This is a genomic window from Flagellimonas algarum (assembly GCF_040513375.1).
GTDB classification, from domain to species: domain Bacteria; phylum Bacteroidota; class Bacteroidia; order Flavobacteriales; family Flavobacteriaceae; genus Flagellimonas_B; species Flagellimonas_B algarum.
Map to the genome: position 1 here is coordinate 1 of NZ_JBEVTG010000005.1, position 55,960 is coordinate 55,960.

At 47.0% G+C, this 55,960-nt stretch carries 60 protein-coding genes and 2 tRNA genes (1 of these 62 cut by a window edge); 31 read left to right on the forward strand and 31 right to left on the reverse strand.

What is annotated here, in order from left to right; all coding sequences use genetic code 11:
- The first annotated feature begins 279 nt into the window (after positions 1–279).
- The 4 genes from thrS (at position 280) to rplT (ending at position 3,489) form a co-directional block, all read left to right on the forward strand.
- Positions 280–2,220 (forward strand): threonine--tRNA ligase, encoded by a 1,941-nt coding sequence (gene thrS / locus ABV409_RS16075; protein WP_353878651.1) that lies wholly within the window; start codon positions 280–282, stop codon positions 2,218–2,220.
- 29 nt (positions 2,221–2,249) lie between these two features.
- The gene (gene infC / locus ABV409_RS16080) at positions 2,250–2,807 is read left to right on the forward strand and encodes a translation initiation factor IF-3 (protein ID WP_425590015.1); all 558 of its coding nucleotides are present in this window, start codon (positions 2,250–2,252) and stop codon (positions 2,805–2,807) included.
- A gap of 51 nt (positions 2,808–2,858) precedes the next feature.
- Positions 2,859–3,056, forward strand: coding sequence for a 50S ribosomal protein L35 (rpmI, locus tag ABV409_RS16085; RefSeq protein WP_108115928.1), 198 nt, complete (start codon positions 2,859–2,861; stop codon positions 3,054–3,056).
- An 88-nt stretch (positions 3,057–3,144) separates the two neighbouring features.
- Positions 3,145–3,489 carry a 50S ribosomal protein L20 gene (rplT, locus tag ABV409_RS16090; RefSeq protein WP_353878652.1) on the forward strand — a complete coding sequence of 115 codons (345 nt, stop codon included), beginning with the start codon at positions 3,145–3,147 and terminating at the stop codon, positions 3,487–3,489.
- Positions 3,490–3,541: 52 nt separating this feature from the next.
- Here rplT and ABV409_RS16095 read toward each other — a convergent pair whose 3' ends face one another.
- Entirely contained in the window at positions 3,542–3,964 is a 423-nt protein-coding gene (locus ABV409_RS16095; RefSeq protein ID WP_353878653.1) for a secondary thiamine-phosphate synthase enzyme YjbQ, read from the reverse strand.
- A 71-nt stretch (positions 3,965–4,035) separates the two neighbouring features.
- Here ABV409_RS16095 and ABV409_RS16100 point away from each other — a divergent pair, with 71 nt between their 5' ends.
- From ABV409_RS16100 to ABV409_RS16110, 3 genes are all read left to right on the forward strand, one after another.
- Positions 4,036–4,824 carry an HAD family hydrolase gene (locus tag ABV409_RS16100; RefSeq protein WP_353878654.1) on the forward strand — a complete coding sequence of 263 codons (789 nt, stop codon included), beginning with the start codon at positions 4,036–4,038 and terminating at the stop codon, positions 4,822–4,824.
- Positions 4,825–4,892: 68 nt separating this feature from the next.
- Positions 4,893–5,465: an SUMF1/EgtB/PvdO family nonheme iron enzyme gene (locus ABV409_RS16105; protein ID WP_353878655.1), complete on the forward strand. Its 573-nt coding sequence runs from the start codon at positions 4,893–4,895 to the stop codon at positions 5,463–5,465.
- Between the two features lie 15 nt (positions 5,466–5,480).
- Positions 5,481–7,106, forward strand: coding sequence for a sulfatase family protein (locus tag ABV409_RS16110; RefSeq protein ID WP_353878656.1), 1,626 nt, complete (start codon positions 5,481–5,483; stop codon positions 7,104–7,106).
- A 13-nt stretch (positions 7,107–7,119) separates the two neighbouring features.
- On the opposite strand, the gene ABV409_RS16115 is transcribed toward ABV409_RS16110, so the two are convergent.
- From ABV409_RS16115 to tgt, 5 genes are all read right to left on the reverse strand, one after another.
- Positions 7,120–8,355 (reverse strand): asparagine synthetase B, encoded by a 1,236-nt coding sequence (locus ABV409_RS16115; protein WP_353878730.1) that lies wholly within the window; start codon positions 8,353–8,355, stop codon positions 7,120–7,122.
- A 73-nt stretch (positions 8,356–8,428) separates the two neighbouring features.
- Positions 8,429–9,976, reverse strand: a complete 1,548-nt coding sequence (dnaB, locus tag ABV409_RS16120) for a replicative DNA helicase (protein WP_353878657.1) — start codon at positions 9,974–9,976, stop codon at positions 8,429–8,431.
- Between the two features lie 199 nt (positions 9,977–10,175).
- Entirely contained in the window at positions 10,176–11,129 is a 954-nt protein-coding gene (locus ABV409_RS16125; RefSeq protein ID WP_353878658.1) for an acetyl-CoA carboxylase carboxyltransferase subunit alpha, read from the reverse strand.
- Positions 11,130–11,228: 99 nt separating this feature from the next.
- Entirely contained in the window at positions 11,229–12,311 is a 1,083-nt protein-coding gene (locus ABV409_RS16130; protein ID WP_353878659.1) for an LptF/LptG family permease, read from the reverse strand.
- Complete coding sequence (gene tgt, locus ABV409_RS16135; RefSeq protein WP_353878660.1) at positions 12,311–13,441, reverse strand: tRNA guanosine(34) transglycosylase Tgt; 1,131 nt, start codon at positions 13,439–13,441, stop codon at positions 12,311–12,313. Before tgt ends, ABV409_RS16130 begins: the two co-directional genes overlap by 1 nt.
- Before the next feature lie 156 nt (positions 13,442–13,597).
- Here tgt and ABV409_RS16140 point away from each other — a divergent pair, with 156 nt between their 5' ends.
- From ABV409_RS16140 to ABV409_RS16150, 3 genes are read left to right on the forward strand one after another with little or no spacing between them, the layout of a single operon-like run.
- On the forward strand, positions 13,598–14,443 hold the full coding sequence (locus ABV409_RS16140) for a transketolase (protein WP_353878661.1): 846 nt from the start codon (positions 13,598–13,600) through the stop codon (positions 14,441–14,443).
- Positions 14,444–14,485: 42 nt separating this feature from the next.
- Positions 14,486–15,439 carry a transketolase family protein gene (locus ABV409_RS16145; RefSeq protein WP_353878662.1) on the forward strand — a complete coding sequence of 318 codons (954 nt, stop codon included), beginning with the start codon at positions 14,486–14,488 and terminating at the stop codon, positions 15,437–15,439.
- A 56-nt stretch (positions 15,440–15,495) separates the two neighbouring features.
- On the forward strand, positions 15,496–16,107 hold the full coding sequence (locus tag ABV409_RS16150; protein ID WP_353878663.1) for an outer membrane beta-barrel protein: 612 nt from the start codon (positions 15,496–15,498) through the stop codon (positions 16,105–16,107).
- Positions 16,108–16,163: 56 nt separating this feature from the next.
- Here the strand turns inward: ABV409_RS16150 and ABV409_RS16155 are convergent, their stop codons facing one another.
- Positions 16,164–17,132: an FKBP-type peptidyl-prolyl cis-trans isomerase gene (locus tag ABV409_RS16155; RefSeq protein ID WP_353878664.1), complete on the reverse strand. Its 969-nt coding sequence runs from the start codon at positions 17,130–17,132 to the stop codon at positions 16,164–16,166.
- An 82-nt stretch (positions 17,133–17,214) separates the two neighbouring features.
- Between ABV409_RS16155 and ABV409_RS16160 the strand changes: the two genes are divergently transcribed.
- Both ABV409_RS16160 and ABV409_RS16165 read left to right on the forward strand, forming a co-directional pair.
- Positions 17,215–17,586: an RNA-binding S4 domain-containing protein gene (locus ABV409_RS16160; RefSeq protein ID WP_353878665.1), complete on the forward strand. Its 372-nt coding sequence runs from the start codon at positions 17,215–17,217 to the stop codon at positions 17,584–17,586.
- Positions 17,587–17,616: 30 nt separating this feature from the next.
- Positions 17,617–18,114, forward strand: coding sequence for a phosphoribosyltransferase family protein (locus ABV409_RS16165; protein WP_353878666.1), 498 nt, complete (start codon positions 17,617–17,619; stop codon positions 18,112–18,114).
- Here the strand turns inward: ABV409_RS16165 and ABV409_RS16170 are convergent.
- Positions 18,106–18,621, reverse strand: coding sequence for a shikimate kinase (locus tag ABV409_RS16170; protein WP_353878667.1), 516 nt, complete (start codon positions 18,619–18,621; stop codon positions 18,106–18,108). The two genes, ABV409_RS16165 and ABV409_RS16170, sit on opposite strands and share 9 nt — an antisense overlap.
- A gap of 118 nt (positions 18,622–18,739) precedes the next feature.
- Between ABV409_RS16170 and ABV409_RS16175 the strand changes: the two genes are divergently transcribed.
- From ABV409_RS16175 to ABV409_RS16210, 8 genes are all read left to right on the forward strand, one after another.
- Positions 18,740–18,812, forward strand: a tRNA-Lys gene (locus ABV409_RS16175).
- Between the two features lie 53 nt (positions 18,813–18,865).
- Positions 18,866–18,949: transfer RNA gene (locus ABV409_RS16180), tRNA-Leu, on the forward strand.
- Positions 18,950–19,081: 132 nt separating this feature from the next.
- Positions 19,082–19,981, forward strand: a complete 900-nt coding sequence (locus ABV409_RS16185; protein ID WP_353878668.1) for a MerR family transcriptional regulator — start codon at positions 19,082–19,084, stop codon at positions 19,979–19,981.
- 5 nt (positions 19,982–19,986) lie between these two features.
- Positions 19,987–21,447: a phytoene desaturase family protein gene (locus tag ABV409_RS16190; RefSeq protein WP_353878669.1), complete on the forward strand. Its 1,461-nt coding sequence runs from the start codon at positions 19,987–19,989 to the stop codon at positions 21,445–21,447.
- Positions 21,444–22,283: a phytoene/squalene synthase family protein gene (locus ABV409_RS16195; protein ID WP_353878670.1), complete on the forward strand. Its 840-nt coding sequence runs from the start codon at positions 21,444–21,446 to the stop codon at positions 22,281–22,283. The genes ABV409_RS16190 and ABV409_RS16195 overlap by 4 nt, the downstream gene beginning before the upstream one ends.
- A gap of 3 nt (positions 22,284–22,286) precedes the next feature.
- A complete protein-coding gene (locus ABV409_RS16200; RefSeq protein WP_353878671.1) occupies positions 22,287–22,736 on the forward strand; it encodes a sterol desaturase family protein in 450 nt (149 codons plus the stop codon).
- On the forward strand, positions 22,736–24,208 hold the full coding sequence (gene crtD / locus ABV409_RS16205; protein WP_353878672.1) for a 1-hydroxycarotenoid 3,4-desaturase CrtD: 1,473 nt from the start codon (positions 22,736–22,738) through the stop codon (positions 24,206–24,208). Before ABV409_RS16200 ends, crtD begins: the two co-directional genes overlap by 1 nt.
- On the forward strand, positions 24,201–24,845 hold the full coding sequence (locus tag ABV409_RS16210; protein ID WP_353878673.1) for a carotenoid biosynthesis protein: 645 nt from the start codon (positions 24,201–24,203) through the stop codon (positions 24,843–24,845). Before crtD ends, ABV409_RS16210 begins: the two co-directional genes overlap by 8 nt.
- Here the strand turns inward: ABV409_RS16210 and ABV409_RS16215 are convergent.
- From ABV409_RS16215 to ABV409_RS16240, 6 genes are all read right to left on the reverse strand, one after another.
- Positions 24,824–25,399, reverse strand: a complete 576-nt coding sequence (locus ABV409_RS16215) for a TlpA family protein disulfide reductase (protein ID WP_353878674.1) — start codon at positions 25,397–25,399, stop codon at positions 24,824–24,826. The genes ABV409_RS16210 and ABV409_RS16215 overlap by 22 nt on opposite strands.
- A gap of 4 nt (positions 25,400–25,403) precedes the next feature.
- Positions 25,404–25,964, reverse strand: a complete 561-nt coding sequence (locus ABV409_RS16220) for a TlpA family protein disulfide reductase (protein WP_353878675.1) — start codon at positions 25,962–25,964, stop codon at positions 25,404–25,406.
- A 56-nt stretch (positions 25,965–26,020) separates the two neighbouring features.
- Positions 26,021–28,291 carry an aconitate hydratase gene (locus ABV409_RS16225; protein ID WP_353878676.1) on the reverse strand — a complete coding sequence of 757 codons (2,271 nt, stop codon included), beginning with the start codon at positions 28,289–28,291 and terminating at the stop codon, positions 26,021–26,023.
- 96 nt (positions 28,292–28,387) lie between these two features.
- A complete protein-coding gene (locus ABV409_RS16230) occupies positions 28,388–29,344 on the reverse strand; it encodes an AAA family ATPase (protein WP_353878677.1) in 957 nt (318 codons plus the stop codon).
- A gap of 3 nt (positions 29,345–29,347) precedes the next feature.
- Positions 29,348–30,736, reverse strand: coding sequence for a peptidylprolyl isomerase (locus ABV409_RS16235; RefSeq protein ID WP_353878678.1), 1,389 nt, complete (start codon positions 30,734–30,736; stop codon positions 29,348–29,350).
- On the reverse strand, positions 30,720–31,604 hold the full coding sequence (locus tag ABV409_RS16240) for a peptidyl-prolyl cis-trans isomerase (RefSeq protein WP_353878679.1): 885 nt from the start codon (positions 31,602–31,604) through the stop codon (positions 30,720–30,722). Before ABV409_RS16240 ends, ABV409_RS16235 begins: the two co-directional genes overlap by 17 nt.
- Before the next feature lie 113 nt (positions 31,605–31,717).
- Here ABV409_RS16240 and ABV409_RS16245 point away from each other — a divergent pair, with 113 nt between their 5' ends.
- Genes ABV409_RS16245 through ABV409_RS16260 form a run of 4 tightly spaced genes read left to right on the forward strand, consistent with a single transcriptional unit; the run spans position 31,718 to position 34,089 of the window.
- Complete coding sequence (locus ABV409_RS16245) at positions 31,718–32,179, forward strand: SRPBCC family protein (RefSeq protein ID WP_353878680.1); 462 nt, start codon at positions 31,718–31,720, stop codon at positions 32,177–32,179.
- A gap of 2 nt (positions 32,180–32,181) precedes the next feature.
- Entirely contained in the window at positions 32,182–32,436 is a 255-nt protein-coding gene (locus ABV409_RS16250) for a hypothetical protein (RefSeq protein ID WP_353878681.1), read from the forward strand.
- 10 nt (positions 32,437–32,446) lie between these two features.
- The gene (locus tag ABV409_RS16255) at positions 32,447–33,580 is read left to right on the forward strand and encodes a serine hydrolase (protein WP_353878682.1); all 1,134 of its coding nucleotides are present in this window, start codon (positions 32,447–32,449) and stop codon (positions 33,578–33,580) included.
- On the forward strand, positions 33,577–34,089 hold the full coding sequence (locus tag ABV409_RS16260) for an SRPBCC family protein (protein ID WP_353878683.1): 513 nt from the start codon (positions 33,577–33,579) through the stop codon (positions 34,087–34,089). Before ABV409_RS16255 ends, ABV409_RS16260 begins: the two co-directional genes overlap by 4 nt.
- 65 nt (positions 34,090–34,154) lie before the next feature.
- Here ABV409_RS16260 and ABV409_RS16265 read toward each other — a convergent pair whose 3' ends face one another.
- Positions 34,155–34,673, reverse strand: coding sequence for a fasciclin domain-containing protein (locus tag ABV409_RS16265; protein WP_353878684.1), 519 nt, complete (start codon positions 34,671–34,673; stop codon positions 34,155–34,157).
- A gap of 122 nt (positions 34,674–34,795) precedes the next feature.
- On the opposite strand from ABV409_RS16265, the gene ABV409_RS16270 reads away from it, so the two are divergent.
- From ABV409_RS16270 to aqpZ, 3 genes are read left to right on the forward strand one after another with little or no spacing between them, the layout of a single operon-like run.
- Positions 34,796–35,359 carry an RNA polymerase sigma factor gene (locus tag ABV409_RS16270; protein WP_353878685.1) on the forward strand — a complete coding sequence of 188 codons (564 nt, stop codon included), beginning with the start codon at positions 34,796–34,798 and terminating at the stop codon, positions 35,357–35,359.
- Positions 35,359–36,108 carry an anti-sigma factor gene (locus ABV409_RS16275; RefSeq protein WP_353878686.1) on the forward strand — a complete coding sequence of 250 codons (750 nt, stop codon included), beginning with the start codon at positions 35,359–35,361 and terminating at the stop codon, positions 36,106–36,108. Before ABV409_RS16270 ends, ABV409_RS16275 begins: the two co-directional genes overlap by 1 nt.
- Positions 36,109–36,151: 43 nt before the next feature.
- Complete coding sequence (gene aqpZ, locus ABV409_RS16280; protein ID WP_353878687.1) at positions 36,152–36,838, forward strand: aquaporin Z; 687 nt, start codon at positions 36,152–36,154, stop codon at positions 36,836–36,838.
- Positions 36,839–36,860: 22 nt separating this feature from the next.
- Here aqpZ and rimO read toward each other — a convergent pair whose 3' ends face one another.
- Entirely contained in the window at positions 36,861–38,174 is a 1,314-nt protein-coding gene (gene rimO, locus ABV409_RS16285) for a 30S ribosomal protein S12 methylthiotransferase RimO (protein ID WP_353878731.1), read from the reverse strand.
- 137 nt (positions 38,175–38,311) lie between these two features.
- Here rimO and ABV409_RS16290 point away from each other — a divergent pair, with 137 nt between their 5' ends.
- Positions 38,312–39,418 (forward strand): serine hydrolase domain-containing protein, encoded by a 1,107-nt coding sequence (locus ABV409_RS16290; RefSeq protein WP_353878688.1) that lies wholly within the window; start codon positions 38,312–38,314, stop codon positions 39,416–39,418.
- Here the strand turns inward: ABV409_RS16290 and ABV409_RS16295 are convergent.
- From ABV409_RS16295 to recR, 13 genes are all read right to left on the reverse strand, one after another.
- Positions 39,415–41,166: an amidase family protein gene (locus ABV409_RS16295; protein ID WP_353878689.1), complete on the reverse strand. Its 1,752-nt coding sequence runs from the start codon at positions 41,164–41,166 to the stop codon at positions 39,415–39,417. The two genes, ABV409_RS16290 and ABV409_RS16295, sit on opposite strands and share 4 nt — an antisense overlap.
- A gap of 171 nt (positions 41,167–41,337) precedes the next feature.
- Positions 41,338–42,213 carry a DUF2911 domain-containing protein gene (locus ABV409_RS16300; RefSeq protein WP_353878690.1) on the reverse strand — a complete coding sequence of 292 codons (876 nt, stop codon included), beginning with the start codon at positions 42,211–42,213 and terminating at the stop codon, positions 41,338–41,340.
- Positions 42,210–43,169, reverse strand: coding sequence for a signal recognition particle-docking protein FtsY (gene ftsY / locus ABV409_RS16305; protein WP_353878691.1), 960 nt, complete (start codon positions 43,167–43,169; stop codon positions 42,210–42,212). Before ftsY ends, ABV409_RS16300 begins: the two co-directional genes overlap by 4 nt.
- Positions 43,170–43,272: 103 nt before the next feature.
- On the reverse strand, positions 43,273–43,425 hold the full coding sequence (locus ABV409_RS16310; RefSeq protein ID WP_353878692.1) for a DUF4295 domain-containing protein: 153 nt from the start codon (positions 43,423–43,425) through the stop codon (positions 43,273–43,275).
- Between the two features lie 9 nt (positions 43,426–43,434).
- Positions 43,435–43,617, reverse strand: a complete 183-nt coding sequence (gene rpmG / locus ABV409_RS16315; RefSeq protein WP_353878693.1) for a 50S ribosomal protein L33 — start codon at positions 43,615–43,617, stop codon at positions 43,435–43,437.
- Positions 43,618–43,628: 11 nt separating this feature from the next.
- Entirely contained in the window at positions 43,629–43,865 is a 237-nt protein-coding gene (gene rpmB, locus ABV409_RS16320) for a 50S ribosomal protein L28 (protein WP_353878694.1), read from the reverse strand.
- 68 nt (positions 43,866–43,933) lie between these two features.
- Positions 43,934–45,181, reverse strand: coding sequence for a competence/damage-inducible protein A (locus ABV409_RS16325; RefSeq protein ID WP_353878695.1), 1,248 nt, complete (start codon positions 45,179–45,181; stop codon positions 43,934–43,936).
- A 77-nt stretch (positions 45,182–45,258) separates the two neighbouring features.
- Entirely contained in the window at positions 45,259–45,597 is a 339-nt protein-coding gene (locus tag ABV409_RS16330; protein ID WP_353878696.1) for an Hpt domain-containing protein, read from the reverse strand.
- Positions 45,597–46,208, reverse strand: coding sequence for a fumarylacetoacetate hydrolase family protein (locus ABV409_RS16335; protein ID WP_353878697.1), 612 nt, complete (start codon positions 46,206–46,208; stop codon positions 45,597–45,599). Before ABV409_RS16335 ends, ABV409_RS16330 begins: the two co-directional genes overlap by 1 nt.
- 9 nt (positions 46,209–46,217) lie before the next feature.
- Positions 46,218–46,994 (reverse strand): 3'-5' exonuclease, encoded by a 777-nt coding sequence (locus ABV409_RS16340; protein WP_353878698.1) that lies wholly within the window; start codon positions 46,992–46,994, stop codon positions 46,218–46,220.
- Between the two features lie 4 nt (positions 46,995–46,998).
- Positions 46,999–47,784 carry a carboxylesterase family protein gene (locus tag ABV409_RS16345; protein ID WP_353878699.1) on the reverse strand — a complete coding sequence of 262 codons (786 nt, stop codon included), beginning with the start codon at positions 47,782–47,784 and terminating at the stop codon, positions 46,999–47,001.
- 44 nt (positions 47,785–47,828) lie between these two features.
- Positions 47,829–49,190, reverse strand: coding sequence for a dihydrolipoamide acetyltransferase family protein (locus ABV409_RS16350; RefSeq protein ID WP_353878700.1), 1,362 nt, complete (start codon positions 49,188–49,190; stop codon positions 47,829–47,831).
- Between the two features lie 84 nt (positions 49,191–49,274).
- Positions 49,275–49,898 (reverse strand): recombination mediator RecR, encoded by a 624-nt coding sequence (recR, locus tag ABV409_RS16355; RefSeq protein WP_353878701.1) that lies wholly within the window; start codon positions 49,896–49,898, stop codon positions 49,275–49,277.
- A 79-nt stretch (positions 49,899–49,977) separates the two neighbouring features.
- Between recR and ABV409_RS16360 the strand changes: the two genes are divergently transcribed.
- A complete protein-coding gene (locus tag ABV409_RS16360; RefSeq protein ID WP_353878702.1) occupies positions 49,978–51,438 on the forward strand; it encodes a sodium:solute symporter in 1,461 nt (486 codons plus the stop codon).
- On the opposite strand, the gene ABV409_RS16365 is transcribed toward ABV409_RS16360, so the two are convergent.
- Positions 51,435–51,794 carry a CoA-binding protein gene (locus tag ABV409_RS16365; protein WP_353878703.1) on the reverse strand — a complete coding sequence of 120 codons (360 nt, stop codon included), beginning with the start codon at positions 51,792–51,794 and terminating at the stop codon, positions 51,435–51,437. The genes ABV409_RS16360 and ABV409_RS16365 overlap by 4 nt on opposite strands.
- A gap of 524 nt (positions 51,795–52,318) precedes the next feature.
- On the reverse strand, positions 52,319–53,329 hold the full coding sequence (locus ABV409_RS16370; protein WP_353878704.1) for a 3-oxoacyl-ACP synthase III family protein: 1,011 nt from the start codon (positions 53,327–53,329) through the stop codon (positions 52,319–52,321).
- 568 nt (positions 53,330–53,897) lie between these two features.
- On the opposite strand from ABV409_RS16370, the gene htpG reads away from it, so the two are divergent.
- Both htpG and ABV409_RS16380 read left to right on the forward strand, forming a co-directional pair.
- On the forward strand, positions 53,898–55,787 hold the full coding sequence (gene htpG / locus ABV409_RS16375; protein ID WP_353878705.1) for a molecular chaperone HtpG: 1,890 nt from the start codon (positions 53,898–53,900) through the stop codon (positions 55,785–55,787).
- A gap of 103 nt (positions 55,788–55,890) precedes the next feature.
- A protein-coding gene (locus ABV409_RS16380; RefSeq protein ID WP_353878706.1) for a hypothetical protein crosses the window boundary here: on the forward strand, positions 55,891–55,960 show its 5' portion. It continues 1,268 nt past the right edge of the window; only the first 70 of its 1,338 coding nucleotides appear in the window; its start codon is at positions 55,891–55,893; the stop codon falls past the right edge of the window.

Below are 55,960 nucleotides of genomic sequence, written 5' to 3' on the forward strand. Positions count from 1 at the left end.
TTATCTCGCGCCCTACTGACTCGCAAAGCGGGTGCAAATATAAAACCCTTTTTCCATTACGGCAAAACGTTTTTGAATAAAAACACCAAAAAAAATCAACAGTTTGATTTCCAATTGTTTATAACTCAAAAAAAAGCACTCTAGTGCGTCACCTCTTGATAGGACCTTGAAAACAATCGGACATAAAAGATACAAAAAAGTAAATCACCCCACAAACAGGGCATTGCAACCTCCTATCAAGATAGTATATTTGCCTCCAATTCAATTGAAGGTTATCTCATGATCAATATTACCTTACCCGATGGGGCCGTCAAACAAATGCCGGCAGGCAGCACCGTGCTGGATGTCGCGAAAAGCATTAGTGAAGGACTGGCAAGGAACGTACTCTCGGCGCAATTCAACGACCAGGTCGTCGAGTCGACCACCGCTCTGCACGAAGATGGCACACTCACTTTATATACGTGGCAGAACGAAGAAGGCAAAAAGGCCTTTTGGCATTCGACCTCCCACGTGGTCGCCCAGGCGTTGGAAGAATTGTACCCGGGCATCAAACTGACCATCGGTCCTGCCATCGCCAACGGTTTTTATTATGACGTTGATTTTGGGGAACATAGCATTTCTGACAAGGATTTTCCGACCATAGAGAAAAAGGCCCTTGAAATCGCAAGGGGCAAGCACGACTTCAAGATGCGTGGGGTTTCCAAAAGTGATGCCCTATCCTATTACAAAGGGCAACAAAACGAATACAAGATCGAATTGATCGAGAACCTTGAAGACGGCGACATCACCTTCTGTGACCATAGCAGCTTTACCGATCTTTGCCGTGGGGGGCACATCCCCAATACGGGCATCATCAAGGCCATCAAGATCTTGAGCATTGCCGGTGCCTATTGGCGGGGTGATGAAAACAACACCCAATTGACCCGGGTGTACGGCATCTCATTCCCCAAACAAAAGGAATTGACGGCCTATCTTGAAATGCTCGAAGAAGCGAAAAAACGGGATCACCGGAAACTGGGTAAGGAACTCGAGCTCTTCACCTTTTCCCAAAAGGTCGGCCAAGGGCTTCCCCTATGGTTGCCGAAAGGCGCTGAATTGCGGGACCGATTGGAACAGTTCCTGAAAAAAGCACAGAAAAAAGCCGGTTATGAAATGGTGGTCACCCCGCATATCGGCCAAAAAGAACTCTATGTGACCTCCGGGCATTATGCGAAGTACGGGGAAGACAGCTTTCAACCCATCCACACCCCTAAGGACGAAGAAGAGTTCTTACTCAAACCCATGAACTGCCCGCATCATTGCGAGATCTACAACGCTTCACCCTACAGTTATAAAGACCTTCCGAAACGGTATGCCGAATTCGGAACCGTATATCGGTACGAGCAAAGTGGGGAATTGCATGGGTTGACCCGCGTACGTGGCTTTACCCAAGATGATGCCCACATTTTCTGTACCCCGGATCAATTGAACGATGAGTTCAAAAACGTCATTGATCTATCCTTATACGTTTTGGGTTCTCTGGGCTTTGACGATTTCACCGCCCAGGTTTCGGTACGGGATCTTGACAAACCGGAGAAGTACATTGGCGAAGTGGGGAATTGGGAAAAAGCGGAACAGGCCATCATCAGCGCCGCGGAGGAAAAAGGATTGAACTTTGTGATCGAAGGTGGGGAAGCCGCCTTTTACGGACCCAAACTCGACTTTATGGTCAAGGATGCCTTGGGGCGCAGTTGGCAATTAGGGACGATCCAGGTGGATTATAACCTGCCCGAACGTTTTGACTTGACCTACAAAGGCAGTGACAACGAACTGCATCGACCGGTCATGATCCACAGGGCACCCTTCGGAAGCTTAGAACGTTTCGTGGCGATTTTGTTGGAGCATACCGGCGGTAACTTCCCCTTATGGTTGATCCCGACACAGGCTATCGTACTGCCAGTCAGTGAGAAACATGAAAAATATGCTGAAAAAGTTTTGAATTCGTTGGAAAATCACGAAATTCGCGCGCTCATTGATAATAGGAACGAGACCGTAGGGAAGAAAATACGGGAGGCCGAGCTGAAAAAAATACCTTTCATGCTCATTGTTGGTGAACAAGAGGAAGCCAACGGTACCGTATCGGTTCGGAAGCATGGCGGCGAAGACCTCGGCGCCCTTGAAGTAAGCGGGTTTTCAGACTTGGTTGCCAACGAAATAAATAGTACCTTAAAGTCGTTCTAGAGCATTACGTTTAATTAAAACAGAGAGTCATAGCAATACGAAGAAGATTTAGGCCCCAGCCAAGGAGGGAAAACAAGAACCCTCACAATATCAATGGTAAAATCACGGCCCAAGAGGTCCGTTTGGTCGGGGATAATGTCGAAATGGGGGTATACCCCATTCGCAAAGCCTTGGAGATTTCCAGGGAATTGGAATTGGATTTGGTGGAAATTTCGCCAAAGGCCAATCCGCCGGTTTGTAAAGTGATCGATTACAAAAAGTTCCTTTACGAACAAAAGAAACGCGATAAGGCCTTGAAAGCGAAAGCGACCAAAGTCATCGTGAAAGAAATCCGGTTTGGCCCACAGACCGATGATCATGATTATGATTTCAAGAAACGCCATGCGGAAAAATTCTTGAAAGACGGGGCGAAACTAAAGGCATATGTCTTTTTCAAAGGCCGTTCGATCGTTTACAAAGACCAAGGAGAGATCCTATTGTTGCGATTGGCCCAAGAATTGGAAGAGTTCGGTAAAGTCGAACAAATGCCGAAACTGGAAGGAAAGCGGATGACGATGTTCATCGCACCGAAAACTTCCAAAAAATAAGCGGGATGCCCATTGCTTCGGCAAGTGGGCAAAATTTATAAAAAAGGAGAAATGCCTAAAATGAAAACAAAGTCCAGTGCCAAGAAGCGGTTCAAGTTGACCGGCACCGGCAAAATCAAAAGAAAGCACGCTTTCAAGAGTCACATCTTGACGAAGAAATCGAAAAAGCGTAAGCTTAAGCTGACCCATTCGACATTGGTCCACGATTCGGATGTCAACAGCATCAAAGAACAGTTGCGTTTAAAGTAAACCGTTCTACAGGTACATTAAGTATTAACCATGGAGCCAGGCTTACAAAGTGTCGTTAGACCGCCTGCTACAAAAAAATGAAACAAAAATGCCAAGATCAGTAAATTCAGTTGCTTCAAGAGCTAGAAGGAAAAAAGTGATGAAGCAAGCCAAAGGTTACTTCGGAAGAAGGAAAAACGTTTGGACAGTTGCCAAAAACGCGGTTGAAAAAGCAATGCAGTATGCATACCGCGATAGAAGAAATAAAAAGAGGACGTTTCGCGCCCTATGGATCACACGTATCAATGCCGGAGCCCGTTTGCACGGTATGTCGTATTCACAGTTCATGGGGAAGGTCAAAGCCAATGGAATCGAGCTCAACCGTAAGGTGTTGGCCGATTTGGCGATGAACCACCCTGATGCCTTCAAGGCCATCGTCGAGAAAGTGAAATAAATCCAATAACGAATTCCCGCTTTTAAATCCCATGCCGTTCGCATGGGATTTTTTATTGCCCATAAGCGGTCACCACCAGACGGCGGCCTGAGGCATGGTTACGATGCTCGCAGAGATAAATACCTTGCCAAGTGCCTAGGTTCGGTCGCCCCTTGCTTATCGGTAGCAAGACCGAAGCACCCATTAAGGATGCCTTGATATGGGCCGGCATATCGTCAGGACCTTCAAAAGTGTGCCGGTAATACGATTGATTTTCGGGTACCATCACGTTCATATGACTTTCGAAATCGACACGCACCGTCGGATCGGCATTCTCATTGATCGTTAGACTTGCCGATGTGTGTTTGATGAATACCTGTAAGAACCCGACATTGATGCGTCCAATTTCCGGAAATTGCCCCAAGACTTGATCGGTAATTAGATGAAAACCCCTTGAAAAGGGTGGTAAGCTGAATTCGGTTTGATAGAACTGCATAACAAGAAATTGATCGGATTCGGAGCGCAAATTGGTCAATCGGAGTACCTTTGTGCCCTAACTCCAAAACTATGGACTTTTCGCAAATAAAAATGGTCGTTACCGATATGGACGGCACCCTGCTCAATCCTGCCCATGAGGTCAGTGATCGTTTTTATACGGTATTCGAAAAGCTCCAAAAAAAGGGGGTCCGCTTCGTGGCGGCAAGTGGGAGACAGTACCATAGCATCATCGACAAATTGGATCCCATAAAAAATGACATCACCGTCATTGCGGAGAATGGGGCGTTTATGGTTGAAAAAGACCGTGAACTATTAGTGACCCCTATTCCACAACAGCTGAAAGGGGAATTGTTGCATACCATTGATCAGGTACCAGGAGCCCATGCCATGCTTTGTGGAAAGTACAAGGCGTACTTTGATGGCCGTTCGGCGCCTTTTTTGCAAGAGCTCAAAGAATACTATGCGAGTTTTGAAGTACACGAATCTTTGGAAGGTATATCCGATGAGATCATCAAAATCGCGGTATATCACGACCGAAACGCTGAGGCCCATATTTACCCGGCCGTTAAGCAGTTCGAAGATCGGGTCAAGGTCAAGGTTTCCGGTGCCCATTGGGTCGATCTTAACCATAGCGATGCCCATAAGGGACACGCCCTGGCCATGCTCATGCAACGTCATGGACTGACATCGCAAGAAGTGATGGTATTCGGTGACTATAACAACGACCTTGAAATGTTATCGCTTAGCGACTACAGTTTCGCCATGGCCAATGCCCATCCGAACGTGAAGAAAGTGGCCCGATTTGAAACCTTGGGCAACAACGCCTACGGGGTCGAGGTCGTCTTGGAAGGCATTTGAGCAACGCACTTGGTCATAAGTATCGCTTTTTCGTTATCTTCCCTTTCAACGTGAATTAACTGAGTCACATGAAACCTATCGGTTTAACCATCCTGCTAACGGCACTGCTCATCGGGTGTTCGAAGCGAAACACCTTGGAGGTGGTCACCGTTGCCGATTTCGAATCCTTCGTCAAGGCCACGGGCTATGAGACCGATGCGGAACGCTATGGGTGGTCCTTCGTGCAAGAAGACGTATTGACTTTTACCATAGTAGAGGCAATCGATTGGAGAAGTCCAAGGGGCAAACAGCATGCCTCATCCGACATGCCGGTGACCCAAATCAGTTTCAATGACGCCTTGGCCTATTGCGAATGGTCGAAGAGTCGATTACCGACCTATGAGGAATATTGGGAGTTGGTGGCCAAGGATGGACGCCCCATGATCATCGATCAAAAACAGCCCGCAGCTGCCCTAGAAGCCCATACTATTGGGAATGTCTGGGAATTGACCACCAGTGAAAACCAAAAAGGCGAGATCCGGTTGGCAGGAGGGTCCTATCTATGCAGCCAGCATACCTGCGATGGATCCAACCCCGATCGAAAATTATTCGTTGATAAATCCACCGGAAACTCACATATCGGTTTCGCGGTAATACGTTGACCAAAAATATTGATTATGAGAACCCTTTACCTGTTGCTATGGTTGTCGATGTTCATGCTTCCCGGTAATGAACACCTACCAACCTTGCATACCGAAAAACCACCGGCGAAACGCCCGAATATCATTTTCATCATGTCTGATGATCATGCCTATCAGGCCATCAGCGCTTACGGCAGTCGTTTGAACCAAACCCCGAATATCGATCGAATCGCCAAAGAAGGGATGTTGTTCACCAACGCCTGTGTCACTAATTCGATATGCGCCCCTTCAAGGGCGACCATATTGACAGGGACCCATACGCATATCAATGGAAAAATCGATAACCACTTCCCTTTTGATACGACCCAAGTCACCTTTCCGCAATTGTTTCAAAATAGCGGCTATAAAACCGCCATGTTCGGAAAGCTTCATTTTGGGAATAGTCCTAGAGGGGTCGATGAGTTCATGATCTTACCAGGCCAAGGCAATTACATCAACCCCGATTTCATTACCACTTCGGGAGATACGACACGTATCGAAGGATATACGACCGATATCATCACCGACCTGACCCTCGATTGGCTGGAAGAAAATGGTGATGGAGCCCCCTTTATGATGATGTATCTTCATAAGGCACCGCACCGACCTTGGTGGCCAAGGCCGGATAAGTTCGCGGAGTTTTACCAAAAAACCTTCCCTGAACCCGAAACCCTATTCGATGCCTATGAAAATCGGGGCACGGCGGCCAAAACCGCTGAAATGAACCTACTGCACCATATGATGTACAACCATGACAGTAAAGTTCGGCCAGAAACCATTGCCCGAATGGGAGATCGTGCCCTACCCAAAGTCAAAGAATACCCCAACGGATTTTATGGACCTTACAATCGGGCGAACCCAAGTCAAAAAGCGGCCTATGAACCCACTTTGGACGCCATTAATACCGATTTTGAAACGAGATGGCCTACCATGGACGACAAGGAAAAAATGCAATGGAAATTCCAACGCTACATGCAGGATTACCTAGCCTGCATCGCTTCGGTCGATGACAATGTAGGTCGACTGTTGGACTATCTTGATGAAACCGGATTGGCAGAAAATACCATTATCATCTACACCTCGGACCAGGGTTTTTTCTTGGGGGAACACGGTTGGTTCGATAAGCGTTTTATCTATAATGAATCATTTAAAACCCCACTCTTAGCGCGGTGGCCCAATAACATCAAGCCGGGCAGTGTGGAAACCAAGATGGTACAAAACCTCGATTTTGCCCAAACCATGCTCGAAGCGGCCGGTATTACGGCCCCTGAACACATGCAAGGCGAAAGCCTCATGCCCTTACTGTTGGGTAATGAAAACCAGTGGAAACGTGATGCTGTCTATTACCATTATTACGAATACCCTGCGGTACATATGGTGAAAAGGCATTATGGGGTGGTTACGGAAGCGTTCAAATTGGCCCATTTTTATCATGATATCGATGAATGGGAGTTGTATGATAGACTAAAAGATCCTAACGAGCTTCGAAACCTTTATCACGACCCGGAGTATCAGGACACGGTTATGACCCTGAAGTCCAAGCTAGCGAATCTTCGTAAAACCTATAAGGATTCAGCTGCTTTGGACCAACGTTTTATCCAATTATACGAAGCCAAACGCTAACCATAGTCCTGGCTCAGGTTTTCTGCTTCTTCTTTTTCGCAGCCGGAAACAACACATTGTTCAGTATCAACCGATAACCCGGGGAGGTGGGATGGAGCTCCAGCTCCGTTTTGGGGTCCCCTACCCGATGCTGGTAATCTTCGGGATCATGCCCTCCGTAAAAAGTAAAGAATCCCTTTCCTTGGATGCCATGGATGTACCGTGCCTCGCCATTGAGTTTGCATTCACCCAAAACCATGACGGTTGGTTTGACCTCATCGCGTTGAAAAGAAGTCGTTTGCCCCATAAACCCTTTGACAAGGGTAGTATGGTTCTGTGTCAACATCGTTGGAACGGGATCCCATTTGGCAGAAAACTCCATCAGTGAGAAATAGTCCGATTCTCGGGGTACGTTCCTTCGTTTTCCGGTCATATCGATCGAGGAGAACTCATAGCGCAGCGGATTGCGTTCCAAGACAAAGTTCTTAAAGGCGAACGTTCTACCGAAATCGAGTTTTGACTGATACCCGGGATCCGAAGGATCACCATCGAACATGGGTTCACAAATATCCACTTCATGGGCCGCAAGGGCGATATCGAAACTGTCAGTGGCCGAGCACATGGCGAACATGAACCCACCCCCGATCACATACCTTCTGATTTTTTCGGCGACCGCGGCCTTTTCTTCCGATACTTTGTCGAAGCCTAGCCGACGGGCCCGCTCTTCAGCAATCCGTTTCGCTTCGATATACCAAGGGGCGGCACGATAGGCACCATAAAACTTACCGAATTGTCCGGTGAAATCCTCATGGTGCAAATGCAACCAATCGTAAAGTGCCAACTTATCGGTCAACACCTCTTCGTCATATACCGTTACATATGGGATTTCGGCGTAGGTGAGTACCATGGTGACGGCATCATCCCAAGGTTGGTTGTCTTTTGGGGAATAGACCGCGATCCGTGGGGCCTTTTCCAAAATAACAGCATCCTGGTTTTTAGAAGGACTTCCGATTTCAGCCAGAATCGTGGCTGCTTCGCTATCGGTCAGGATTTCGAAAGACACCCCTCGTATTTGACATTCTTGGCGCACGGCCTCCCCATCGGGCATTAAAAACGAACCACCACGATAGTTCAACAACCATTGTACTTTTTGTTGCTTGGTCAGCATCCAAAACGTAATGCCATAAGCTTTCAGATGGTTCTTCTGACCTTCGGCATCCATAGGGATCAATAGCACCGACGCCATGGAAGGCAAGGCGAACAGCAGCATACAACAAGCCAGAAGTAAGCGGTTTTTCAAACCGGCCACTAAGAACGAAGATGCATTCGTAAATTTTGGGAAATTAAAAAGGGATATCGTCGTTTTGATCCGATTCTTGGTCGTTGAAAGAACTACCGAAGGCTTGGTCGGTAGACGGAAGATTCGGAGTGGCAAACGGGTTTTCCTCATTGTCGTTCATCTTTGACTGAAACTCAAAAGGAGAATCAAAGTCATCTAAATTATCGAATTTACCCAGTGAGCCAATGAACTTTAACCTAATATTATCCAAGCCACCGTTCCGGTGCTTGGCTACGATGAACTCTGCCTGCCCTTGGGTCGGGGTACGTTCTTCGTCATCCCACTCTTCGATTTTATAGTATTCGGGGCGATAGATGAACGAAACGATATCGGCATCCTGCTCGATGGCCCCCGATTCCCTCAAATCCGACAAAATAGGGCGTTTACTGCCACCTCGGGTCTCTACCGCCCGCGATAGCTGGGAAAGTGCAATGACCGGAACGTTCAATTCCTTGGCCAGTGCTTTCAGGTTTCTTGAAATCGTCGAAATCTCTTGTTCACGGTTACCCCCTTTTTGGCTGCCCCCAGCGGTCATCAATTGCAAATAATCGATAATGATGAGTTTGATCTTATGCTGTGATGCCAGTCGGCGTGCTTTGGCCCGAAGATCGAAAATGGACAATGAAGGGGTGTCGTCAATAAACAAGGGTGCTTTCTCCAAAGCCTTAACCTTGACGTTCAATTGCTCCCATTCGTGTTTTTCCAAACGACCCGTTCTCAATTTTTCGGAAGATAGACCGGTCTCTGAAGAGATCAAACGTGTGATCAACTGTACCGAGGACATCTCCAAAGAGAAAAAAGCAACGGGTATCTCAGCATTGACGGCCATGTTACGGGCCATGGACAAGGTCAGTGCCGTTTTACCCATACCAGGTCGAGCGGCGATGATCACCAAATCACTGGGCTGCCAACCCGACGTCAACTTATCGACCTTGTCGAAACCGGACGGAATTCCACTTAAGCCTTCCTGATTGGCGATTTCCTCGATTTTTTTCTTGGCTTGGATGACCAAGTTTTGGGCCGTTTCAGCCGAACGTTTCAAATTGCCTTGGGTGACCTCGTATAATTTCGCTTCAGCCCCATCCAACAAATCGAATACATCGGTAGACTCGTTATAGGCGTCTTCAATGATCTCATTCGAAATTTTGATCAGGCTGCGTTGGATGTATTTTTGAAGGATGATCCGCGCATGAAACTCGATATGTGCCGAAGAAGCCACTTTTTGGGTCAGCTTGATCAGGTAAAAATCACCTCCAACTGCCTCTAAATGACCATCTTTCTTTAATTGGGAGGAAACGGTTAATAAGTCCACCGGTTCCGAAGATTCAAACAATTGGAATATCGCCTCGTAAATAAATCGATGGCCTTCCTTGTAAAAGACTTCAGGATGTAAAATATCGATGACTTCATCGACACCTTTTTTGTCAATCATCATTGCACCCAACACAACTTCCTCTAAATCAACAGCTTGCGGAGGTATTTTACCTCGCTCTAGATTGATTATGGTGGCTTTGTCGATTTTTCTACCGACTACGGGGTTGGGCTTTTCCATGAATGCGAAAGTATGCAATTAACGTTAGCTTAACCTAAGGATTACGGTCTCGCTTTTTTGACATGCTATGAACAAATTGCCTGAGGTTATCCACAATAGTTCAAAAAAACAAAATTTTTCTGTTAATAACGTTTTGATAAGTACTAAAAAAAATATGGCGCTATTAAGCGCCATATGAAAACCCCAGAAAAAGTGTGGTTTAGCCGTTATAGACCCCCATATCGGCATATTTATCCATCCTCGCTTTTACCAATTCTTTTGGTGATAACTTTTCAAGCGATTCAAAATGGGTCTTGATTTTGTTTTTGACGGTCTCAAAGGTCTTATCCCGATTGCTGTGGGCACCTCCTGCCGGTTCACGCACGATCTCGTCGATCAACTTCAAGCGCTTCATATCGGCGGCGGTCAATTTCAAGGCTTCGGCAGCCTGTTCTTTGAATTCCCAACTGCGCCACAATATCGAGGAACAGGATTCGGGTGAAATGACCGAATACCAGGTATTCTCCAACATCAATACTTTATCGCCGACCCCGATACCCAGTGCCCCTCCGGAAGCTCCTTCTCCGATGATCACTACGATAATGGGCACCTTAAGCCGTGTCATCTCCAAAATATTACGGGCGATCGCCTCTCCTTGGCCCCTTTCTTCGGCCTCAATCCCAGGATAAGCCCCTGGCGTATCGATGAAACACACAACGGGTACACCGAATTTTTCGGCCGATTTCATCAAACGTAAGGCTTTGCGGTATCCTTCAGGATTGGCCATTCCGAAATTACGGTATTGGCGGGTCTTGGTATTGTATCCTTTTTGCTGGCCGATGAACATGAAGCTCTGGTCACCGATCTTTCCTAGACCACCGACCATGGCCTTGTCATCACCGACACTGCGATCGCCATGCAATTCCAAAAAGGTATCACCGCAAATGGCATTGATATAATCCATGGTGTAGGGCCTGTTCGGGTGTCTTGACAATTGGACCCGTTGCCATGCGGTAAGGTTCTTATAAATTTCCTTCTTGGTCTCTGCCAATTTCTTCTCGATCTGTTGGCAGGTCTCGGTAACATCGACATCACTTTCTTCGCCGATCAACATGCATTTTTGAAGCTGGTCTTCCAATTCCTTGATCGGAAGTTCAAATTCCAAATATTCCATAAAAATCTGAGTTCTCGGTTTTGTTGGTGGGGCAAAGATAAGGTATTCGGCACAATCGAATCAGGGGTGCGATTCATCGGCCGCTCTTGTGGTAACCGACTATCGTTTAGCTTTTTGCAATAAAAACACCGCACAAATCCCGAAAATCATATTCGGTATGACCACGGCCAACAAGGGCGAAAAACCCGATTGCTCGGCAAGGGTACCGAAAACCCGGTCGAAGAAGATGTAAATAAAGGCCACACCGATCCCGAAAGCCAGATTGACCCCCATACCGCCCCGGCGTTTGACCGATGAAACGGCCACAGCGATGATCGTCAAGATAAAGGCTGCGATCGGTAGTGCCCAACGTTTGTACTTGACCAAAACATAGGTGTTGATATTCGAGGCCCCTTTGCGTTTTTGGTCTTCAATGAACTCGTTCAATTCGAAAAGGTTTTTGGTATCAGCGATATAGGAAACCGGCGTCAGGTCACCTATTTGAAAACTGAATACAGTATCCAAACGTCGTTTGGTCTCTACCCATTCATCGCCATCCCTGATCGTGCGTTTGGCATAGCTGGTCAGCCTATAGATACTGTCCTTCTCGATCCAACGGATATTGGCAGCGGAAAGCTTATACTCCAATTGATCGTCATCACCGAAATGCTCGTAAGTAAAATTGTAGCCGATTTGCCGGTTGGGTTCGAAACTGCTCACGTAGATATAATCCTTCTCGTTGAGCTGATTGAAAATATTTTCGGTCTGGCGGTCCGCTTTATGTTTTTTGAAGTATTTGTACTCGAATTCGTTATACCCGATACTCGCATTGGGAACGATGAACATCCCCATCATAAAGATCAAGATAGCGACCAATGACGCTCCGATCATATAAGGCCGCAAGAACCTCCAATAGGAAACCCCCGAACTCAATATGGCAACGATCTCGGTGTTGCCCGCCAGTTTGGAAGTAAAGAAAATGATGGATAAGAACAGGAATATCGGAAGTAGTAGGTTTCCAATGACCAAGGTGAAATTGCCGTAGAACACGATGACCTCTGCCAATGGGGCCTCGTTATCGATGATCTTTCCGATCTTTTCGGCCAAGTTGGCCATAATACCGATAGGAACGAACAACAGCAACATGCCCATGAAGGTCACGATATACCTCTTTAATATGTAGCGGTCGAGTATGGTCAGCATTACAGTCGCTTGTTCATTTGATTGACCATTTTATTTTTCCATTGCAAATAGTCCCCTGCAATAATATGCTCACGGGCGGTTCGCACCAACCAAAGATAAAACCCTAGATTGTGAATCGTAGCGATTTGTTTGCCTAGATATTCATTCGCAGCGAACAAATGGCGCAAGTAAGCCTTGGAGTATTCGGTATCGACATAGGTAATGCCCATTTCATCGATCGGTGAAAAATCGGCCTCCCATTTTTTGTTCTTGATATTGATCGTTCCGTGTGCCGTGAACAACATGCCGTTTCTCGCATTTCGGGTCGGCATGACACAGTCGAACATATCCACCCCAAGGGCGATATTTTCCAAAATATTGATCGGGGTACCCACGCCCATCAAGTATCGCGGTTTATCGAAGGGAAGGATATCGCAGACCACTTCGGCCATGGCGTACATTTCTTCGGCCGGTTCACCAACCGACAAGCCCCCTATGGCATTACCCACGGCATCGACATTGGCGATGTACTCTGCCGATTGCTTGCGCAAATCGGTATAAACGGAACCTTGTACGATGGGGAAAAACGCTTGGGAGTGCCCATACTTTTCAGGCACTTTTTTTAGATGTTCCATACATCGTTCGAGCCAACGATGGGTCATATGCATGGATCGCTTGGCATATTCGTAATCGCATGGGTATGGGGTACATTCATCAAAAGCCATGATGATATCGGCCCCGATCTCGCGTTGAATTTCCATGACCCGTTCCGGACTGAAGAAATGCTTTGAACCATCGATATGCGACTTGAAATTAACACCCTCTTCCTTGATCTTACGGGTTCCGGCCAGGCTATAGACCTGATACCCGCCGCTATCGGTGAGGATATTGCCGTTCCAGCCCATGAATTTATGCAACCCCCCTGCTTGTTCCAAAATACCGGTACCCGGTCTCAGATAAAGATGGTAGGTGTTGCCTAAGATGATATCGGGGCGTATGTCATTGCGCAGTTCCCTTTGGTGCACCCCTTTTACCGTGGCCACAGTACCCACCGGCATGAAAATCGGGGTCTGGATCGTACCGTGATCGGTGGTGATCTCACCGGCCCGAGCTTTCGAATCGGTATCCGTATGGGTCAAATTAAATTTCAAGGCCACATTTTAACGGGCAAATATAGGCAACTCTTCAGCTTGCGGTACTTAACAAAAGAATAAACTTTGTTCGAAAAGCATTTCGCAAAATATTGGCCATCGGTTTGCTCAGGACAAGGATTGCGATTACTTTTGAACGAATTAAAACCAGCACCTATGGCAGATATAAAGGAATTGGAACATCTTGTGGTTCAAGTCAGAAGGGATATCCTTCGGATGGTCCATAAAGTGAATTCGGGCCACCCTGGCGGCTCTTTGGGTTGTACGGAGTTTTTCGTTACCCTGTACAACGAAATCATGGAACTCAAGGAAGGCTTTGACATGGATGGGATCAATGAGGATGTATTTTTCCTTTCAAACGGACATATTTCGCCTGTATTCTATAGCGTTTTGGCCCGAAGGGGTTATTTCCCAATCGAGGAACTCAATACGTTTCGTTTGATCGATTCCCGTTTGCAAGGGCACCCGACAACACATGAAGGGCTCCCTGGTGTACGTATTGCTTCAGGTTCTCTAGGTCAAGGGATGTCCGTGGCCATCGGAACCGCCCTGGCCAAAAAGTTGAATGGTGATTCGCATTTGGTCTACAGCCTACATGGTGATGGTGAATTGCAGGAAGGCCAGAATTGGGAAGCCATTATGTATGCGGCCGGTAATAAAGTGGATAACCTGATCGCCACTGTTGACCGTAATGGCCAACAGATCGACGGTGCTACTGAAGACGTATTGCCCTTGGGTGACGTTGCTGAAAAATTCAGGGTCTTCGGTTGGGACGTGCTCGAAATTGAGAACGGTAATGACCTTGGCCAAGTTATCGCAGGATTGAACGAAGCCAAAAGCCGCACCGGCAAAGGAAAACCGATTTGCGTGGTCATGACCACCGAAATGGGCAATGGCGTCGATTTCATGATGCACACCCATGCCTGGCATGGAAAAGCCCCGAGCGACGAACAGCTCGAGAACGCTTTGGCACAAAACCCAGAAACACTTGGGGATTATTAATTCCCCAATGCAATCCATTCATTAAAAGCAATACCGACACAGATGACAAAATATATCGATCAAGGGAAGCAGGATACCCGAAGCGGATTCGGGGCAGGAATGACCGAATTAGGACGCACCAATCCGAACGTAGTGACACTTTGTGCCGATCTAGTGGGCTCATTGAAAATCGAAACCTTCATTAAGGAAAACCCAGAGCGCTTTTTCCAAGTAGGGATCGCCGAGGCCAATATGATGGGTATCGCAGCCGGTCTTACGATCGGGGGCAAGATTCCGTTCACGGGCACCTTCGCCAACTTTTCGACCGGTCGGGTCTACGACCAGATCCGACAATCCATCGCGTATTCGGACAAGAACGTCAAAATATGTGCTTCGCATGCCGGGATCACCCTAGGTGAGGATGGGGCGACCCACCAAATCCTTGAAGATATCGGGCTTATGAAAATGTTGCCCGGTATGACTGTCATCAACCCCTGTGATTTTAATCAAACCAAGGCCGCTACCATTGCCATTGCCGAACACCACGGCCCGGTTTACCTGCGTTTCGGAAGACCTAAGGTGGCGAATTTCACCCCTGTCGATCAACAATTCGAAATCGGTAAGGCCGTGCTACTGAACGAGGGAAGCGATGTCACGATCATAGCCACCGGTCATTTGGTCTGGCAATCGTTGATCGCTGCCGAAAATCTGGAAAAACAAGGAATTTCAGCAGAGATCATCAACATCCATACGATCAAACCCTTGGATTCGGAAGCCATTTTGGCGTCGGTACGCAAGACCGGCTGTGTCGTCACTGCCGAAGAACACAATTACCTCGGTGGCTTGGGCGAAAGTGTCGCACGGACCTTAGTCGAACACCACCCGACCCCGCAAGAATTCGTAGCCACCCAAGATACTTTTGGTGAAAGCGGGACCCCAGATCAATTGATGGACAAATACGGCTTGAACAATAAAGCCATCGAAGCCGCCGTTTTAAAAGTGTTGGAGCGCAAATAGCATTTTGGTATCGTCTTTGATACCTACTCCAGCATAATCATTAAACGAAACACAAAATGAAAAAAGCACTTCTTATTTGTGCAGTCGCTTTATGCAGCACTGCCGTCTTCGCACAGAGTGGAACCGGATGGGGAATCAAAGCCGGACTCAGTTACAATCAAAACGGGGATTTAATCGGAACGGTCGGCGATGCCGGACAAAACATCATTGAAGGTGCCGAGGGAAAAGCCGGTTACCATGTCGGTATTTTCGGGAAACTCGATTTTCCGAAGCTCTACCTACGGCCTGAATTGGTTTTTACCAAGACCCAGAGTAGCTATTCGGTCAATGGGACCTCCAGCGATTACGATGTGTCGAAACTCGATTTACCGGTATTGTTAGGGTACAAGATCATCGGCCCGTTGCATATTTTCGCCGGACCCGCCTTTCAGTACACACTGAGCAACGACCTCAGCGATTTACAAGTGGAGGATGTGGAAAACGATTTCACCGTCGGCTTGAATGCGGGTGTCGGGGTCAATCTGGGTAGATTGGGCTTCGATGTGCGTTACGAAAGGGGCTTCTCTGAGAATGAGGCGAACTTCATCGGCAATAACATTACCGATATCTCAGGACGTGTCGACTCAAGACCGTCCCAAGTCATCTTCAGTGCGTCTTTACGCCTATAAGGATTAACGAAATGAAATTTGGAAAGGTCTTGATCTTCGCGATCAAGGCCTTTTTTTTAGCTATTGTCCTTATCCAAGTAATCGGGGATACCATCGCCATCGGTATCCGGAAAGGTGATCTCACCGGTGACCTCATCCACAATGATCTCATCCCGGGTCAAGGTACCGTCATCGTCGTCGTCGATATCCAGAAAATTCACTGCTAAAGGAAAGCCTGCGTTTTCTTCGTCTTCTTGGTCGGTATTGTCATCGTACAAATAGCCGTTTCCGTTCAAGTCTTCTTGGATAGAAGGAATACCGTCTTGGTCGTGGTCGGCGGCCACCATGGTCAACAATCCGATTTCAAAAACAAGCGGACTGTAGGCCGGAATTACGGCTTGCCCAGCATTGAAAAACCCTAGACCTGAAGGAAGGAACATAATACCGACGCCAAAACCATCAACCGAAAACGTACCATCGGGATTGATTACCGCGTTACCACCGGTCTTGAAATTAGGAATGGCTTCCGAAAATCCCCTAGCACCTTGTAAAGGGGCCTGGATCCTTGCCAAATCGAACCAAATACCGGTATTCTCCGCGCCGTCGAAGGTCGTTCCGTCCAACAACCTTCCTTGGTATTGCACGAAGGCCGAATCGGCCACCGAAATATTTGAACCGATCCCTTCACGGGCTTCCAGATAATAATACGTATGTGGGATGTCGATCTCGCCGTCACCCAAACCGAATTCGAAACTGGAAACATTGATCACTGCAGAGGAAACCTGCTGTGAAAGGGGGGTCTTATCAGAATTTTCACCGGCAATGGTATCAATTCGAATCTTAAAATCGAACCCTGCTGGTGGATTATCGAATTCTTCGTAGTTGTAAAAATGCGATTGCAGATATTCCAAAATCTCCTCATCGTTCTCGGGCTCTACTTCGGCCAGTAGCCTTGGAGGAACGAGTTCCCCGCCCAATCCGTCATCATCATTGCTACAACCGGCCATCAATAAGAGTGCGAAAAGCACCACAGTCATTCGATACATCAACCTAGATTTACCATTAAGCGCGCAAGATACAATTTTCCCCTATTTTTGGATTTCACCTTAACAAAGATTTGCATAGCCCATGCGGATAGATAAATACCTTTGGAGCGTTCGCTATTTCAAAACCCGTAATTTGGCCACCAATGCCTGTAAAAACGGTCATGTTAAGGTCAATGGGGCAACGGTCAAACCTTCTCGTGAGGTGTACCCAACAGACACTATCGTAGTGCGCAAACAGCAGATCAATTACCAACTTGAGGTATTGGCGACCCCCGCAAGCAGGGTCGGTGCGAAATTGGTCGATATGTATCGCAAGGATACCACCCCGAAAGAAGCGTTCGAACACAGTGATCTGCTCAAATACGCGAAAGACCACTACCGCAAAAAAGGGCTGGGCCGACCTACGAAGAAAGATCGGCGTGATATCGATGACTACTTGGACGAATCCGAATGATCTGCGTTATATTTGTGAAAACTCCGAGCTATGGGACACCAGATCCTCGCCCACGACGAAATCCAACATAAGGTCAGACGCATTGCCTATCAGATCTATGAAGCCAATGTGGAGGAAGAAGAGATCATCATTGCGGGTGTCGTTGGCGGCGGGTTGAGTTTCGCCAAAAAAATCAACACCGTACTACGGCGTATTACCGCGGCGAAAATCACCTTGTGTAAAGTTCGGATGGATAAAGCGGACCCGCTGACCAGCGGAGTAGACACCTCGCTTGCACCTGAAGCCTATCGCAATAAATCAGTGGTCATCGTCGACGATGTCCTCAATTCGGGGTCGACCTTGATCTATGGGGTACACCATTTTCTAAAGACCCCGTTAAAGCAGCTAAAAACAGCGGTTTTGGTGAATCGGAACCATAAACGATATCCGGTGAAGGCCGATTACAAAGGCCTGTCTTTATCGACTTCTTTGAACGAACATATCCGGGTGGTGTTCGAAACCAACAACGACGGGGTATTCCTAGATTAAGGTCGCTTCGATTTCGGCAACCGTCTCCGAAACGGATTTACCCGAGCACGCAATGATTTTTCCGGCCCGATTGTAATAGGGTGAACGCTCAAAGAGGTGCTTCCCTACGAATTCCGGTAGTTCTTCGGCGGCTAAAGAAGCTACGAGCGGTCGACTGTCTTTTTCATTATGAATGCGGTCGACCAGCTCGGAAATAGGCAATTTTAGATAAAAGGAAGCGACATCCGGAGCCAAAATAGCTTCCATATTGGTCCCATAGCAGGGGGTACCGCCTCCCAACGACAGTACGAAGGCTGACTTTGAACCGATGACATCCCGCAGTACTTCACTTTCTTTTCGTCGAAAATAGATTTCACCCTTCTTTTCAAACAGCTCGGGAATGGACATCCCCGACGCCTTTTCAATTTCCGTATCGAGATCGAAAAAAGGAAGTCCCCGCTTTTCAGCAAGTGCTTTCCCGATGGTCGACTTCCCACTGGCCATATATCCCAGCAAAACGATTTTCATAAACTGTTGTTTCGAATCTTAAAAAAGACAAATTTATTATTAATTCAACTTGATAAATTAATTATTGATCGTATATTTGCAGCCGCTTTAGATGATTTGTCATCGCAAAGTGGGGATAGACCTGATAGCTCAGTTGGTAGAGCATCTCCCTTTTAAGGAGAGGGTCCTGGGTTCGAGCCCCAGTCAGGTCACAAAAAGTTAAGCTCCCAGCTTAACTTTTTTTGTTTACATTCATAAAATTAATGCCCACGTGGTGGAATTGGTAGACACGCTACCTTGAGGGGGTAGTGGGAGCAATCCCGTGGAAGTTCGAATCTTCTCGTGGGCACATCCACTTTACATTTTCCGTTTTTTCAGCACCCTTAGGTGCTTCCTTAGCCCAGAAATGCAAATTTTAACTGTTGGTTAAGGCGTTCGTATTGTTAAAATTGTAAATTTGTTTAACGATTCTATTGAAAAAATGAACAATGTAAAAAAGCTTTTTAGCATTCGCGATATGGAAAACCTGTCGGGAATCAAGGCGCACACCATACGTATCTGGGAAAAACGTTACAACTTGTTCACCCCTGAACGAACGAATACGAACATTCGTACTTACAGCCTTAAGAACCTGCAAAAGCTGTTGAACATTACCCTGTTGTACCACAACGGATACAAGATTTCCAAGATCGCCAAATTACCGGAAAGTGAGATCCCCGTTATCGTTCGCGGCATCGTTGCCAAGAATAGTGAGAAGAGCCATGCGATCAACGCCTTCAAACTTTCCATGATCAACTTCGACCAAACCCTCTTTTTCAATACCTACAACAGCCTGCTCTCTGAACGCTCGTTCCGAGAGATTTTCAACGAGGTGTTCATGCCACTTTTGAACGAATTGGGCCTGTTGTGGCAGACCGATACCATCAGCCCATCGCACGAGCATTTCATTACCAACCTGATCAAACAAAAGATCTATATCAATACTGAAAAGCTGCAGATCATCGAACCGACTCGAAAAGACAAGGTTTTCGTTCTTTTTCTTCCTGAAAACGAAATACACGAATTAGGCTTGTTGTTCCTGAATTACGAAATCGTTTTGAAAGGATACAAATCGGTTTACTTGGGCCAGACCATGCCCATCGAAAGTTTGATCGATCTGTTGAAGTATTATGACAACCTTCATTTCGTCTCCTATTTCACGGTGTCACCCACCAAAGATGAAATTTCAAAATACATCGAAGAGTTCAACAAAACCCTGAACGTTTCAGGAGCATCCCGTTTATGGATTCTGGGCCATCAAGCACAGTACTTATCACCCGAAAAGTTACCCCATACGGTCAAAACCTTCAATTCGATAGAACGATTGATCAATACGATTTAGGCAAAGTGGGGAAAATTGGCATCATAGGGTCTGGTTTTTCGTCGCTTTCAGCGGCCTGTCACCTTGCGAAGGCAGGTTTCGAAGTGAATGTTTTCGAGAAAAACGCTACCGTTGGCGGTCGTGCGCGACAATTGAAAAAAGAAGGCTTCACTTTTGACATCGGCCCCAGTTGGTATTGGATGCCGGATATCTTCGAAAAGTTTTTCAATGATTTCGGAAAGAAGACCGCCGACTATTACAAGCTTCAAAAGCTTAGTCCGGCCTACAAGATATTCTTTGAAGACGATGAAATGACGATCGGTGATTGTATGGACAAAATCTGTGCGGAATTCGAACGCATTGAAACCGGAAGTTCAAAACACCTTCGGACCTTTATCGGTAAGGCACGGGAAAATTACGACATCGCCATCAACAAAATCGTCTTGAAACCAGGATTGTCACCATTGGAATTGGTGACCAAGGACACCGTATTGCGGGTCGACCAGTTTTTCAAGACCATCAGCCAAGAGGTTCGAAAGAAATTCACCAACCCAAAATTGATATCGACCCTCGAATTCCCGGTATTGTTCCTTGGGGCGAAACCGAGCAAGACCCCATCCTTTTACAGTTTTATGAACTTTGCCGATTTCGGCCTGGGTACTTGGCACCCCGAGGGTGGGATGTATGAAATCATCAAGGCCATGCACCAGTTGGCACTCGAACTTGGTGTGGTCTTTCATTTGGAAAGTCCGGTTGACGGTATTACCGTTGAGGCCGGAACGGTCACCGGTCTAAAGACCAATGGGAAGCACTACCGTTTCGATAAGGTCATCAGTGGGGCCGATTACCATCACTCCGAGACCTTGTTGGAAAAAAAATACCGGCAATATTCAGAGGCCTATTGGGATAAAAAGACTTTTGCCCCCTCTTCTTTATTGTTTTATGTAGGTTTTGACAAGAAAATAGACCGCGTCGAGCACCACAATCTGTTCTTCGATACCGACTTCGACAGGCATGCCCAAGAAATCTATGATACGCCAACTTGGCCTTCGGAACCCTTGTTCTATGCCAATTTTCCATCGGTTACCGATTCCAAAATGGCTCCACACGGTCAAGAAGCCGGTTTCTTTCTGATTCCGGTAGCTCCGGGCCTAGAAGATACCGAAGCTTTAAGACAGCAATATTTCGACATTATTATCGATCGGTTGGAGAAACGCATCGGGCAAGACGTCCGAAAAAATATTATATTTAAAGAGAGCTTCTGTGTCAACGACTTTATCAAGGAGTACAACTCGTATAAAGGCAATGCCTATGGGATGGCCAACACCTTGTCGCAAACCGCCTTCTTGCGGCCAGGCCTGAAAAGTGGTAAAGTCAAGAACCTATTTTTTACCGGGCAACTGACCGTTCCCGGCCCTGGAGTACCTCCATCACTTATTTCAGGGAAACTGGTCGCCGAACTGATCACCAAAAACACCAAACAATGAAAGCGATATTCGATACCGTTTCTTACGATTGCAGCAAGATCGTAACCCAATCGTACAGTACTTCATTCGCGCTGGCCACCAAGATGTTGGGCACCTCCATCCGTGCCGACATTTACAACATCTATGGTTTCGTTCGCTTCGCCGATGAAATCGTCGATACCTTTCACGACTATGACAAGGCCCGCTTGTTCGAAGCTTTCGAAAAGGACCTTCAACTCGCGCTTGATGAAAAAATCAGCTTGAACCCCATTTTGAATTCCTTTCAACATACCTTTCATAAATACGACATTCCGATCGAGTTGGTGCGTGCGTTTATGAAGAGCATGCGTATGGATTTGGTCAAGAAGCAATACCAAACCACCGCTGAATACAAGGAATATATCTATGGTTCAGCCGATGTCGTAGGCCTTATGTGTCTTTGCGTTTTCGTCAACGGCGATATGGAGCGCTATGAAGCCCTTAAACATTCTGCAATGGCCTTGGGGTCCGCTTTTCAAAAAGTAAACTTCCTGAGGGATTTAAAAGCCGATTTTGAAGACTTGGAACGCTCCTATTTTCCCAATACCAATCTCATGGAATTGGACGAAGCGTCGAAGCGTCGGATCGTTGATGAGATCAAAGCCGATTTCGAAATGGGTTATGCCGGTATCCAAAAATTGCCGGAAGAGGCGAAGTTCGGGGTATATACGGCTTATAAATATTACTACAAGCTGCTACAAAAGCTGCAGAATACCCCACCTTTGGAAATAAAAAACACCCGGATCCGGGTGCCGAATTACCAAAAATTCGGACTTTTGGCGAAATCATATGTCAATTACAAATTGCAACTGGTCTGACCAATGAAAACATTTCTCTGGATCATCATTTTCTTAGGGACTTTTTCGACAATGGAATTCATGGCGTGGTTTACCCACAAATATGTGATGCACGGTTTCCTATGGAGCCTTCATAAAGACCATCACCGAAAAGATCATGATTCATGGTTCGAACGAAACGACGCCTTCTTCATTTTTTATGCCGTCGTCAGTATGAGTTGTTTTTATCTGGGTGCCGAAACCGATTTTTGGTATGGTTTTCCCTTGGGCTTTGGGATTTTGGCCTATGGCATCGCGTATTTCTTCGTTCACGATATTTTCATCCACCAGCGGTTCAAACTGTTTCGAAATGCCAACAATTGGTATGCAAGGGGCGTGAGACGGGCCCATAAGATCCACCACAAGCACTTGGGCAAGGATCATGGCGAATGCTTCGGTATGTTGGTCGTTCCTTTCAAGTACTTCAAAAAATAATGCCGAAAGCCGTTATTATCGGTTCGGGCATAGCCGGAATCGCAACTTCCATTCGCTTGCGACAAGCTGGTTATGAAGTTTCCGTTTTTGAATCGAACGATTCCCCCGGAGGAAAGCTTCGGTCAAAACAGGTCAACGGATTTCGCTTCGACCTTGGGCCATCACTTTTCACGCTTCCCCATCTGGTCGACGAACTGTTCGAGCGAAGTGATAAAGACCCTAGGGATTACTTCAATTACGACAAACTGGATGCTTCCTGTACCTATTACTGGGAAGACGGCACGGCTTTCAAAGCCCCTTCGGCCAAGGATGCTTTTGTAAAGGCCGCCTCGGAAACTTTTGGGGAGGCCACTAAAAATATAGACCGCTACCTTGATTCGAGTGCCTTGAAGCTCCGATTGACTTCACCCTTGTTCTTGGAGAGATCTTTACATAGGGCCAAGACTTATTTGGGCTTCGACACCTTTAAAGCACTGATGCGAATGGGTCGGATGGACATTTTCAAAACACTTCATCGCCTGAACGAAAAGCATTTTTCAAACCCCAAACTCGTGCAGTTGTTCGATCGATACGCCACCTACAATGGTTCGTCGCCCTTTAAGACTCCCGGAATCATGTCGATGATTCCCCAATTGGAGTTGGGCCAGGGTACGTACTTTCCAAAGGGTGGTATGGTCGAAATCACGAATTCCTTGGTCCGGCTTGCCAAAGAGTTGGGTGTTGAATTCCAGTTTGAACAACCGGTGACCCGCATCCATACCTCGCGAAAAGAAGTTCGCGGTATAAAAACGGCTACAGAAAAGGTACAGGCCGACATCGTCGTCTCCAATATGGACGTGTATCCGACCTTCAGACGGCTCTTGCCGGGACTAAAAGCCCCAGAGTTCCGCTTGAAACAACAGCGATCCAGCGCGGCGATCATTTTCTATTGGGGAGTTGCCAAGTCTTTTGAACTTTTAGATCATCACAACATCCTTTTTTCCGAAGATTACGACGGCGAGTTCGAAAGTATTTTTAATAAAGCGGAAGTTCCTGTCGACCCGACCATTTATGTCAATGTGACGTGTAAGACAGCACCTGACGATGCCCCTAGTCAAAAAGAGAACTGGTTTGTTATGGTCAATACTCCTGCCAATGAAGGCCAGGATTGGGAAACCTTGATCCCCAAGGTCAAGCGACGAATTTTGGAAAAAATGGAACGCCTTTTAGGCGAACCGATCGCACCCCTCATCGAATACGAATCGGTACTCGACCCTATAGGGATCGAAAAGCAAACCGGCTCTTACCAGGGGGCATTGTACGGGGCAGCGAGCAATTCGAAATTCGCGGCCTTCCTTCGACAACCGAATTTTTCACGTCATATCAGAGGATTGTACTTCTGTGGTGGGTCCGTTCATCCAGGTGGTGGCATTCCACTCTGTCTTTACTCGGCAAAAATAACCAGTGACCTCATTCAGGCCGATCATGGGTAAGCGACAATCCTTACATATCGGTTTGGCCGTTGCGGCGATTTGGATCTTCCATATTTCCGGAATTCTCGGTATTGCCTATGGGGACGCGGAATGGTTCATCGGGCAAACCCCGCTGAACTTATTGATCAGTCTGATTATTTTCGGGATGTTCCACAAAATCGACTCCATCAAAAAAGTCATGTTTTTCTTGCTCTTCTTCACAGTCGGAATGGTCGCGGAGTGGCTTGGTGTGAATTACGGGCTATTCTTCGGAAGCTATAGCTATGGTGCGAATCTTGGTCCGAAATGGGGTGGGGTCCCTTTGTTGATAGGTTCATATTGGGCCTTGTTGGTATTCATTACCGCCACCATGACCGAACGGATAACAAACAACCTGATTTTGAAAATCGTTTTGGGGGCGCTCTTGATGGTGGGACTTGACCTCCTTATGGAAAAAAGTGCCCCTGCCTTTGATTTTTGGGCCTTTGAGGGCGGGGTTCCTTTACGTAATTATTTGGCATGGTTCGTTATCGGGGCGCTTTTACATCTGACGCATCGTCAAGTCAAATTAGCACCTGGCAACCAGCTTTTGGCATGGAACCTCTACGCGGCACAACTGCTTTTCTTTGGCTATTTTTATTGCTTTCCGATTTCTTGATCATCGATGAGTGCCGTAAGCAGCTCATGCACCGTATCGGCATTCCAGTTTGCAGCGCCTACCTTTTCTACTGCGATCCTGCCATGACGATCGATGATATAGGTCGTAGGGAGACTACTTGAGGAAAGGGGTGCTGGAATCGGGGTAGCCGAATAATACAAAGGAATCCGGAACCCTTCTTTTTCGAGGTATTGTTTTACTTTAACCGGGTTGTCTTTGGCAACGAAAAGAAAAACCACCTGGTCACCAAAGGTTTCATGAAGTTCGACCAAACTGGGCATTTCCGCCACACATGGTGGGCACCAGCTTGCCCAGAAATTGATGACCAGCACTTGACCCCGGTAAGCCTCCAAGGTTTCCATTTTACCCTGTTGGTTCATCAATCGCCAATCGTATGAATCCAAAACACGTTCGTTCTCCAATGTCGCTTTGGGAGCAAAAGACAAGATTCGATTCGCGAATACCTTGACATGAAAACCCACAGGGGTGAAAACGATCAAGAGAATCACGGCAATCCAAATGAGATTGGAAAGTTGCCCTTTGTTGGGTTTCATGACGTTAGTTTTGTAATAGGTCGTCGATCAGTCGATATACCTTACTGGATCCCCAGTCGGCTATGCCATCTTTTCGCACTACGATATTGCCTTCCTTATCGAGCAAATAGGAATAGGGCGGTTCTTCAATCGCTAGTGGAGCGCGACCACCGATGATAAGATAGGTCACCGGAAAATCGAATTCGTGCTTCTCCATAAAGGCCTCTACCGGTTCTTGGGTCTCATCCGTAATGATGTAAAAATCCACTTGCCCCTTATAGCGATCATACAGTTCTTGGATACCACTCAACTCCGCTTCGGAAGGCAAGCGCCAAGAGGCCCAGAAATTTATGAACACGACCTTGCCCTTCGATCGATTGAAATTGAAAAAGTTCCAATCCGCATCTTTCAATTCCCAATCGTAGTCAGGGATTGTTTCTCGGGCACTCGCCTCGATCGGTTTGGGGGCGAAAGCGAAAAGACGGTTCAATAAGAGTTTGCCATAGTAGCCCAACGGGGTCACGAAAAAAGAAAGAATGAACAAAATCAATAGGATATTGAGAACGGTCTTTTTTTTGACTTTCATGGGTACTAGGGGGGTAAAAAAACCAAGGCCCCTTGTCGGGGCCTTGGTAGATTGTGTTATGCGTTTTCCTTTTTGATCAGGTTCAAGGCCGAACCTTCATTGAACCATTCGATTTGGGAAGCATTATACGAATGGTTGGCAATGATCGTATCGGTAGAACCATCACTATGGACGACTTCTATGGTCAACGGTTTGCCCGGAGCGAAATCGGCGATATCCACAAAGTTGAACGTATCGTCTTCTTGAATCAAATCGTAATCGTTCTCATCGGCAAAGGTCAAGCCGAGCATCCCTTGCTTTTTCAAATTGGTTTCGTGGATCCTAGCGAAAGATTTGACCAAAACGGCCGCGACCCCCAAATGACGGGGCTGCATAGCGGCATGTTCGCGAGAAGAACCTTCACCGTAGTTGTGATCACCAATGACGATAGATCGAATACCTGCGGCTTTATAGGCCCTTTGGGTATCGGGTACGGCTCCATATTCACCGGTCAATTGGTTCTTAACGAAATTGGTCTGTTTATTATAGGCATTCACCGCACCGATCAAGGTATTGTTGGCGATATTATCCAAATGGCCGCGATAGCGCAACCATGGTCCCGCCATCGAAATATGGTCGGTGGTACATTTGCCAAAGGCTTTGATCAATAATTTGACTCCCGATAACTCTTCGACACGCATCGGAACGAAAGGTTCGAGCAACTGCAAGCGTTCGGAGGTCGGTGAAACGACGACTTGGACCCCGCTTCCGTCTTCCATGGGAGCTATGAAACCAGCGTCTTCAACGGCAAAACCTTCGGGCGGCAACTCGTACCCCCTTGGTTCATCCAAAACGACCTCTTCGCCATCTTCGTTGATGAGTTTATCGGTCACGGGATTGAAATCCAACCGCCCAGCAATGGCGATAGCGGTCACCAATTCAGGAGAACCAACAAAGGCAAGGGTATTCGGGTTTCCATCAGCGCGCTTCGCGAAGTTTCGATTGAACGAATGCACGATGGTGTTCCTCGGTCCGTCGGCCGCCTTGTCACCATAACGGTCCCACATCCCGATACATGGTCCGCATGCATTGGCGAAAACAGTAGCCCCGATGCTATTGAAGGTATCGATAAAGCCATCACGTTCAATGGTATAGCGTACCTGTTCAGACCCAGGGGTAATCGTAAAATTCGATTTGGTCTTTAGATTTTTTTCTGCAACTTGTTTGGCTAAGGAAGCTGCCCTTGAAATATCTTCATAGGAGCTGTTGGTGCACGATCCGATGAGGCCCACTTCTACGTTCAACGGCCAATCGTTCGCTTTGGCAGCTTCGGTCATCTTTGAGATCGGAGTAGCCAAATCGGGTGTAAAAGGTCCGTTTAAATGGGGTTCCAAAGTATTCAGGTCGATTTCAATGACCTGATCGAAATAGGATTCCGGATCGGCATAAGCCTCGGGATCCGCGGTCAGGTAATCCTTGATTTCCAAGGCAGCGTCGGCAACATCGGCACGATCAGTGGCCCTGAGGTAGCGATCCATCGATTCATCATATCCGAAAGTCGAAGTGGTGGCACCGACCTCAGCACCCATATTACAGATGGTTCCTTTTCCGGTACAAGACATGGAGGTCGCCCCTTCACCGAAGTATTCCACAATGGCTCCCGTGCCTCCCTTAACAGTGAGGATATCGGCTACTTTCAAAATAACATCCTTCGGAGCGGTCCATCCTGAAAGGGTCCCGGTCAATTTGACACCGATCAGTTTGGGGAATTTGAGTTCCCATGGCATTCCGGCCATAACATCTACCGCATCGGCCCCTCCTACTCCAATAGCCACCATACCTAGCCCTCCGGCATTCACAGTATGCGAATCGGTTCCGATCATCATCCCACCTGGAAAGGCATAGTTCTCCAAAACGACTTGATGGATGATACCCGCACCGGGTTTCCAAAATCCGATTCCGTATTTATTGGAAACCGATTCCAAGAAATCGAAAACTTCGTTGCTGGTTTCATTCGCCCGTTTCAAATCGGCACTAGCCCCGACTTTGGCCTGGATCAAGTGATCACAATGGACGGTGGTCGGCACGGCCACTTTGGGTTTACCGGCATGCATGAACTGTAATAAGGCCATTTGCGCGGTCGCGTCTTGGCAAGCCACCCGGTCGGGTGCGAAATCGACATAGTTTTTACCTCTGGCGAATACCTGGCCCGGGGTTCCGTCCCACAAATGGGAGTATAAGATTTTCTCTGCCAGGGTCAAGGGTCTTCCAACGAGCTCGCGCGCTTTGTCAACGCGTTCGGCCATTCTGGAATACACCGCCTTGATCATATCAATGTCGAATGCCATACAATACTTTTTAACGTTTATGAATTCCCCAAAAATACGAAACAAGTGGGTAAAAATTCAAGCGAAATATGGCAACTGGGCGAAAATAGAACGATTCTACCCCATCAAAACATCGATGATATCATCTTCGGAAATCCCTTCGGCTTCGGCCTTGTAATTTTTTAAGATCCTATGGCGCAAAATACCTTTGGCGACCGCTTTGACATCTTCGATGTCGGGAGCGAACTTTCCGTTGATGGCGGCATGGGCCTTTGCGGCCAAAACCAGGTTTTGGGAAGCCCTGGGTCCGGCACCCCAATCGACATAATTTTTGACGAAATCAGGGGATGTATCCAAGTTGGGTCTCGAACGGTTGACCATACGTACCGTAAAGTCGACCACATTGTCGGGAATGGGTATCCGACGTATCAATTGTTGCACCTCATTGATCCCATCGGCACTAAAAAGGGTGTTCAAAATCGTTGAACGGTCGGAGGTGGTCGACTTGACCACTTCGATCTCTTCTTCGATCGACGGGTATTCCAAACGGATGGCGAACATAAATCGATCCAACTGGGCCTCTGGCAATGGATAGGTGCCTTCTTGTTCGATAGGGTTCTGGGTTGCCAAAACGAAATAGGGCAGTTCGAGTTTATACCGATGACCGGCCACGGTTACCGCCCGTTCTTGCATGGCTTCCAGCAAAGCCGCTTGGGTTTTCGGCGGGGTTCGGTTAATCTCATCCGCCAGAATGATATTGGCGAATACCGGGCCTTTAATGAACTTGAAGTTTCGATCCTGGTCCAAAATCTCACTACCAAGGATGTCGCTGGGCATGAGATCGGGAGTAAACTGGATTCGTTTGAAATCGAGCCCTAAGGTCTGGGCAATGGTATTGACCATTAAGGTTTTTGCCAGGCCGGGAACCCCAATCAATAAAGAGTGACCGCCTGTATAAATCGATAACAGGATTTGTTCGATGACCGACTCCTGACCGACAATGACTTTGGCGATTTCACTTTTCAACGCCTGGTGTTTCCCAACCAGCCGCTTTACGGCTTCAACATCAGACATCCGCTATTGTTTAAGCCAATTGTTCGAAAAATCACAAGCTTTGTTCTCATCATCGACCTGGATATACGTATCCTCGATCTTATCGGCCATCCACTTCTGAACTTCTTTGAACTGTTTTTCACGAAGCGCCAATTCTTGGATCTTGAGATAGTCTTTCGCAAAATCGGCCTGATGCTCGTCGTAACGGTTCGAAATCTTCATGATCTTGAATTTAGGAGCACCTCCACGGGGATCGTCTTCCTTCAAGGGTCTTGATATTTCGCCGTCCTTCAGGTTCCTTACCTGATTGTAGAGCGCGGGATCCATTTTGGTCAGCTCGAACTTGGAGTCAAAGTTCACCGGATTCCTTAAAAGTCCGCCATCGAATTTGGTTTCCTTCTCATCCGAGAAATTCCTTGCCGCTTCGGCGAAATCATATTTCCCATCCAAGACATGTTGACGGATGGAGTCCAATTCTTTGACGGCTTCTTCCATTTCCTGATCGGAAATTTCAGGAATAATCAAAATATGCCGCAAATCAACTTCCTGACCGCGGATTTTCTCGATTTTGATGATGTGGTAACCGAATTGGGTTTCAAAGGGATCGGAAACCTCACCTTCTTGCAGGCTGAAGGCTACATCCTTGAACTCTTTTACGAAAGGCGTCTGCCTTGTCATGCTATAGAACCCACCTTTCGATTTTGAACCGGGATCTTGGGAATACAATATGGCTTTTACATTGAAACTCGCATCGTTTTCTTCTACATCCTGCTTGATTTGTTGCAAGCGGTTGACCACCCGAAGTTTCTCTTCTTCTGAGGGTACCGGTTGTTTAACGATTTGTGAAATCTCGAGTTCCGCACCGAAGACGGGCCGTTCGTTTTCAGGGATCCGATAAAAGAACTGGCGTACCTCTTCAGGGGTGACTTCGATTCCTTCAACGATCTTGGCCTGCATTTTTTCGGAAAGCATCCGCAATTTGTTGATTTCGAACAGCTCGGCCCTAAAACTTTCCAAATCGGCCTTCTTGTAGTATTTAAGCATTTTCTCAATGCTCCCTATCTGTGAAACCAATTGCTGGATTTGGCGATCACTGGTGGCATTGACCTGATCGTCGGATACCAACAAGCTATCTTGTACGGCTTGATGCGCATAAAGACGGTCTTCCATGAGTTTGCCCAATAACTGGCAGTGGGTGATATCTTCGGTCGAGGCCCCTTGGCTCTGAAGATCGATTAGGGTTTTTTCGATATCGGAGTCCAAAATGACATAATCCCCGATGACCGCGGCCACACCATCAAGTTTGACCCTTTTTGCGGTACTGACCGAGTCACTAACGGCAACATCCTGGGCAAAGCCCGATACCACAAGGGCACAGACCAGTGCGATAGAAAGTTTAATTCTCTTTTCCATAAATCTCAAATTCATTATTCTTAGTGGCTTCATCTATGATTTCCGTTTCCAATTGTCGAATTTTATCTTGCCTTCTCCTATTGAGGATGATTTGTTTGATGTCAGGCGTAATGTAGGACAATGGGGCGACATCGTTCACTTCGAGCACGTCGGTCACCTTGCCCAAATATACCCCTAAAGAGTCCTGAAGTTCAAAGAATTGTGATTTCTTTAGGTATCGTTCCTCGTTTTCATAGGAGAGTGCCGGTATTTCATTCAAAACCCGTGCCGCGCTCACCCAAATCGAATCGTTCAGGTGTATTTTGTTGAATTGTACGGCAATGGAGTCCAAATATTGTTTGTCGGCCGCTTCGAACGCCCGCATTTTTTGGACGACCGTTTCCTTATCCAAAAACGAATTGGGTAAGACCACGAATCGGAGTTGCACTACCTTTTCACTTAACTTGAAGTTTTCCTTCTGGGCCTCGTAAAACCTGCCCAGTTGCGAAGCGCTGACCGCTGTATCGGCATCTTGCTGCACCAAGGCCTCGACATAGGCCCGGGTATAGAGATCTGCACGATAATCAGTGACCAATCGGTCGAATTCCTTCAATTTATCTTCGGGTAGATTGATTTTTGACTTTGACAACAAGAGCTGTTTCGAAGCCCAATTGTTGATGTAACCGACAACAAAAGTCGCGCTGTCTTGAGCGGTCATGTCATCGGTGATAAAAGGAGCGATATCGGCTTTGTACAAATAAGCGTCACCAACCCGCGCCAAGGGAACCCCGGTAGTATCCGATTTCTTGAAATACTCGCAGGCACCAACGGAACCTAGGAGCAAAAGACAAAGAAAGCCTTTAATGGTATCGCGCCGAAAGAAAAGCATTCGGCAAAAATAACAATTACTGCACCCCATGCAAGTACCCTAACTTAGCTTAACAGATTTTTAGTAGGCTTCAAAATCAATATATTAGTACTCTATTAACCAAACCAACTGACATGAAATACTCGGTATCGATCGAAATCGACCTCCCCCGGGACGAGGTGATCAAGAAACTTGACAATCAAGACCATATGAAGCATTGGATGCGGGGGTTACTTGATGCTGAACTGTTATCAGGAGAGGCCGGTACCGAAGGTGCCCGAACCAATATGCGTTTCAAAATGGGCAAACGTGAAATGGAAATGGTCGAAACGATCATTAAACGGAATTTCCCTGAAGAGTTCCATGCTACTTACGACACCAAGGGCGTACATAACATCCAACGCAATTATTTCATCGAAAACGACGAAAAGACAAAGACCACGTGGAAATCGGATTGTGAATTCCAATTCGCTTCCTTTGGGATGAAGGCCATGGCCTTTTTGATGCCGGGAGCGTTCAAAAAGCAATCGATGAAATACGCGCAGGATTTCAAAAACTTTGCGGAAAAAGGAATTTCCGTCGCTGATCAAGACTAACTATGGAACCCATCATCGAAAAAAAAATCAAATTGATTTGGGATTTCAGGGGGCCAGTAGCCCAGAAAACGGCCGAGCACTACCTGAAACACTTGCAAGAATATGTATATCATGAAGAGTTGAAATACGACATCTCGGGAGTGCAAGGCTATTCGGAACATCATGCCACTGTTTTTTTGGTGGTTTCCGAATTCGAATTGCAACAGGCCAAAGAGGACCTGCGACCGCATCGCGGTGAATGGTATGTCGAACACTAAAAAGGTTCCTATGGGAAAAAATCTGATTTGGGTCCTACTGGGCCTGCTCCTTTGTCCGGCATGCAAACGGGAACCGATCGACCCTTTGGCCCAGGCACTAGCGTCCGAAGCCCCAAAGATCAAACGGGTCATGGATAGTCTTGACACCTATGAAGTGCAGATCCGCTACACCCAGATCGATCGAAAGAGGGACAGCGTCGTATTCACCGATTTTGACTTTCAGGTCGCCAACGAAAACTATTTCTACCCGGCCAGTACCGTGAAATTCCCAGCTGCCGTCGCGGCACTTGAAAAATTGAACGAAGTGGATTCGTTGGATCTCGAAACCCGGTTTTACATTGAGGGGGATACCGTAGAGACCACCTTTGCCAGGGCGATTACTGAAATTTTCGCGGTCAGCGATAATGCGGCCAATAACCGATTGATCGAATTTTTGGGGCAAGACGGTTTGAATGCGAGAATGATCGCACGCGGGGTAACGCCCATTCGAATCGCCCATCGGCTGTCGACTTCGAATGCCGATGATAGAACGACCAAACCCTTGATCCTTTACAGCAATGACAGCACTACCTCGACTTCCGCACCGATCTTGAACCAAGAACTACAACCCCTTGATTTGCAACACATCACCAAAGGGATCGGATTTTACGCCGGGGATTCCCTGATACGCGAACCCTTTGATTTCAGTTTAAAAAATTACTATCCCATCGCGGCACAGCACCAATTGTTAAAAAAGGTCATTTACCCAGAAGCCTTCCCAAAGAACGAACGCTTCGCGATTTCGGAAGAACAACATGACTTCCTGCTTTCGGCTATGTCGACCTTGCCAAAAGATGCGGGCTATGATCGCAAAGAATATTACGACAGTTATGTCAAGTTCTTCATGTTCGGTGACGCTACCGACCCCATGCCCGAGACCATAAAGATCTACAATAAGGTGGGCTATGCCTACGGCACCTTGACCGATTGTGCCTATATCGTCGATGAAGAAAATGGGATCGCTTTCATGGTTACGGCAACTATCTTGGTGAATAAAGACGGTATCTTCAATGACGACCACTATGAATACGATAGTATAGGCATCCCTTTTTTGGCCCAACTGGGCAGGGAGTTATACGCTATAGAAAAAAAACGGAACCCATGAATGGCTTGAGCTTTGATCGTTTTAGTAAGAAAATCCATATTAAGGCACCCATCGAAAAGGTATATCGTTGTTGGGGTACGACCGATGGCATTTGCTCTTGGTTTCTGAGGCATGCGGAATATACCGACCCTGATGGTAAGGTCAGGGCAGGTGAAGACCCGATTCAAAAAGGTGATCGGTATGCTTGGGAATGGCACAACTGGGATGGTCAAGAATGTGGTGAGGTCTTGGAAGCCAATGGCCATGATCGCTTTGAGATCACTTTTGAGCAATGCCTGGTTACCGTGAATTTACAACGAACGGAAACCACTACCCTACTTTGCTTGACCCAAAGCCAAATTCCGACCGACGACGAAAGCAAATTGAATTTGCACCACGGATGTAGCAATGGATGGACGTTCTGGTTGACCAATCTAAAGGCATTTTTGGAGCATGGCATCTTACTCAATGAAACCGAGAAGGACTTGAGGAATGTTCCTTTGGCCGGTTTTGAGTTTGTCAACATGTAACATAAAAAAACACCGCCTGAATAGGCGGTGTCTTCCATCAATCAATTCGCGTTCAAAACAGCGATTTATTTGGGCATGACCACGTCTTCGATGATATGGATCACACCATTGGACGCCATGACGTCGGTCTTGGCGATCTTGCTGTAATTTCCGTTCGCATCTTTTAAGTAGATACCTCCATTTCGCGACATGGCCGTAATCTTACCTCCGTTCAAGGTGGTCAACTCAGCCTTACCATTTCCATTTTTTAGGGCAGCTGCGACGTCGGCAGCGGCGATTTTACCAGAAACCACATGATACGTCAAAATAGCCGATAGCTTTTCCTTATTGGCGGGCTCTAGGAGCGCGTTCAAGGTGTTGCTGTCGATTTTGGCGAAACCTGAATTCACTGGTGCAAAGACGGTAAATGGTCCGTCACCTTTCAAAGCCCCAACGAGATCGGCGGCTTTAAGGGCGGTTACCAAGGTCGAAAAATCATCAACCGAAACCGCGATATCTACGATATCTTTGCTTTTTTGTGCCGTTACGATTTGCGAAGTGGCGAAAATGGCCATTGTCGAGAGAATAAAAATTGCTTTTTTCATTTTTAAGATTTTAAAGTTTTACTGTTTTCAATTAAAAGTTGCGCGCTTTTCATTTCTATTTACAGCGGCAAACCCCGCTTGGATGAAGGCCTTTGTTTTTTATCATATCTTTAACATGGACAATGGCGATCTCCTTACCCGATACCGAACTCATCAATCGACTGCAACGTGGCGAAAAAGCCGCGCTCTATCCTTTGTATGATAAGTACGCTGGCGCTTTATTCGGTGTCTTGCTCCGCATTTGCAGAAACGAAGCATTGGCGGAAGATCTATTACAGGAAGCCTTTGTCAAGATTTGGCAGAAAATAGACACTTACGATCCCTCTAAAGGACGTTTCTATACTTGGGCGTACCGAATCGCGAAAAATACCGCCTTGAACGCGTTAAGAAAACGGGAAGTACTCATCCAAAATGATGATTTGGGTGTACATATGGATAAAAGCAACACCGAAACCGAACCTGATTATACCCAGCTCCAAGGGGCGTTGAAGCAACTTGACCCACATCACAAAGAAGCCTTGGAACTGGTCTATTTCAGAGGGTATACCCATAGGGAGGCCCATGAAGAAATGGGAGTTCCATTAGGGACGTTCAAGTCGTATGTCAAACAGGCCATAACCAAATTGCGTTTGAGTTATGTGAATGAGTTATCGGTGATTTGGGTCGTTATAGAATCGATTGCATGATGGATAAGGAAAAGTTGTTGGAAGAAGGATTGTTGGAAAAGTACCTGCTCGGGGAATTGGGCGACCAAGAAGCCGAAGCGGTGCAACAGCTCATTGATGGTGATGCCGAAATCAAAAGCATGTTCGAAGCTATGGAAGCCGATTTTGAAAGAATGGCTTTCGAAAACGCGGTTGAACCTCCTGAAAGAATTAAAAATGCCCTAAAGGAACGCTTGGATATCGGAGCGGCACCAAGGCGATTCGGACCGATGTTGGCTGCAGCCTCGATTGCCCTGGTTTTCGGGCTCGCCGCATTTTGGATGTTTTCCAAATGGCAAAACGCCGAAAGTGATCTCGATGCCCTACGCATGCAGACGACCGAATTACAACAACGTTTGGATCGGTTGGAATCGAATTACCTGCTTACGACGAACCGCTACGAATCGATCAACAATGCCCGAACCATCCCCTTGGTACTTTACGGAAACCGATTATCTCCTGAATCACATGCGGTGGCCTATGTGGATCATACTTCCAAAACGGTGTTATTGAATCCCTTGGGCCTTGCGAAATTACCCAGTGACAAAACCTATCAAATGTGGAGTGACGTCGATGGCGAAATGATCGATATGGGAATCATTGAAAAAGGGGATTCCTTGATTCCCTTAAAATATATCGAAAAGGCGGAATCGTTCAATATCACCATCGAGCCTGCTGGAGGAAACGACCACCCTACCGTTTCACAGCTTATTTCGTTTGTGACTTTATAAGCGATTGCGGGTCTAATGGGTAAACTAACTCATTTAGAACCTTATGAAAAGATTTATCGCAGAATTTATCGGCACCTCCTGGTTGGTGTTCGGTGGGTGCGGAAGTGCGGTCATCGCCGCCGCCTACCCGGATTTAGGAATTGGATTTGTCGGGGTGGCCCTCGCTTTCGGTCTTAGCGTACTCACCATGGCCTATGCCATCGGTCACATTTCAGGATGCCACCTCAACCCCGCGGTGACCATTGGGCTTGCCGTGGCGAAGCGTTTTGACCGCAAAGATGTTTTTCCATACATCATCGCGCAATTATTGGGCGCTATTTTCGGGGCGGCCATACTCTACCTCATCGCGACCGGGAAACCCGGTTTCGAAGTGGGCGGTTTTGCCGCTAACGGCTTTGGTGAACATTCGCCGGAAGGCTACGGCTTGCTTTCGGCCTTTACCACCGAAGCCGTATTGACCTTTTTCTTTTTATTCATCATCTTGGGATCGACCCATGCCAAAGCGCCCAAAGGAATGGGTGGATTGGCCATCGGTTTGGGGCTGACCTTGATCCATTTGATCAGTATTCCGGTGACCAATACCTCGGTGAATCCTGCACGGAGTACCAGTCAGGCGCTATTCGCTGATGGAAGTTGGGCCTTGCCCCAATTGTGGTTGTTTTGGATCGCCCCCATATTAGGGGCCATCTTCGCCGGTGTGGTGTATGCTTATTTGGTCTCGAAAGACTAAAAATGATGGTAAGGCCCTGGCGCTAGTCGGGGCTTTTAAACGGTTCGCCGAACAAATCGAAATCGGTGGCATCCGTAATTTTTATCGACACGAATTCGCCGATCTTCACATAATGCTTGCTCGCATCGATATGCACTTCATTATCAACATCGGGGGAGTCGAATTCCGTTCTACCAACGAAGAAATTCCCTTCCTTTCGGTCGATGATACAGCGAAAGACCGCTCCGATTTTTTCTTGGTTCAATTCCCACGAAATCTGCGATTGGATTTCCATGATCTCATTGGCACGTTCTTGCTTTACGGCCTCGGGCACATCATCCTCTAAATTATAGGCATGGGTATTTTCCTCATGGCTATAGGTAAAACAACCCAAGCGCTCAAAACGCATGGCCTTTACCCATTCTTTCAACACCTCGAAATCAGCCTCGGTTTCACCAGGATAACCCACGATCAGGGTGGTGCGGATGGCCATTTTGGGTACAGCCTTTCGAAATTCCTCCAAAAGCTTGGTGGTTTTTGCTTTTGTAGTACCCCGACGCATGCTTTTCAAGATCGGATCGGCGATATGCTGTAAGGGAATGTCAATATAATTACAGATTTTAGGTTCCCGCTCCATGACCTCAAGCACATCCATTGGAAAGCCTGTAGGAAAGGCGTAATGCAAACGTATCCATTCTATGCCGTCAACGGCAACGAGGTGCTCGAGCAACTCGGCCAAATTTCTTTTTTTGTAGAGGTCCAGACCATAATATGTCAGGTCTTGTGCGATCAATATCAATTCTTTGACCCCGTTCGCAGCCAGTTTACCGGCCTCTTCGACCAAGGCTTCAATAGGGGTACTGCGGTGTTTTCCGCGCATGATCGGAATGGCGCAGAACGAGCAGGGGCGATCACAACCTTCCGCGATTTTCAAATAGGCATAATTCTTAGGGGTGGTGGTCAATCGCTCGCCAAGTAACTCGTGTTTGTAGTCGGCACCGAGGGCCTTGAGTAAATTGGGGAGATCACTCGTTCCGAAATAGGCATCTACGTCCGGAATTTCTTTTTGAAGGTCGGGTTTGTACCGTTCGCTGAGACATCCGGTCACGAACACCTTGTCGACGGTTCCTGCTTCCTTCTTTTGAACATACTCCAAGATGGTATTCACACTCTCTTCCTTGGCATTTGCAATGAAACCGCAGGTATTGATAACGACCACATTGCCTTCCTCCTCATGGGCGACCTCCTTGTTGTTGGCCCGAAGTTGGCCCATGAGCACTTCCGAGTCGTATACGTTCTTGCTACAACCCAGGGTGACCACGTTGATTTTGTTCTTCTTTAGTGATTTGGTTCTCATACCGTTTTCTTGCTTGATGCCGAAACGGGGCAAAAATACGATACTTGGGGTGCACTTGGTCGAAATTCTTGCATAAATACCCATCCCATCCCGTTAAACCAATACGGGGAATCGGGGTCCTAATACGAAACGAAACCATGAAAACCAACTACCTATTAGCCAGTTTACTCAGTCTGTTCTTGTTGGGATGTACGTCCGATTCCATCGAGACTATCGAAGGCAGTGGTGATGACAACACCGATTTACCGGCAACTCCCGTACGCTATTTCCCGCCCTTGGAATCGGCCGATTGGGAAACCGTTGACCCGGCTTCCTTGGATTGGAACGCCTCCGCGGAGGGCGCCCTACGCGATTTTCTGGAAAGCAACGGCACCAAGGCTTTCATGATTTTGAAAGACGGTCGCATCGCCGTGGAATGGTATTTTGATGAGCATACGGTTAACACGAGCTGGTATTGGGCTTCGGCCGGAAAAACATTGACCGCTTTCGCAGTCGGTATCGCCGAGGCGGAGGGACTTTTGGATGTCAACGATACCAGCGCCGACTATCTTGGTCAAGGTTGGACAGGCCTCACTATGGAAAAAGAAAACCTGATCAAAATTAAACACCAATTGACCATGACTTCGGGCTTGAACGATCTTGAATTCGATTGCATCACGCCGGATTGTCTCGAATATTTGGCCGATGCCGGTACACGCTGGGCCTATCATAACGGTCCCTACACCCTACTGCAAGACGTAGTCGCCAATGCGAGTGCCATGGATTGGACCGATTACTTCAATCAAAAACTTCGTGATCGCATCGGAATGGATGGGTTTTGGTTCTCGACCAGTGGCACGAACAACGTTTACTTCAGTACGGCACGTAGTATGGCACGCTTCGGGCTTCTAAACCTCAACGGAGGGCAATGGGAAGCAACTGACATTTTAAGCAACGAGGCCTATGAATCGGCCATGCGCGTTACCTCACAAGAACTCAATGCGGCCTACGGTTACCTTTGGTGGCTCAATGGAAAGGATTCATACAGAGCTCCCGGCTTACAGGCCGTTTTCGATGGGGAACTGATTCCGAATGCCCCGGCCGACACCTACGCCGGGCTAGGAAAGAACGATCAGAAATTATACATTGTTCCGAGTCGGGGTTTGGTCATTCTCCGGCAGGGCGATGATAGCGGCGACGATTTATTGGGTCCTTCAAGTTTTGATAATGCCCTTTGGGAACGACTGTCCGCATATCTCGATTAATCTTCGTAGCCGGCAGGCATCCGTCGCGCTGCCAGTAGTTGTTCGATAGCGGCTCCCAATTCATATAGTTTGCCTTCTTGATATTGCTTTGCGATCAAGGTCAAATTCACGGGCTCGCCGGTCTTCCGATATCCCATGGGCAGACCCAAGGCCGGATATTCGGCTACCGCCGCAGCACCTGCATCGAAATTATTGATGGAGAGGATCGCATCCAGTCGGTGGGCGGTCATGGGCGAATTCCAATAGGTACGCCCCGAATTTTTGAGTCGTCTTTTTAAGGATTGCAACGAATCCGTTGGAAGCGAATCGCTTAGGATACCTTCTAAACGAACCTGGCCATACGGAATGCGAACCAACGAATCTTTCAGGTTGAAAGCTACGACATCAGCCACGGTAGAAAAGGGCACCGCTGCGGTATCTTTGACGTTTGCTTTAAAATATCGGGGCAAATCGAATTTCATATCACCGTTCAAAAGGGATAAGAAGCCATCAAAAGCAACCTCAGGGGCTTCGAATGCCACGATCACGGCCCCGGCTTGCTCCAGCTTGCCAATCGTTCTCCGGTAAAGGGTGTCTTTTTCGAGATAGGACTTGAATACACCCAATCGTTTGCCATTAACGCTGGGCTCTGAACTTTGGTACCAAGAGGCTTCCCAATCGGCCTGTACGGACTTATCATCGGTTTCATCGAAACCGCGCATGGCATCAAGCACGATACCATTATCAATGACACTTTTGGTCATCGGTCCCGGAGTATCCAAAGTACTCGATATCGGTACGATACCACTGCGGCTCAACAATCCGATGGTCGGTTTCATACCCACTACTGAATTTTGCCCTGAAGGGGAGAGAATGGACCCTGAAGTTTCGGTGCCGACTGCCGCTACGGCATAGTTTGCTGCCATTGCGGTTCCGCTACCGGCACTTGAGCCCCCGGTATCGAAAATCCGCCGACCATAGGGGTTCAAGGTCTGCCCACCGTAAGCACTCTGCCCATTGGGACAATTACAGAGGTAATTCGCCCATTCACTAAGATTCACCTTGCCTAAAATCAAGGCCCCGTTCGCCTTTAACCGTTCTACGATAAAAGCATCTTCCGTTTCATTACCCATCAAGGCAATGGCCCCTGCGGTGGTTTTCATTCGGGCGGCACCGATGTTATCTTTTAATAAAATCGGCATGCCATAAATGGGGTGATGCCCATCGGCATTGGTGTCCAAAGACCTGGCTTGTTCCAGAACATCCGGATTCAGGGCCAAAATCGTATTCAAGGTCGTGGCATGGGGCAACTCATAGGTATAGATCCGCTTCAAAAAGAACAAGATCAGTTCTTCATAGGAGAACACCCCTTGTTTGATGTGTTTTTGTAAGGTCGGGATGTCTTGTTCCATGACCAGGGGCCTGAGCGTCTCATAACGTTCCAATGAAAAACCGGCCACGGCATCGGCCAGTGGTTGAAAGACCAAGTTCTTGTCCAACACCTTACTCTGTAGCAGCTTAAAACGCATTTTCGGGTTTTCGTGTGTGGCACTGGCAGCGATTTCATCCGAATCGTCATAGGGGGTCCAAAGTGGTTTTTCAGCTTCTGTTTCAACTCCTTTTTCATCAGTTTGGATTTCGCCGACAACCTCCTGCAGCTGCTGCTTATCGGTTACTTCCTGTGGTTTCGGTTCAAGCTTGCAAGAAAGGGCGTACACCAACAAGAATAACGTCGATAGTTTGGTGAATGGGAATCTTTTATTTCTCATCATAGTGTATTTGCGTTGGTGCTGTCCGGAGGGACCATACTTTCGGAACAGCCGGGTTCTCGATAACCTTTGATTGACATATGCAAAATATCGGTTCTCGCTTCACATCGACCTTGGTCGATTACGTAAGGTAGTCGTTTTCTTTTAGTTACGGAAAAAGGAGTGACAGGCCTAGTCTTCAAGCAAGTTGGTCCAAGCGCGGATGTTCTTTTCGTTCATCCGAACGAATTCATCCTTACCCAATTCGGCAGCGATGGTTTTTGATTTTTGGGCGGATGCAATGGCCCCTTTGAAGTCTTTTAGATCCGCTTGCAATAGGCTCTTGACCCTGTGGAAATAGTAGGTGTCGCCTCCCAATTCCAGGGCTTTATCGACATAACCAAGTGCCCTTTTGGTAGCAACGCCCTGTTCCTGCAAATACCGTGCGGCTTCGTAATAGGTCTGTGCCGAAGGCAGCGATTCCAATTTATCAGCGATCTCAGCTTCCATCATCGCTTGGGTATCGACTTCGATAGGGATTTCGATTCGGGTCGAGGCCCAAGTCAGTTGCAACAACGCGGCATCGTGGGTAATGCTATCGAAAGAAATCAAAAAATTCTCTTGGTGATAGGATAGGCGTTGCGGTCGAAGTCGGATACGAAATAAATCTTCAGCGGGGTCATAGGCCGTTCGACCATCGCCCCAGTGCCCTATATTGGTATGGAACGCAATTTCCCAATATTCCGCTTCAGGAAACGCATACAGGGCATAGGTGCCTTTAGGCAGCGTATTGCCGCTGATTTTCATATCCGCATCCACATGGATCTTGGTGCTTTCGTTGGCCCCGACGCGCCAAATTCGACCAAAGGGCACCAAACCTTTTTGGCCATCGTCTTGCGGTCCGAATACATGCCTTCCCTTAACTGCCGGTCGTGAATATTCGATACGGATATTGGAAAGGCCCAATTGTTGTTCGACTATGGCAAAAGGACTTGCTTTGGGATGTGTTATCTGTGCTGTCGCAAAAAGCGAACAACAGAAGTACAGCCCTAGGAATACGCGTTTCATTGGAATTTGAAAAAGGAATCGACGAATTCGTATTTGTTGAAGACCTGTAGGTCTTCAATCCCTTCCCCAACACCAATGTACTTCACCGGAATCTGGAATTGATCGGATATTCCGATCACCACACCGCCTTTCGCGGTTCCATCCAACTTGGTGACCGCGAGACTGCGGACTTCGGTGGCCTTGGTAAACTGCTTGGCCTGTTCAAACGCATTTTGGCCCGTTGACCCATCTAGCACCAACAACACATCATGTGGGGCATCGGGAACCACCTTTTGCATGACCCGTTTTACTTTTGAAAGTTCGTTCATCAAATTGACCTTATTGTGCAATCGCCCTGCCGTATCGATTAGGACCACATCGGCTTTTTCAGCTACTGCCGAATTCAAGGTATCGAAGGCCACTGAGGCCGGATCACTCCCCATTTTTTGTTTGATGATGGGCACGTCGACCCGTTTCGCCCAAACTTCCAACTGGTCGATGGCGGCGGCCCTAAAGGTATCGGCCGCACCCAAAACGACCTTAAGGCCCTTGTTTTTGAACTGGTGGGCCAGCTTGCCGATGGTCGTGGTCTTCCCGACCCCATTGACCCCAACGACCATAATGACATGGGGGCCGTCGGATTTAGGGATTTCAATGGTCTCCGCCTCACCCGATCGGGTCTCGGCCAACAGCGCCGCAATCTCTTCGCGCAAAATGACGTTCAATTCGTCAGTACCCAAATATTTATCACGTGCCACGCGGGCTTCGATCCTTTCAATGATCTTCAAGGTGGTGTCGACACCCACATCGGAGGTGACCAAAACCTCTTCAAGGTTATCAAGTACCTCGTCATCGACCTTTGATTTTCCGGCAACCGCTTTTGAAAGCTTTCCGAAAAAACTGGAATTCGATTTTTCAAGACCCTTGTCCAAAGTCTCTTTTTTCTCCTTGGAGAATATATTCTTAAACAAAGCCATAGGTTGTAGCTATAAAATCAAAGATAGGAAAGTAGGTGGAGTTTTGTTAAAATAAAAAAGCCGCCCCTATCGGGACGGCTCTTCATTCTTTATCGTCGCGAAATTACTTTTTCGACAACCAATCGTTAACCAATTCAGGGGCCATAACCGACTCAACGAAGGTATACGCACCTGTTTTCGGCGACTTGACCATTTTGATGGCCTTTGTCAATCTTTTGGAACTACTTTGTAGTGTTGCTACCGTCTTCTTTGCCATGGTCTAAACTTATTTGATTTCTTTATGAATGGTCATACGCTTCAAGATCGGATTGAATTTCTTCATCTGTAATCGATCCGGCGTGTTCTTCTTGTTCTTGGTAGTGATGTATCGTGATGTACCTGGTTGCCCGGATTCTTTGTGCTCCGTGCATTCCAAAATTACCTGAATTCTATTCCCCTTCTTGGCCATTACTCAACTTTTTACTTTACGAAACCTTTCGCTCTTGCTTCTTTCAATGCAGCAGAGATTCCTAATTTATTGATGATCTTGATTCCTTTTGAAGAGACGTTCAAGGTCACCCATCGGTCTTCTTCCGGAATGTAAAACTTCTTTTTGGAAATGTTGATATCGAATCTTCTCTTCGTCTTGTTGATCGAGAAGGAAACATTATTCCCAAACATCACTTTCTTACCTGTAACTTCACAAATCTTGGACATCTTCTCTGTGCTTGAATTTTCGCGAGTGCAAATTTATATCTTTTCTTATTGACCCACAAAATTATAGATCAGAATTTTAAAATTTCTTTCTGCAGCAATTCGAAGGCTTTGTTGACCGACTTCTGCACGATACGTTCGCGATGGTTACCCATGGTAAACCCTTGGGCGAAAACCCCTTGTGGTGAGGCTATTCCGATAAATACCGTACCTACAGGTGCATCCGAATCCCCCTTTGTCGGACCGGCATTTCCGGTGGTGGCTATGGCGTAATCGGTCTTGAACAATCGGCTTGCATTTTGGGCCATGGCCATGGCGACTTCCTCGCTAACCACCGAATGTTCTGCAACTAGCCGTTCATCGATTCCCAATTGATCGATTTTCGCTTCAGTGGCATAGGCCACCACACTACCTTTGAAATAGTTCGATGCCCCAGGTACCATGGTAATCTGATTGGCGATTTTTCCACCGGTAAAACTTTCGGCCGTCGATAGGCTCAATCCCTTTTCGGTAAGTAGTTTACCGATACCGAATTCAATACTTTCGTTCTCGGCCACCCCATAGATGATTTCCCCGATCAGGGGGTACATGGCGGCTACGGCCTTCTCGACTTCGTTTTCGAGCAGCTCCCGATCTGGTCCTTTGGCCGTTAACCGCAACCGGACCCTTCCCAAATTGGGCAAATAAGCCAATTTGATGAATTCGGGCAGCTGTTCCTCCCAGGTTTCCAAGCGGTTGGCGATCGCACTTTCACCCAAACCATAAGTCATGATGGTCTTGTGAAGGATATGGGGTCTTTCAAAACGCTCGGTAATGCGGTGCAAGACCTCGTTTTTAAGCAATGCTTTCATCTCAAAAGGGACACCGGGCATGAAGACAAAGACCGACTCGTCCTTTTCGATCCACATTCCAGGAGCGGTACCGTATTGATTGTGCAGTATGGTAGCTTTCGATGGAACGAGGGCCTGATTGCGGTTTAAATCGGAAATGGGTGTACTGATATAGGTGGCAAACAGCATTTCAATATGCTTTAAGACCTCTTCGTTGTGTACCAGTGAATCTTCAAAATACCCGCAGAGGGTCTGTTTCGTAATATCGTCTTTGGTAGGACCCAATCCGCCCGTTACCAACACCAATTTTGAACGTTTATTGGCTTCGGCCAAGGCCATTAAGATATGTTCACGTTCATCTTGCACCGAGGTAATCTGGTAAATCGAAACGCCGATATGGTTAAGGGATTTGGCAATAAATGCCGAATTGGTGTCGACGATCTGCCCAATCAATATCTCATCGCCGATCGTAATGATTTCTGCCTGCATACGTGTAGTTCAACCTAGGGTTTTCCCCTGATGAAGATGGCAAAAATACGTAATGTAATGGATAAAACGCGGCGAGTTTAGACGTCGAAGTCCTTTTGGAGCTCACCGATAACCTGTTCCACGTCGCGTTTGAGCAATGGGAAAATCTGTACGATGGCATCGTAGCTTCCCGAAGTCTTCCCCAAGGTTTCGATTTCAAGGGCTATGGCGCGGGTTTGTTCCATCCCCAACAAATCGACATTGGGTTTGATCTTGTGCGCGAGCTTGTAAATCTGTTCGTAGTTCTTGGTTTGAATGGCTTGTTCCAAATCATTGAGGTCGGTAGGTACCTCTTCTAAAAAAACGGATACCACGGAAAGGATGAAATCTTCATCCCCTTCTGCCATTTCGTTGATTTTATCTAAACTGTAAATCATTATTTGATGCGGACTGCGAACAGTTCCTTGTCTTCTATTCTTCCTTGAAGGTAATCATTTGGGGACACTTTTCCAACCCCGGCAGGCGTTCCGGTAAACAGAATGTCCCCCTTTTTTAGCATAAAATAGGTCGAAACATGGGCGATAAGCTCATCTATTTTCCACAACATCAGGCTGGTATGGCCATTTTGGACGATTTCCCCATTTTTTAACAAGGAAAACCCCAGTTCTTGAGTATTTTCGTACATATTTTTGTCTAACCACTTACCGACTACCGCAGAACCATCAAATCCTTTTGCCTTTTCCCAAGGCAAACCCTTCGCTTTTAGACGCGATTGTAGGTCCCTGGCGGTAAAGTCGATACCCAGTCCGATCTCACTGTAATACTTATGGGCGAACTTGGGGGCGATGTGCTTGCCAACCTTGTCGATTTTGATCAATAGTTCGACTTCATAATGGATGTTATCGGAAAACTCCGGAATGTAGAAGTCCTGTTCTTTGGGCAGAATAGCCGAATCGGGTTTGATGAATACCACCGGTTCTTCAGGGCGTTCGTTGGCCAATTCGTCGATATGGGCCGCATAATTGCGTCCGATACAGATCAATTTCATCGCTGGATTTTAAGACAGTTTGTTGTTGAGTTTGCCCAATTTCAATTGGGTCAGTACCTTTTTGGTATATAGCGGAAAATCGGCGTTTAGGATCCATCCGAAATAACCAGGTTCCTTTTCGAGCACTTCATCGACTTTTCTCCCCTTGTGTTTGCCGAAAGTGAATATGGGTTCGTTTTGCTTATCGAGACCTATGAATCCTGCGAAATCAAGCGATTGGCGTCTGGTGGTGAAAGCCGAAAGTTTCTTCACGTCGTTTTCCAGTTCCGGATAACGGTCTAATTGCGCTAACAATACTTCATAGGTTGCCATGGTATCGGCACTTGCACTGTGGGCGTCCTCCAGATCCTTATCACAGTAGAACTTATAAGCGGCCCCTAAGGTCCTTTTTTCCATTTTGTGGAAAATAGTCTGTACATCGACCGAAACCATGGCCTTCATATCGAAATCCACTTCGGCACGCAACATTTCCTCCGCCAACAATGGAATATCGAAGCGATCCGAATTGAAACCGGCCAAATCGCTATCGCGTATCATCGCATAGATTTCTTTGGACAGTTGTTTGAAGGTCGGCGCATCAGCGACCCGTTCATTTGAAATTCCATGTATCCCAACGACTTCGGCGGGAATCTCCATTTCAGGATTCACCAGCCAGGTCTTGCTCTCCCTATTGCCGTTGGGCAGGACCTTTAATATGGAAATCTCAACAATTCGGTCTTTGGCCACATTCGTACCGGTGGTTTCCAAATCAAAAAAGCAGAGTGGTTTTTTCAGTTCTAATTGCATGATGTTATTTGGTTTGTGAAAATAACCATGGAAGCAGGTCTTTTTCGGCAAAGGCGTTGTCCCAACTATTGTGTCCGATATCGGGATAAAGCGAGTACTTGACCGCGGCCCCGACACCTTTCAATGCCGTGACCATTCGGGAAGAGTATCCAGGGTCGACCACTTTGTCGGCCCCGCCATGAAATACCCACCAAGCGGGTCGTTTCAGTTTTTTGGCGATTTTGGGGTTGGCGCCCCCACAAATCGGAAAAGCGGCCGCGAACATTTTCGGATTGCGCCGTACGATCTCAAAAGTACCCATACCCCCCATGGAAAGCCCACCGACGTACATGCGCCTGCGATCGATTTTGTATTGCTTGCGTAGGGCTTTGATCAAACCTTCCAACAACACCATATCCGTAGTGGGTGGGGCATTCTCGAAAAAAAGCAACTCCCGCTCATTACCTTCACCCCGAACATCGATTCGGGCCCAACTGCTTCCGGAGGCACATTGCGGAAAAACCACGATGGACGGAAAACCTTGACGGATACTTCCCTTTAAAAACAGTTCGGAGCCATGTACCAATTGCGAGGTATTATCATCACCCCGCTCTCCAGAACCATGGAGTACCAAAATCAAAGGGTACTTTTGGTCGCTATCGAAATTTTCGGGCAGTAATATCCTGTAGGGCAAGCGCGATCCTTCCGATTCGAAGGACCCGACTTCATAAGCCTCGGGGTCCTGCGCCATGGCAAGCCCAAAGCTGATGGCCCACAATAAAAACACCTTGACGGGCAGCTGTGGTTTCATAAGCCCGAAAGTACTAAATACTACATCAAAAAGTAGGGATTCGGTCAGATTTCCCGGTTGCTGTCCCAAGCTTCGAGATAATCGGCAACGGCCTTGACGAACATTCCGCCCAAAGCGCCGTTGACTACGCGATGATCATAGCTATGTGACAAGAACATCTTACTCCTGACCGCGATGAAATCACCTTCATCGGTTTCAATAACGGAAGGGATCTTTCGTATGGCACCCAAGGCCAAGATCCCTACTTGTGGCTGATTGATTATCGGGGTTCCGAAAATACTTCCGAAGCTACCAACATTGGTCACGGTATACGTGCCTCCTTTTACTTCATCAGGCTTCAGTGCATTGTTACGTGCCCGGCCTGCCAAATCGTTGACGGTCTTCGCCATGCCCACCAAATTCAATTGATCGGCATTTTTGATAACGGGAACGATGAGATTGCCGTCGGGTAAGGCAGCCGCCATACCAAGGTTGATGTTCTTTTTCTTAATGACGTTATCTCCATCCAAAGAGATGTTCATCATCGGAAATTTCTTTAACGCCACGGCAACCGCTTCCATGAATATCGGGGTGAAGGTCAATTTTTCACCTTCGCGTGCCTCAAAGGCTTTTTTCACCTTATTACGCCAGATGACCACGTTGGTCACGTCCACTTCCACAAAACTTTGCACATGCGCCGAAGTGGCGATGCTCTCGGTCATGTGATGGGCGATGAGTTTGCCCATTCTGGTCAACGGAATGACCTCATCGTCGGCGCTGACCGAAATCGGGGTCACCGGTTTCGCTTTCACCGGGGCTGCCTGTTCGCTTTGAACCGGCTTTGCGGGTGCAGCAGCTTCCGCCTTGGGTTCTGGGGCCACTGTAGTACCATTGGTGGAACGTTTGGCCACAAAGGATAAGATATCGTTTTTGGTCACCCGTCCTTCCTTACCTGTTCCTGGAAGGGTGTCCAACTCCGCTTGGGTCACCCCTTCTTGTTTGGCGATATTCTTCACCAAGGGGGAATAAAAGCGTTCAGAGGTGGAACTCACAGGTCCGCTGGGAATGGATGCCGTTTTGACCGATTCCATCTCTTGTTCCAATACGGCGGCTGAAGCCGGTACTTCGACTTGGTTTTCGGTCTCGACTACAACATCCGGAGCGGTATTGACCACTTCGGCACCACCTTCGATCTCGATGACCGCAACGACCTCACCTACTTTGATGATGTCGTCGATTTCAAAACGTTTCTCGACCAACACCCCTTCAACCTCACTAGGTACTTCGGAATCGACCTTATCGGTGGCGATTTCAAAAATGGCTTCATCCATTTCGATCGTCTCTCCTACATCTTTCAACCAAGAGGTCAAAGTCGCCTCGGCGACACTTTCCCCCATTTGCGGTAATTTCAATTCAAATTTTGACATATTCTTAATCAACGTGCCTTATACTGGAATTATTTTGCAAAAATAACAAAAAAAGACCTGTTTTATTGATTTAATTTCACTTAATTATCCATCCGCTTTGATCGAATTTTCAAACGGAACCCGGTGCAATATGCTCCGTCCCAAGGTCACCTCGTCTGCATATTCGAGTTCATCGCCAACGGAAATTCCCCTCGCAATGGTTGACGTGGCCACATCGGTGCCCGCGAGCTGTCGAAAAATGTAAAAATTAGTGGTGTCGCCCTCCATCGTCGGGCTCAGGGCGAAAATCAATTCCCGAACACCACCCTTTTTCACACGTGCGATCAAGGGGGCGATATTCAAGTCTTGTGGGCCCACCCCTTCCATAGGCGATATCTTTCCGCCCAAAACGTGGTATAGGCCCTGGTATTGGGAGGTATTCTCAATAGCCATGACGTCCCTAACATCTTCAACGACGCAAATCAGGCCTTTATCCCGTTTGGGACTGCTGCAGATCTCACAGATTTCAGTATCCGAAATGTTATGGCAATCGCTACAAAACTTGACTTCATCGCGCAGTTTGGAAAGGGCCTCTGTCAAATCGCGCACCTGTTCGCTGGGTCGTCTCAACAAATGCAACACCAAACGCAGGGCGGTACGCTTCCCGATACCCGGTAACTGCGCCATTTCATCAACGGCATTCTCCAATAGTTTTGACGAAAAGTCCATACCAATCCTTCTTCGGCAAAATTACGATTTTACATTTATCCAAAGAGATATTCGTACTTTGCGAACGAATCCATCGCCCATGACCGCAAGTCAGATACTCGTACTTATCGCCCTGTATTTTTTGGTGTTGCTCCTGATCTCGTATCTCACGGGGAAAAACGATTCGAACGCCGATTTTTTTAAAGCCGGCAAAAGATCGCCTTGGTACGTGGTCGCTTTCGGAATGGTAGGTGCCTCGCTTTCGGGGGTGACCTTTATATCGGTACCGGGCTGGGTCGAGGCATCGCAATTCAGTTACTTGCAAGTCGTTTTGGGCTATTTGGTCGGGTATTTGGTGGTGGCATTTTTGCTCTTACCTATTTATTATCGGTTGAATTTGACTTCGATTTATGAATACCTGCTCACCCGTTTTGGGTACATGAGCCATAAGACAGGGGCTTTTTTCTTTTTCGTATCACGGGTTTTGGGAGCGGCCTTTCGACTGTATTTGGTCGCCATCGTATTGCAGCAATTTGTTTTCGATGATTTCGGCATCCCCTTTGAAATCACAGTGATCATCTCCATTGTATTGATTTGGATCTACACCAATAGAGGGGGCATCAAAACCATTGTTTGGACCGACACCCTGCAGACCACGTTCATGATCTTGGCGGTGGTGTTGTCGATCATTTTGATCAATCGCGAGCTCGATTGGAGTTTCGGGGAGTTTCTCGGATCTGACGATTTAAAGGACTACGGTAAATTCTTGTTCACCGAGGATATCTTGGCGCGTAACCACTTTTTAAAGTCCTTTTTAGGGGGTATGTTCGTGACCATCTGTATGACCGGTCTTGATCAAGACATGATGCAGAAGAACCTGACCTGTAAAAATTTGCGTGATGCCCAAAAGAATATGGTATCCTTCAGCGTCGTGTTGGTAGGGGTCACCTTTCTCTTTATGCTTTTGGGCGCCTTGTTGTTCATTTACGCCGAAAGGAACGCCATTGCCATCCCCCTAATGGACGGCACGCCCAAAACCGACCTTTTGTTTCCTGAAATCGCTTTGAACAGCGGATTGGGACTGACCCTTTCGATTACCTTTATGTTAGGTCTGATCGCCGCGGCCTACAGCAGCGCCGACAGTGCCCTGACCTCCTTGACCACATCGTTCTGTGTGGATTTTTTGCAGCTTGAAAAAAAGGCCCCGTCCCTCCAAAAGAAAATACGGAAGCAGACCCATGTGTGGATGAGTATCGTCTTGATCATTGTCATCATCGCCTTCAAATACATCTTGAGCAGCAATGTCATCGACAGTCTGCTAACCGTTGCAGGTTATACCTACGGGCCTTTATTGGGACTGTTCGCTTTCGGTATTTTCACCGACCATAAGATCAAAGACCGCTATGTCTGGATCGTCGCTTTGGTAGCTGTCGCGCTCATCAGCATCATCGGCTCTCTGGAACCTGAAATTCTTGGCGGTTATGTATTAGGATACGAATTGCTGCCTTTAAATGGTCTCTTGACCTTTTTCGGGCTGTGGTGTATACGCGAAAGGAACTAATATTGACCGGTACCCAAAAGCACCAAGGTACAGGCGATTTCGTAATCGATATCATTTTTTTCCAGTAGTCGATAAAACTCAGGGTTCTCCGTTCCTGGATTGAAAATGATCCGTCTCGGTGCAAGGGCGATCAGGGCATCGTAGTATTGCTTTTGCAACTCACCCCTTAAATATAACGTTACAGTGTCTATATTTGGTAGTTCGCCTAAATTATTCGTTATTTGTATGTCACCGATTTTTCCGGCTCGGATACCGAAGGCGACCGTATCCACTTTGTTCTCAAGTAGCCTTCGAACGGCCAAGTTGCTGTAGCGGTTCGGATTCGGTGATGCTCCAAATACCAGGGTAGTCGACATATGTTAATTTATATGTTAAACTACATAAAAGTCGTAACGATTTGCAAAAAATAACGTCTTTACATCGGAACAAGTACAATCATTGGTAAGACTGTATTTTTTTTATAGTTAATGGTTAGTGTTTAGTATGGCTTATCAATGGAAAACCCCGACGATCCCGTCGGGGTTTATTTTTTTGTAAGTACCTGATCGGCAATGGGCCGACCCTTTATCGGCTGTAATTTTATGTTAAAGCTTACAAAAAGTGTAACAAGCTGCCGAAGCTGTCGTCTACTTGATATCATCGATCAACAACGACAAGCCATGTAAAGAAACATCCTTGCCTATTGGATATTGCCGTTTTCAAGGCCGCAACCAAAGCGGAGCCCAAAGTAACGGCACACAAGACCATTCAGGGCAAGCATCACCTATAAACATATTGGCATTCCTTATTTCGGAATATTGGTTGGTTAGTTCTAATAAGGTCTGTCAATAAAAAACCCTGGTCCGTTCGGGCCAGGGTTTATCTTTTCCAATTTGGGCACTTACCAACGCATGATCACGCTGCCCCAAGTAAAACCACTGCCGAAAGCAGCCAAAACAACGACATCGCCTTCATTGACCTTACCGGCTTCCCAGGCTTCTGTCAACGCAATCGGAATCGATGCTGCCGTGGTATTGCCGTATTTCATGATGTTATTGAACACTTGATCGTTCGATAAACCGAATTTTTTCTGAACGAACTGTGAGATCCGCAAATTGGCCTGATGGGGCACCAACAGACTGATGTCGTCAGGGCCGAGACCATTGGTCTGAAGCCCTTCCATAATCACTTCGCTAAAACGAACCACGGCGTTCTTAAAGACAAACTGCCCATTCATGTATGGAAAATACGATTCGTCATCGGGATCATTCTCGTCGATAATATCGGTGACCCATCGCTTACCCATACCAGGGGCGATCAAGGAAAGCTCTTCGGCATGTTGCCCTTCGGAGTGTAAATGCGATGACAAAATGCCTTTGGCCGGGTCTTCTTCCCTACTGACGACCGCCGCTCCGGCTCCATCCCCGAAGATGACCGAAACCCCACGACCACGGGTCGACATATCGAGACCACGTGAATGCACTTCAGAACCAATGACCAAAACGTTTTTATACATGCCGCTTTTGACATATTGATCCGCTACGGACAGCCCGTAAACGAAACCGGAACATTGGTTTCTGACATCAAGGGCCCCCACCGTCTTGATTCCGAGGTCGCGCTGTACCAAAACCCCGGGTCCTGGAAAATAATAGTCTGGGCTCAAGGTGGCGAATACAATGAAATCGATATCATCCTTATTGATGCCGGCCCTTTCTATGGCCACTTTGGCGGCCTCTACCCCCATTGAGGTGGTCGTAACGTCCGAATCTTTGATCACATGACGGCGCTCCTTGATACCTGTCCGCTCCTGAATCCATTCATCACTGGTATCCATGATTTTTGAAAGGTCATCATTGGTGACCACATTGTCAGGCACGTAATATCCGAGGCCCGCAATTCTAGAATTGTACATAGACTAACACATTACACTTTCTTTGGCGAAAGTCGTTATTCATTGGTAAAGTAAAAATTAAATCGCAAGAAATCCAGAATTCCACAAAAAATACGGGCTTGCGATTTAAGGATTTTTACCCTCTCGACCGATTTCCGAAGCTGTCCTGACAAGATTCCAAGGTCATTTGGATTCCCATACCCCCAAAATTACAACTTCAAAGGATTTTTTTTGTTCAAAATCAAAACGGAGATCGTAAACTATGTTTAGGAAAAATCAATAATGCTACAACATTTATTTTGAATTGAACATAAAAACGAAAACGCGCTTTCTAGCAAAAGCGCGTTTTCAACAACCTAACCAATAAATAAACAAACTTGTTGTAGACTAAACTCTTTCATAGCAATTAGTTTACCACAACGAGTCAAAAATAAATAATGTTTAAGTTATCATGAAATAAATTAAACATAAAATTTGTTAATTTTTTAAAATGATACCATTTGCGGGCTTGTGTCAGTTTGTCACCCTAACACGACTTGGTATCCTTTTTGACCTGGGTAGGCCAAATACTAATTGAAATATACTGACAATGGCAACTGGTAAGATCAATGTTTCCGTCGAGAACATTTTCCCCTTAATCAAAAAATTCCTGTACAGCGATCACGAGATCTTTCTTCGTGAATTGATATCCAACGCTACCGATGCAACACTTAAGCTAAAGCACCTTACGGCAATCGGTGAGGCCAAGGTAGATTACGGTCAACCCCTTATCGAAATCAAAGTCGACAAAGAAGCTAAGACCCTACGCATCATCGATCAGGGTATCGGGATGACCGAATCAGAGGTCAAGAAATACATCAATGAAGTCGCTTTTTCAGGTGCCGAGGAATTTTTGGATAAATACAAAGACGCCGGGAAAGATGCCGGTATCATCGGGCATTTCGGACTTGGCTTTTATTCGGCCTTTATGGTCGCCGACAAAGTGGAGATCTTTACAAAAAGTTTCAAGGAAGCGCCTGCCGTTCATTGGGTTTGCGATGGATCACCGAGCTTTGAACTGAGTGAGACCGAACGCGTCGAACGAGGTACGGAGATCGTATTGCACATCGCAGAGGATTCGGTCGAATTCCTTGAAGATTCCAAAATCCGCGAACTCTTGGGCAAATACAACAAATTCATGCCCATTCCGATCAAGTTCGGAACGCGCACCGAAACCCTGCCCAAACGGGAAGAGGCAAAGGATGAAGACCCAGCCCCGACCCAAGAGGTAGACGATATCATCAACAATCCGAATCCGGCGTGGACCAAAAAACCCGCTGACCTTAAGGAAGAGGATTACAAAGGGTTCTACCGCGAATTGTATCCGATGCAGTTCGAAGAGCCCTTGTTCAATATACATTTGAATGTCGATTACCCATTTAATTTGACGGGGATCCTCTATTTTCCGAAGTTGACCAATGATCTCAACATCCAGAAAGATCGCATCCAACTATACCAAAATCAGGTTTTCGTCACCGATAACGTCGAAGGGATCGTACCCGAATTCCTGACCATGTTACGTGGGGTCATCGATTCACCGGACATCCCATTGAATGTATCCCGTTCGTACTTACAGGCCGATGGCGCGGTGAAGAAGATATCGACCTACATCACCAAAAAAGTAGCCGATAAATTGAACTCTTTGTTCAAAAACGACCGCTCCGATTTCGAACAGAAATGGAACGATATCAAAGTGGTCATCGAGTACGGTATGTTGTCTGAGGAAAAGTTCTTCGAAAAAGCCGATAAATTTGCCTTGTACCCCAGTGTGGACGGAACTTTTTTCACCTTCGAGGAACTGATCGAAAAAATCAAGGACACCCAAACCGACAAAGACGATAAAAAAGTCGTGCTCTATGCTTCTGACCGAGATGCCCAGCACAGCTATATCGAAGCTGCCAAGGCCAAAGGGTACGAAGTATTATTGTTGGATTCCCCTATCGTACCACATCTGATCCAAAAATTGGAAGGTGCCAAGGAGAACGTTTCCTTTGCGCGGGTCGATGCCGATCATATCGACAATCTGATCAAGAAAGAGGAAACGGCCATTTCAAAACTTTCCGATGAGGAAAAAGAAACCCTAAAAGGGCAGATCGAAGGGGTCATCGGGGAACAAAGTAGTTTTACCGTGCAATTGGAAGCCATGGATAGTACGGCACAACCCTTTGTCATCACCGAACCGGAATTCATGAGAAGGATGAAGGATATGCAACAAACCGGAGGCGGAGGCATGTTCGGCATGGGGAATATGCCCGATATGTTCAACTTGGTGGTCAATACCAACCATGAATTGGTCGGTGAAATCCTGAACACCAAAACCGCGAAAAAGCGGGAGCGCTTGATCAATCAGTCTTTAGATCTTGCCCGACTTTCAAAAGGCTTGTTGAAAGGTGAAGAACTCACCCAATTCATCAATCGCAGTTACGAGATGATCAAATAAAGACCTCCTTTTTGGAGGTATTCCGAATATGAAACGAAACCGTTCTTGCCCATGGACGGTTTTTTTTTGTTTTGTGCTATCTTAAAGCCCAAATGGATCCGCTATGAGTAACGATTACAAAAGTCCGGCGTTCAAAAAACTACTCGATTCCCTGCAACAGCAAAGCTGGGAAT

What these genes read in the sequence shown, in the direction of transcription:
- thrS (WP_353878651.1), top strand. Translation starts at nt 280, where the DNA reads ATGATCAATATTACCTTACCCGATGGGGCCGTCAAACAAATGCCGGCA.
- rpmI (WP_108115928.1), top strand. Translation starts at nt 2,859, where the DNA reads ATGCCTAAAATGAAAACAAAGTCCAGTGCCAAGAAGCGGTTCAAGTTG.
- rplT (WP_353878652.1), top strand. Translation starts at nt 3,145, where the DNA reads ATGCCAAGATCAGTAAATTCAGTTGCTTCAAGAGCTAGAAGGAAAAAA.
- ABV409_RS16095 (WP_353878653.1), bottom strand. Translation starts at nt 3,964, where the DNA reads ATGCAGTTCTATCAAACCGAATTCAGCTTACCACCCTTTTCAAGGGGT.
- ABV409_RS16100 (WP_353878654.1), top strand. Translation starts at nt 4,036, where the DNA reads ATGGACTTTTCGCAAATAAAAATGGTCGTTACCGATATGGACGGCACC.
- ABV409_RS16105 (WP_353878655.1), top strand. Translation starts at nt 4,893, where the DNA reads ATGAAACCTATCGGTTTAACCATCCTGCTAACGGCACTGCTCATCGGG.
- ABV409_RS16110 (WP_353878656.1), top strand. Translation starts at nt 5,481, where the DNA reads ATGAGAACCCTTTACCTGTTGCTATGGTTGTCGATGTTCATGCTTCCC.
- ABV409_RS16115 (WP_353878730.1), bottom strand. Translation starts at nt 8,355, where the DNA reads ATGCTGCTGTTCGCCTTGCCTTCCATGGCGTCGGTGCTATTGATCCCT.
- dnaB (WP_353878657.1), bottom strand. Translation starts at nt 9,976, where the DNA reads ATGGAAAAGCCCAACCCCGTAGTCGGTAGAAAAATCGACAAAGCCACC.
- ABV409_RS16125 (WP_353878658.1), bottom strand. Translation starts at nt 11,129, where the DNA reads ATGGAATATTTGGAATTTGAACTTCCGATCAAGGAATTGGAAGACCAG.
- ABV409_RS16130 (WP_353878659.1), bottom strand. Translation starts at nt 12,311, where the DNA reads ATGCTGACCATACTCGACCGCTACATATTAAAGAGGTATATCGTGACC.
- ABV409_RS16140 (WP_353878661.1), top strand. Translation starts at nt 13,598, where the DNA reads ATGGCAGATATAAAGGAATTGGAACATCTTGTGGTTCAAGTCAGAAGG.
- ABV409_RS16145 (WP_353878662.1), top strand. Translation starts at nt 14,486, where the DNA reads ATGACAAAATATATCGATCAAGGGAAGCAGGATACCCGAAGCGGATTC.
- ABV409_RS16150 (WP_353878663.1), top strand. Translation starts at nt 15,496, where the DNA reads ATGAAAAAAGCACTTCTTATTTGTGCAGTCGCTTTATGCAGCACTGCC.
- ABV409_RS16155 (WP_353878664.1), bottom strand. Translation starts at nt 17,132, where the DNA reads ATGTATCGAATGACTGTGGTGCTTTTCGCACTCTTATTGATGGCCGGT.
- ABV409_RS16160 (WP_353878665.1), top strand. Translation starts at nt 17,215, where the DNA reads ATGCGGATAGATAAATACCTTTGGAGCGTTCGCTATTTCAAAACCCGT.
- ABV409_RS16165 (WP_353878666.1), top strand. Translation starts at nt 17,617, where the DNA reads ATGGGACACCAGATCCTCGCCCACGACGAAATCCAACATAAGGTCAGA.
- ABV409_RS16170 (WP_353878667.1), bottom strand. Translation starts at nt 18,621, where the DNA reads ATGAAAATCGTTTTGCTGGGATATATGGCCAGTGGGAAGTCGACCATC.
- ABV409_RS16185 (WP_353878668.1), top strand. Translation starts at nt 19,082, where the DNA reads ATGAACAATGTAAAAAAGCTTTTTAGCATTCGCGATATGGAAAACCTG.
- ABV409_RS16195 (WP_353878670.1), top strand. Translation starts at nt 21,444, where the DNA reads ATGAAAGCGATATTCGATACCGTTTCTTACGATTGCAGCAAGATCGTA.
- ABV409_RS16200 (WP_353878671.1), top strand. Translation starts at nt 22,287, where the DNA reads ATGAAAACATTTCTCTGGATCATCATTTTCTTAGGGACTTTTTCGACA.
- crtD (WP_353878672.1), top strand. Translation starts at nt 22,736, where the DNA reads ATGCCGAAAGCCGTTATTATCGGTTCGGGCATAGCCGGAATCGCAACT.
- ABV409_RS16210 (WP_353878673.1), top strand. Translation starts at nt 24,201, where the DNA reads ATGGGTAAGCGACAATCCTTACATATCGGTTTGGCCGTTGCGGCGATT.
- ABV409_RS16215 (WP_353878674.1), bottom strand. Translation starts at nt 25,399, where the DNA reads ATGAAACCCAACAAAGGGCAACTTTCCAATCTCATTTGGATTGCCGTG.
- ABV409_RS16220 (WP_353878675.1), bottom strand. Translation starts at nt 25,964, where the DNA reads ATGAAAGTCAAAAAAAAGACCGTTCTCAATATCCTATTGATTTTGTTC.
- ABV409_RS16225 (WP_353878676.1), bottom strand. Translation starts at nt 28,291, where the DNA reads ATGGCATTCGACATTGATATGATCAAGGCGGTGTATTCCAGAATGGCC.
- ABV409_RS16230 (WP_353878677.1), bottom strand. Translation starts at nt 29,344, where the DNA reads ATGTCTGATGTTGAAGCCGTAAAGCGGCTGGTTGGGAAACACCAGGCG.
- ABV409_RS16235 (WP_353878678.1), bottom strand. Translation starts at nt 30,736, where the DNA reads ATGGAAAAGAGAATTAAACTTTCTATCGCACTGGTCTGTGCCCTTGTG.
- ABV409_RS16240 (WP_353878679.1), bottom strand. Translation starts at nt 31,604, where the DNA reads ATGCTTTTCTTTCGGCGCGATACCATTAAAGGCTTTCTTTGTCTTTTG.
- ABV409_RS16245 (WP_353878680.1), top strand. Translation starts at nt 31,718, where the DNA reads ATGAAATACTCGGTATCGATCGAAATCGACCTCCCCCGGGACGAGGTG.
- ABV409_RS16250 (WP_353878681.1), top strand. Translation starts at nt 32,182, where the DNA reads ATGGAACCCATCATCGAAAAAAAAATCAAATTGATTTGGGATTTCAGG.
- ABV409_RS16255 (WP_353878682.1), top strand. Translation starts at nt 32,447, where the DNA reads ATGGGAAAAAATCTGATTTGGGTCCTACTGGGCCTGCTCCTTTGTCCG.
- ABV409_RS16260 (WP_353878683.1), top strand. Translation starts at nt 33,577, where the DNA reads ATGAATGGCTTGAGCTTTGATCGTTTTAGTAAGAAAATCCATATTAAG.
- ABV409_RS16265 (WP_353878684.1), bottom strand. Translation starts at nt 34,673, where the DNA reads ATGAAAAAAGCAATTTTTATTCTCTCGACAATGGCCATTTTCGCCACT.
- ABV409_RS16270 (WP_353878685.1), top strand. Translation starts at nt 34,796, where the DNA reads ATGGCGATCTCCTTACCCGATACCGAACTCATCAATCGACTGCAACGT.
- ABV409_RS16275 (WP_353878686.1), top strand. Translation starts at nt 35,359, where the DNA reads ATGGATAAGGAAAAGTTGTTGGAAGAAGGATTGTTGGAAAAGTACCTG.
- aqpZ (WP_353878687.1), top strand. Translation starts at nt 36,152, where the DNA reads ATGAAAAGATTTATCGCAGAATTTATCGGCACCTCCTGGTTGGTGTTC.
- rimO (WP_353878731.1), bottom strand. Translation starts at nt 38,174, where the DNA reads ATGAGAACCAAATCACTAAAGAAGAACAAAATCAACGTGGTCACCCTG.
- ABV409_RS16290 (WP_353878688.1), top strand. Translation starts at nt 38,312, where the DNA reads ATGAAAACCAACTACCTATTAGCCAGTTTACTCAGTCTGTTCTTGTTG.
- ABV409_RS16295 (WP_353878689.1), bottom strand. Translation starts at nt 41,166, where the DNA reads ATGAGAAATAAAAGATTCCCATTCACCAAACTATCGACGTTATTCTTG.
- ABV409_RS16300 (WP_353878690.1), bottom strand. Translation starts at nt 42,213, where the DNA reads ATGAAACGCGTATTCCTAGGGCTGTACTTCTGTTGTTCGCTTTTTGCG.
- ftsY (WP_353878691.1), bottom strand. Translation starts at nt 43,169, where the DNA reads ATGGCTTTGTTTAAGAATATATTCTCCAAGGAGAAAAAAGAGACTTTG.
- ABV409_RS16310 (WP_353878692.1), bottom strand. Translation starts at nt 43,425, where the DNA reads ATGGCAAAGAAGACGGTAGCAACACTACAAAGTAGTTCCAAAAGATTG.
- rpmG (WP_353878693.1), bottom strand. Translation starts at nt 43,617, where the DNA reads ATGGCCAAGAAGGGGAATAGAATTCAGGTAATTTTGGAATGCACGGAG.
- rpmB (WP_353878694.1), bottom strand. Translation starts at nt 43,865, where the DNA reads ATGTCCAAGATTTGTGAAGTTACAGGTAAGAAAGTGATGTTTGGGAAT.
- ABV409_RS16325 (WP_353878695.1), bottom strand. Translation starts at nt 45,181, where the DNA reads ATGCAGGCAGAAATCATTACGATCGGCGATGAGATATTGATTGGGCAG.
- ABV409_RS16330 (WP_353878696.1), bottom strand. Translation starts at nt 45,597, where the DNA reads ATGATTTACAGTTTAGATAAAATCAACGAAATGGCAGAAGGGGATGAA.
- ABV409_RS16335 (WP_353878697.1), bottom strand. Translation starts at nt 46,208, where the DNA reads ATGAAATTGATCTGTATCGGACGCAATTATGCGGCCCATATCGACGAA.
- ABV409_RS16340 (WP_353878698.1), bottom strand. Translation starts at nt 46,994, where the DNA reads ATGCAATTAGAACTGAAAAAACCACTCTGCTTTTTTGATTTGGAAACC.
- ABV409_RS16345 (WP_353878699.1), bottom strand. Translation starts at nt 47,784, where the DNA reads ATGAAACCACAGCTGCCCGTCAAGGTGTTTTTATTGTGGGCCATCAGC.
- ABV409_RS16350 (WP_353878700.1), bottom strand. Translation starts at nt 49,190, where the DNA reads ATGTCAAAATTTGAATTGAAATTACCGCAAATGGGGGAAAGTGTCGCC.
- recR (WP_353878701.1), bottom strand. Translation starts at nt 49,898, where the DNA reads ATGGACTTTTCGTCAAAACTATTGGAGAATGCCGTTGATGAAATGGCG.
- ABV409_RS16360 (WP_353878702.1), top strand. Translation starts at nt 49,978, where the DNA reads ATGACCGCAAGTCAGATACTCGTACTTATCGCCCTGTATTTTTTGGTG.
- ABV409_RS16365 (WP_353878703.1), bottom strand. Translation starts at nt 51,794, where the DNA reads ATGTCGACTACCCTGGTATTTGGAGCATCACCGAATCCGAACCGCTAC.
- ABV409_RS16370 (WP_353878704.1), bottom strand. Translation starts at nt 53,329, where the DNA reads ATGTACAATTCTAGAATTGCGGGCCTCGGATATTACGTGCCTGACAAT.
- htpG (WP_353878705.1), top strand. Translation starts at nt 53,898, where the DNA reads ATGGCAACTGGTAAGATCAATGTTTCCGTCGAGAACATTTTCCCCTTA.